General features: G+C 72.5%; 51 protein-coding genes and 1 riboswitch (1 of these 52 only partly in view). Of the genes, 27 read left to right on the top strand and 24 right to left on the bottom strand.

The features are described from left to right. Positions 1-880: maltotransferase domain-containing protein (locus AB0E62_RS32245; protein ID WP_362201831.1), on the bottom strand; the 880-nt coding region annotated here is incomplete at its 3' end. Between the two features lie 332 nt (positions 881-1,212). On the opposite strand from AB0E62_RS32245, the gene AB0E62_RS32250 reads away from it, so the two are divergent. Beyond that, positions 1,213-3,831, top strand: coding sequence for a glycosyltransferase family 1 protein (locus AB0E62_RS32250; RefSeq protein ID WP_362201834.1), 2,619 nt, complete (start codon positions 1,213-1,215; stop codon positions 3,829-3,831). A 39-nt stretch (positions 3,832-3,870) separates the two neighbouring features. Here AB0E62_RS32250 and AB0E62_RS32255 read toward each other — a convergent pair whose 3' ends face one another. The 4 genes from AB0E62_RS32255 to AB0E62_RS32270 form a co-directional block, all read right to left on the bottom strand. After that, the gene (locus AB0E62_RS32255; protein WP_362201836.1) at positions 3,871-4,305 is read right to left on the bottom strand and encodes a contact-dependent growth inhibition system immunity protein; all 435 of its coding nucleotides are present in this window, start codon (positions 4,303-4,305) and stop codon (positions 3,871-3,873) included. A gap of 4 nt (positions 4,306-4,309) precedes the next feature. Next, positions 4,310-4,831 (bottom strand): DUF1990 domain-containing protein, encoded by a 522-nt coding sequence (locus AB0E62_RS32260; protein ID WP_362201839.1) that lies wholly within the window; start codon positions 4,829-4,831, stop codon positions 4,310-4,312. A gap of 74 nt (positions 4,832-4,905) precedes the next feature. After that, positions 4,906-6,558, bottom strand: a complete 1,653-nt coding sequence (locus AB0E62_RS32265) for a M4 family metallopeptidase (RefSeq protein ID WP_362201842.1) — start codon at positions 6,556-6,558, stop codon at positions 4,906-4,908. A 249-nt stretch (positions 6,559-6,807) separates the two neighbouring features. Beyond that, positions 6,808-8,865 (bottom strand): M4 family metallopeptidase, encoded by a 2,058-nt coding sequence (locus AB0E62_RS32270; protein WP_362201845.1) that lies wholly within the window; start codon positions 8,863-8,865, stop codon positions 6,808-6,810. 383 nt (positions 8,866-9,248) lie between these two features. Between AB0E62_RS32270 and AB0E62_RS32275 the strand changes: the two genes are divergently transcribed. Together AB0E62_RS32275 and AB0E62_RS32280 are read left to right on the top strand one after the other, a co-directional pair. After that, positions 9,249-11,117 carry an ABC transporter ATP-binding protein gene (locus tag AB0E62_RS32275; protein WP_362201848.1) on the top strand — a complete coding sequence of 623 codons (1,869 nt, stop codon included), beginning with the start codon at positions 9,249-9,251 and terminating at the stop codon, positions 11,115-11,117. Continuing rightward, on the top strand, positions 11,114-12,979 hold the full coding sequence (locus tag AB0E62_RS32280) for an ABC transporter ATP-binding protein (RefSeq protein WP_362201851.1): 1,866 nt from the start codon (positions 11,114-11,116) through the stop codon (positions 12,977-12,979). The genes AB0E62_RS32275 and AB0E62_RS32280 overlap by 4 nt, the downstream gene beginning before the upstream one ends. Before the next feature lie 29 nt (positions 12,980-13,008). On the opposite strand, the gene AB0E62_RS32285 is transcribed toward AB0E62_RS32280, so the two are convergent. The 4 genes from AB0E62_RS32285 to glgX all read right to left on the bottom strand — a co-directional run bounded on the left by AB0E62_RS32285 (position 13,009) and on the right by glgX (position 17,736). After that, positions 13,009-14,421, bottom strand: a complete 1,413-nt coding sequence (locus AB0E62_RS32285; RefSeq protein WP_362201854.1) for a sulfatase-like hydrolase/transferase — start codon at positions 14,419-14,421, stop codon at positions 13,009-13,011. A 115-nt stretch (positions 14,422-14,536) separates the two neighbouring features. Further along, positions 14,537-14,758, bottom strand: a complete 222-nt coding sequence (locus tag AB0E62_RS32290) for a putative leader peptide (protein WP_362201857.1) — start codon at positions 14,756-14,758, stop codon at positions 14,537-14,539. Positions 14,759-14,854: 96 nt separating this feature from the next. Then, a complete protein-coding gene (locus tag AB0E62_RS32295) occupies positions 14,855-15,355 on the bottom strand; it encodes an RICIN domain-containing protein (RefSeq protein WP_362201860.1) in 501 nt (166 codons plus the stop codon). A 140-nt stretch (positions 15,356-15,495) separates the two neighbouring features. Beyond that, complete coding sequence (gene glgX / locus AB0E62_RS32300) at positions 15,496-17,736, bottom strand: glycogen debranching protein GlgX (protein WP_362201863.1); 2,241 nt, start codon at positions 17,734-17,736, stop codon at positions 15,496-15,498. Positions 17,737-17,899: 163 nt separating this feature from the next. Here glgX and AB0E62_RS32305 point away from each other — a divergent pair, with 163 nt between their 5' ends. From AB0E62_RS32305 to AB0E62_RS32320, 4 genes are all read left to right on the top strand, one after another. Continuing rightward, positions 17,900-19,123, top strand: coding sequence for an Ig-like domain-containing protein (locus AB0E62_RS32305; protein WP_362201866.1), 1,224 nt, complete (start codon positions 17,900-17,902; stop codon positions 19,121-19,123). A 176-nt stretch (positions 19,124-19,299) separates the two neighbouring features. Further along, complete coding sequence (locus AB0E62_RS32310; protein WP_362201869.1) at positions 19,300-20,523, top strand: Ig-like domain-containing protein; 1,224 nt, start codon at positions 19,300-19,302, stop codon at positions 20,521-20,523. A 96-nt stretch (positions 20,524-20,619) separates the two neighbouring features. Next, the gene (locus tag AB0E62_RS32315) at positions 20,620-21,387 is read left to right on the top strand and encodes an enoyl-CoA hydratase/isomerase family protein (RefSeq protein ID WP_362201872.1); all 768 of its coding nucleotides are present in this window, start codon (positions 20,620-20,622) and stop codon (positions 21,385-21,387) included. A 352-nt stretch (positions 21,388-21,739) separates the two neighbouring features. Beyond that, positions 21,740-22,234: an ATP-binding protein gene (locus tag AB0E62_RS32320; RefSeq protein WP_362201875.1), complete on the top strand. Its 495-nt coding sequence runs from the start codon at positions 21,740-21,742 to the stop codon at positions 22,232-22,234. Between the two features lie 23 nt (positions 22,235-22,257). On the opposite strand, the gene AB0E62_RS32325 is transcribed toward AB0E62_RS32320, so the two are convergent. After that, a complete protein-coding gene (locus AB0E62_RS32325; RefSeq protein WP_362201878.1) occupies positions 22,258-22,899 on the bottom strand; it encodes a GNAT family N-acetyltransferase in 642 nt (213 codons plus the stop codon). A 52-nt stretch (positions 22,900-22,951) separates the two neighbouring features. Between AB0E62_RS32325 and AB0E62_RS32330 the strand changes: the two genes are divergently transcribed. Further along, complete coding sequence (locus AB0E62_RS32330; RefSeq protein ID WP_362201881.1) at positions 22,952-23,863, top strand: MerR family transcriptional regulator; 912 nt, start codon at positions 22,952-22,954, stop codon at positions 23,861-23,863. A 59-nt stretch (positions 23,864-23,922) separates the two neighbouring features. After that, on the top strand, positions 23,923-24,135 hold the full coding sequence (locus tag AB0E62_RS32335) for an EF-hand domain-containing protein (protein ID WP_362202044.1): 213 nt from the start codon (positions 23,923-23,925) through the stop codon (positions 24,133-24,135). A gap of 57 nt (positions 24,136-24,192) precedes the next feature. Here the strand turns inward: AB0E62_RS32335 and AB0E62_RS32340 are convergent, their stop codons facing one another. Both AB0E62_RS32340 and AB0E62_RS32345 read right to left on the bottom strand, forming a co-directional pair. Further along, the gene (locus AB0E62_RS32340) at positions 24,193-24,981 is read right to left on the bottom strand and encodes an ATP-binding cassette domain-containing protein (protein ID WP_362201884.1); all 789 of its coding nucleotides are present in this window, start codon (positions 24,979-24,981) and stop codon (positions 24,193-24,195) included. Continuing rightward, positions 24,978-26,663, bottom strand: coding sequence for a 2-isopropylmalate synthase (locus tag AB0E62_RS32345; protein ID WP_362201887.1), 1,686 nt, complete (start codon positions 26,661-26,663; stop codon positions 24,978-24,980). The genes AB0E62_RS32340 and AB0E62_RS32345 overlap by 4 nt, the downstream gene beginning before the upstream one ends. Positions 26,664-26,869: 206 nt before the next feature. Between AB0E62_RS32345 and AB0E62_RS32350 the strand changes: the two genes are divergently transcribed. Then, a complete protein-coding gene (locus AB0E62_RS32350; RefSeq protein WP_362202047.1) occupies positions 26,870-27,574 on the top strand; it encodes an FCD domain-containing protein in 705 nt (234 codons plus the stop codon). A gap of 91 nt (positions 27,575-27,665) precedes the next feature. Here the strand turns inward: AB0E62_RS32350 and AB0E62_RS32355 are convergent, their stop codons facing one another. Further along, a complete protein-coding gene (locus tag AB0E62_RS32355) occupies positions 27,666-28,589 on the bottom strand; it encodes an AraC family transcriptional regulator (protein WP_362201890.1) in 924 nt (307 codons plus the stop codon). A gap of 104 nt (positions 28,590-28,693) precedes the next feature. On the opposite strand from AB0E62_RS32355, the gene AB0E62_RS32360 reads away from it, so the two are divergent. After that, positions 28,694-29,686, top strand: a complete 993-nt coding sequence (locus tag AB0E62_RS32360; protein WP_362201893.1) for a zinc-dependent alcohol dehydrogenase family protein — start codon at positions 28,694-28,696, stop codon at positions 29,684-29,686. 115 nt (positions 29,687-29,801) lie between these two features. Further along, positions 29,802-30,464 (top strand): NAD(P)-binding domain-containing protein, encoded by a 663-nt coding sequence (locus AB0E62_RS32365; protein ID WP_362201896.1) that lies wholly within the window; start codon positions 29,802-29,804, stop codon positions 30,462-30,464. A gap of 17 nt (positions 30,465-30,481) precedes the next feature. Here AB0E62_RS32365 and AB0E62_RS32370 read toward each other — a convergent pair whose 3' ends face one another. The 8 genes from AB0E62_RS32370 to gcvT form a co-directional block, all read right to left on the bottom strand. Next, on the bottom strand, positions 30,482-31,036 hold the full coding sequence (locus AB0E62_RS32370) for a glycoside hydrolase family 25 protein (RefSeq protein ID WP_362201899.1): 555 nt from the start codon (positions 31,034-31,036) through the stop codon (positions 30,482-30,484). Positions 31,037-31,073: 37 nt separating this feature from the next. After that, positions 31,074-32,105, bottom strand: a complete 1,032-nt coding sequence (locus tag AB0E62_RS32375) for a Ca2+-dependent phosphoinositide-specific phospholipase C (protein WP_362201902.1) — start codon at positions 32,103-32,105, stop codon at positions 31,074-31,076. A gap of 53 nt (positions 32,106-32,158) precedes the next feature. Further along, on the bottom strand, positions 32,159-33,307 hold the full coding sequence (locus AB0E62_RS32380) for a hypothetical protein (protein ID WP_362201906.1): 1,149 nt from the start codon (positions 33,305-33,307) through the stop codon (positions 32,159-32,161). Beyond that, entirely contained in the window at positions 33,294-33,701 is a 408-nt protein-coding gene (locus AB0E62_RS32385) for a hypothetical protein (protein WP_189756669.1), read from the bottom strand. The genes AB0E62_RS32380 and AB0E62_RS32385 overlap by 14 nt, the downstream gene beginning before the upstream one ends. A gap of 70 nt (positions 33,702-33,771) precedes the next feature. Beyond that, on the bottom strand, positions 33,772-35,139 hold the full coding sequence (locus AB0E62_RS32390) for an L-serine ammonia-lyase (RefSeq protein ID WP_362201909.1): 1,368 nt from the start codon (positions 35,137-35,139) through the stop codon (positions 33,772-33,774). A 103-nt stretch (positions 35,140-35,242) separates the two neighbouring features. Continuing rightward, positions 35,243-36,508, bottom strand: a complete 1,266-nt coding sequence (gene glyA / locus AB0E62_RS32395; RefSeq protein ID WP_362201912.1) for a serine hydroxymethyltransferase — start codon at positions 36,506-36,508, stop codon at positions 35,243-35,245. A 14-nt stretch (positions 36,509-36,522) separates the two neighbouring features. Continuing rightward, positions 36,523-36,900, bottom strand: coding sequence for a glycine cleavage system protein GcvH (gene gcvH, locus AB0E62_RS32400; protein WP_362201915.1), 378 nt, complete (start codon positions 36,898-36,900; stop codon positions 36,523-36,525). A gap of 137 nt (positions 36,901-37,037) precedes the next feature. Next, positions 37,038-38,156, bottom strand: coding sequence for a glycine cleavage system aminomethyltransferase GcvT (gcvT, locus tag AB0E62_RS32405; protein WP_362201918.1), 1,119 nt, complete (start codon positions 38,154-38,156; stop codon positions 37,038-37,040). Positions 38,157-38,312: 156 nt separating this feature from the next. Then, a riboswitch (glycine riboswitch) is annotated at positions 38,313-38,417 on the bottom strand. Positions 38,418-38,594: 177 nt separating this feature from the next. Here gcvT and AB0E62_RS32410 point away from each other — a divergent pair. The 11 genes from AB0E62_RS32410 to AB0E62_RS32460 all read left to right on the top strand — a co-directional run bounded on the left by AB0E62_RS32410 (position 38,595) and on the right by AB0E62_RS32460 (position 51,085). Then, entirely contained in the window at positions 38,595-39,263 is a 669-nt protein-coding gene (locus tag AB0E62_RS32410) for an AAA family ATPase (protein ID WP_362201921.1), read from the top strand. Positions 39,264-39,329: 66 nt separating this feature from the next. Then, a complete protein-coding gene (locus AB0E62_RS32415; protein ID WP_362201924.1) occupies positions 39,330-40,109 on the top strand; it encodes an enhanced serine sensitivity protein SseB in 780 nt (259 codons plus the stop codon). Positions 40,110-40,270: 161 nt separating this feature from the next. Next, on the top strand, positions 40,271-41,062 hold the full coding sequence (locus tag AB0E62_RS32420; protein WP_362202050.1) for an enhanced serine sensitivity protein SseB C-terminal domain-containing protein: 792 nt from the start codon (positions 40,271-40,273) through the stop codon (positions 41,060-41,062). 350 nt (positions 41,063-41,412) lie between these two features. Next, complete coding sequence (locus AB0E62_RS32425; RefSeq protein ID WP_362201927.1) at positions 41,413-42,411, top strand: ABC transporter permease; 999 nt, start codon at positions 41,413-41,415, stop codon at positions 42,409-42,411. A gap of 35 nt (positions 42,412-42,446) precedes the next feature. Next, positions 42,447-44,219: an ABC transporter substrate-binding protein gene (locus tag AB0E62_RS32430; protein ID WP_362201930.1), complete on the top strand. Its 1,773-nt coding sequence runs from the start codon at positions 42,447-42,449 to the stop codon at positions 44,217-44,219. Positions 44,220-44,291: 72 nt separating this feature from the next. Next, complete coding sequence (locus AB0E62_RS32435) at positions 44,292-45,299, top strand: ABC transporter permease (RefSeq protein ID WP_362201933.1); 1,008 nt, start codon at positions 44,292-44,294, stop codon at positions 45,297-45,299. After that, positions 45,296-46,387, top strand: a complete 1,092-nt coding sequence (locus AB0E62_RS32440; RefSeq protein WP_362201936.1) for an ABC transporter ATP-binding protein — start codon at positions 45,296-45,298, stop codon at positions 46,385-46,387. Before AB0E62_RS32435 ends, AB0E62_RS32440 begins: the two co-directional genes overlap by 4 nt. After that, positions 46,384-47,940 (top strand): dipeptide ABC transporter ATP-binding protein, encoded by a 1,557-nt coding sequence (locus AB0E62_RS32445; protein ID WP_362201939.1) that lies wholly within the window; start codon positions 46,384-46,386, stop codon positions 47,938-47,940. The genes AB0E62_RS32440 and AB0E62_RS32445 overlap by 4 nt, the downstream gene beginning before the upstream one ends. A 98-nt stretch (positions 47,941-48,038) precedes the next feature. Beyond that, positions 48,039-49,430, top strand: a complete 1,392-nt coding sequence (locus tag AB0E62_RS32450; protein ID WP_362201942.1) for a M1 family metallopeptidase — start codon at positions 48,039-48,041, stop codon at positions 49,428-49,430. Between the two features lie 46 nt (positions 49,431-49,476). Continuing rightward, positions 49,477-50,136: a trimeric intracellular cation channel family protein gene (locus AB0E62_RS32455; RefSeq protein ID WP_362201945.1), complete on the top strand. Its 660-nt coding sequence runs from the start codon at positions 49,477-49,479 to the stop codon at positions 50,134-50,136. An 88-nt stretch (positions 50,137-50,224) separates the two neighbouring features. Next, entirely contained in the window at positions 50,225-51,085 is an 861-nt protein-coding gene (locus AB0E62_RS32460; RefSeq protein ID WP_362201948.1) for a thioesterase family protein, read from the top strand. Here AB0E62_RS32460 and AB0E62_RS32465 read toward each other — a convergent pair. After that, positions 51,072-51,653, bottom strand: coding sequence for a TIGR03086 family metal-binding protein (locus AB0E62_RS32465; protein ID WP_362201954.1), 582 nt, complete (start codon positions 51,651-51,653; stop codon positions 51,072-51,074). The genes AB0E62_RS32460 and AB0E62_RS32465 overlap by 14 nt on opposite strands. Positions 51,654-51,795: 142 nt before the next feature. On the opposite strand from AB0E62_RS32465, the gene AB0E62_RS32470 reads away from it, so the two are divergent. Then, entirely contained in the window at positions 51,796-52,776 is a 981-nt protein-coding gene (locus AB0E62_RS32470) for a WYL domain-containing protein (RefSeq protein ID WP_362201957.1), read from the top strand. Between the two features lie 764 nt (positions 52,777-53,540). Here the strand turns inward: AB0E62_RS32470 and AB0E62_RS32475 are convergent. After that, positions 53,541-54,167: a TetR family transcriptional regulator gene (locus AB0E62_RS32475; RefSeq protein ID WP_362201960.1), complete on the bottom strand. Its 627-nt coding sequence runs from the start codon at positions 54,165-54,167 to the stop codon at positions 53,541-53,543. Positions 54,168-54,312: 145 nt separating this feature from the next. On the opposite strand from AB0E62_RS32475, the gene AB0E62_RS32480 reads away from it, so the two are divergent. From AB0E62_RS32480 to AB0E62_RS32490, 3 genes are all read left to right on the top strand, one after another. Continuing rightward, positions 54,313-54,477 carry a hypothetical protein gene (locus tag AB0E62_RS32480; RefSeq protein WP_030614499.1) on the top strand — a complete coding sequence of 55 codons (165 nt, stop codon included), beginning with the start codon at positions 54,313-54,315 and terminating at the stop codon, positions 54,475-54,477. Between the two features lie 52 nt (positions 54,478-54,529). Further along, on the top strand, positions 54,530-54,811 hold the full coding sequence (locus AB0E62_RS32485; protein WP_362201963.1) for a DUF4190 domain-containing protein: 282 nt from the start codon (positions 54,530-54,532) through the stop codon (positions 54,809-54,811). 99 nt (positions 54,812-54,910) lie between these two features. Then, on the top strand, positions 54,911-56,080 hold the full coding sequence (locus tag AB0E62_RS32490; RefSeq protein WP_362201966.1) for a cysteine desulfurase family protein: 1,170 nt from the start codon (positions 54,911-54,913) through the stop codon (positions 56,078-56,080). Here AB0E62_RS32490 and AB0E62_RS32495 read toward each other — a convergent pair. Beyond that, a protein-coding gene (locus AB0E62_RS32495; protein WP_362201969.1) for an N-acetylmuramoyl-L-alanine amidase crosses the window boundary here: on the bottom strand, positions 56,073-56,445 show its 3' portion. Its footprint extends 317 nt past the window's final position; 373 of the gene's 690 nt are visible here — the last part of the coding sequence; the start codon falls outside the window, past its right edge — the gene reads right to left on this strand; it ends in the stop codon at positions 56,073-56,075. The genes AB0E62_RS32490 and AB0E62_RS32495 overlap by 8 nt on opposite strands.

Consider the following 56,445-nt stretch of genomic DNA (forward strand, 5'->3'; position numbering starts at 1 on the left):
AGAACTCGTACCACGAGCCGTACAGGGCGCGTTCGCGCTCCACCAGCAACGGCATCGCGTCCGAGGCGGTGACCAGCTCCCGCAGCGGATACCGGCCCAGCACCTCGGCCACCTCCGGGGCCAGGGCCGACGCGAGGCGCCAGGCGGCCGGGCGGTCGCGGTCCCGCAGGGCCGCCACCGCGTGCAGGACGGGCCCGCGCTCCGCCTCCGGCACCCCCGCGGCGGCCCGCTCGTACAGCAGCGCGCCCTCCGCCAGGACCAGTTCGGAGTCGATGCCCGCCGGAATCTTGATCCCGGCGTGCCCGCGCCAGGTGGTGAGCGGATCCGACCAGGCCTCCACCGTGTAGGTCCAGCGGCCCGGCGCGTCCGGCGTGACGGTGGCGCCCCAGCGGTCGGTGCCCGGGGCGAGTTCCCGCATCGGCGTCCAGGGCCCGGGCCGGCCCGCCGGGTCCCGCAGCACCACGTTCGCCCCGACGGCGTCGTGCCCCTCCCGGAACACGGTGGCCGACACCTCGAAGGACTCCCCGGTCACGGCCTTGGCGGGCCTGCGGCCGTGCTGCACCACGGGACGTACGTCCAGGATGGGAATGCGGCCGAGGGCGGTGGGCGCGCCGGCGGCGGGCGGTTCGCCGCGGGCAGCCCGTTCCCCGGCGGTGGTCCGTTCCCCGGAGGCGGTCGGTTCCCCGGGGCCGGCCGGTTCCCCGGCGGTGGGCGCGGTGGCCGGAACGGGCCGGTCCTCGGAGCCCGGTGCGGGCCCGTGAGGGGACGCGTGGGGGGACGCGTGGGCGGACGCCCCGCCCTTCCCTCCCGTCGGCTTCCTTCCTGCTGCCTTGGCCTTGCTGCTGGTCGTGGGTCGTGACGAGTGGTGCCTGGCGGGCATGACCGCTCCTGTCCGCTGCAACGTGGGTATGGGCGGATGGACGTGGGGAGGTGGGTCCTGCGGATGTGCTGTGGTGCGCCTGTGAGGTGGATACCGGAGAGCCTTCCCCCTGGGTTCGGGTGGGCAATCCGGCACTGTGTTAACTACTCGTGCGTACGTCCGCACACAAGACCGGTTCCCTCCCTTCCGGGTGCCCGGTGACCGGCACCTGACGCACCGACACCCCAGGCGGGTACGTCCCCACCGACCGCGCGGTAACCACTACCGTCGGAGGCGACGACGAGACGCACGGCTTCGTGCGGCTCACCCCGTGACGCGTCCCGAGGTGGAATGTGAAGGCGATCCGTCGGTTCACCGTCCGTCCCGTTCTCCCCGAGCCGCTCCGGCCGCTGAGCGACCTGGCGCGCAATCTGCGCTGGTCCTGGCATACGGAGACGCGCGACCTGTTCCAGTCCGTCGACCCCGAGGCCTGCGCCGCGGCCGGCGGCGACCCGGTACGGCTGCTCGGCCGGGTACGCCCCGCGCGGCTGGCCGAACTGGCCGGTGACCGGCGGTTCCTGCGCCGGCTGACCGCCGCCGCCGACGACCTCGACGACTATCTGACCGGCCAACGCTGGTACCAGACCCAGGCGGACGGTCTGCCCGCCGCCATCGCCTACTTCTCCCCGGAGTTCGGCATCACGGCCGCCCTCCCGCAGTACTCCGGCGGCCTCGGCATCCTGGCCGGCGACCACCTGAAGGCGGCCAGCGACCTCGGCGTGCCCCTGATCGGCGTCGGACTCCTGTACCGGCACGGCTACTTCCGCCAGACCCTCTCCCGGGACGGCTGGCAGCAGGAGCACTATCCGGTGCTCGACCCCAACGAACTGCCGCTCACCCAGCTGAAGGAGCCCGACGGCACGCCCGCGCACGTCTCCCTCGCCCTGCCCGGCGGCACGGAACTGCGCGCCCGGATCTGGCTGGCACAGGTGGGCCGGGTGCCGCTGCTGCTGCTCGACTCGGACGTGGAGGAGAACGACCTCGGCGAACGCGGGGTCACCGACCGGCTCTACGGCGGCGGCAGCGAACACCGGCTGCTCCAGGAGATGCTGCTCGGCATAGGAGGGGTGCGGGCGGTGCGGACGTACTGCCGGCTCACCGGGCACCCGGCACCCGAGGTGTTCCACACCAACGAGGGGCACGCCGGGTTCCTCGGCCTGGAACGGATCGCCGAACTGTGCGCGCGGGGGCTGGACTTCGACGCGGCCCTGGAGGCGGTGCGGGCCGGCACGGTGTTCACCACCCACACCCCGGTCCCGGCCGGCATCGACCGCTTCGACCGGGACCTGGTCGGCCGGCACTTCGGTCCCGACGCCGAACTGCCCGGCATCGACGTGCGGCGGGTGCTGGAGCTGGGCCGGGAGACGTACCCGGGAGGCGAGCCGAACCTGTTCAACATGGCGGTGATGGGGCTGCGGCTGGCCCAGCGCGCCAACGGGGTCTCGCTGCTGCACGGCCAGGTCAGCCGGGAGATGTTCGCGGGCCTGTGGCCGGGCTTCGACGCCGAGGAGGTGCCGATCACCTCGGTGACGAACGGGGTGCACGCCCCGACCTGGGTGGCGCCGGAGGTGCTGCGGCTGGCCACCCGGCAGGTCGGCGCCCAGCGGGCCGAGGACGCGCTGAGCGTCGGCGGCTCCGAGCGCTGGGACTCGGTCGCGGACATCCCGGACCAGGAGGTCTGGGAGCTGCGCCGCACCCTGCGCGAACGGCTGGTGCTGGAGGTGCGGGAGCGGCTGCGGGCGTCGTGGCGGCAACGCGGGGCCGGGGACGCCGAACTGGGCTGGATCGAGGGTGTCCTGGACCCGGACGTCCTGACGATCGGCTTCGCGCGCCGCGTCCCGTCGTACAAGCGCCTGACGCTGATGCTCCGCGACCGCGACCGCCTCACGGAGCTGCTCCTGCACCCCGAGCGGCCGGTGCAGATCGTGGTCGCGGGCAAGGCGCACCCGGCGGACGACGGTGGCAAACGGCTGGTGCAGGAACTGGTCCGCTTCGCCGACGACCCACGGGTGCGCCACCGCATCGTCTTCCTCCCCGACTACGGCATGGCGATGGCGCAGAAGCTCTACCCCGGCTGCGACGTGTGGCTGAACAACCCGCTGCGTCCCCTGGAGGCGTGCGGTACGTCGGGCATGAAGGCGGCCCTGAACGGCTGCCTGAACCTGTCGGTGCTGGACGGCTGGTGGGACGAGTGGTTCCAGCCGGACTTCGGCTGGGCGATCCCGACGGCCGACGGGCCCGGCACGGACCCGGACCATCGAGACGACATCGAGGCGGCGGCCCTGTACGACCTGCTGGAACAGCGGATCGCACCGCGCTTCTACGAACGCGGACGGGCCGGTCTGCCCGACCGCTGGATCCAGATGGTCCGCCGGACCCTCTCCCTGCTCGGTCCGAAGGTGCTGGCCGGCCGCATGGTCCGCGAGTACGTGGACCGCCTGTACGCCCCCGCCGCCCGGGCCCACCGCGCGCTGACCCCGGACACCGCCCGGGACCTGGCCGCCTGGAAGTCCCGGGTACGGGCGGCCTGGCCCGGGGTGAGCGTGGACCACGTGGAGACGACGGCGACGACACCCACGGCGGAACTCGGGGCGACGGTGGGGCTGCGGGTCCGGGTGGCCCTCGGCGAGCTGACCCCCGACGACGTGGAGGTGCAGGCGGTGTCGGGCCGGGTGGACGAGCAGGACCGCATCACCGACGCCACGGTGGTCCCGCTGAAGCCGGCCGGCGTCCCCGACCTGGAGGGCCGCCTGCTCTACGAGGGCCCCCTGTCCCTGGACCGCACCGGCCCCTACGGCTACACGGTCCGCATCCTCCCCACCCACCCCCTCCTCGCCTCCCCCGCGGAAACGGGCCTGATGACGGTCCCGTCGGAGGAGGTGGTGGAGGGGGCGGGGATGGTGCTGCGGTGAGAGGGCGGGGCGCCCGCCGGATCACTCGTCCTGAGCGGCTCACGGCATCAGCAGATCCGCCAGAGCCGCCCGGAAGCCTTCCACCTCCCGCCGGATGTACGGCGAGAGACCGGTGAGCATGCGCGCGGTCTCGTCAAGGTGACGTGCGAGGCGTGGATCTTCCCGCCATACCGATTCCCCGCGCGACAACACCGCCGACAACAGATCGTCGTCGTACCAGCCGGTCGCTGCCTCCTGTGGCGCTGTACCCCGCAGATGGTCCAGGGCCACGGGAAGCAGCCGGCGAAGCCCGACGTTCCGGCCGATCAGCCGGCGCAGTTCCGCCACGGAAAGATCCTTGACGGCTCGCCGTCGCAGTTCGTGCACGCTGCGAACCAGGCCCGCGCCGCCCTGCGGAGGCTCGGGCCACCGCTCCCCCTCCAGGTCCTCGATGGACTTGTTCCTGTCAACGGAACCGGAAAGCGTGATGTCCACCCGGTCAGGGCTGTGGCTGGTTCTCGCACAGGCGTTTCAGTACCGTTCCGCAGCGGCGGGCGTAGGCGTGTTGGAGGCCCCTGGTCGCCGGGCCGCCCGCTCTGGCGTACCACGAGGCCGCCTTGCTGAAGGCGGACACCGTGAGCCAGACCGTGCCGTCGCCGGTGCGGTCGACCACGAAGGCCTCCTCGCCGCACTCGGGGTGGCCCGTGAGGGTGCCGTAGGCCCAGCCGGCGCGGCGGGGCTCCTCGGTGGTCCAGATGATGCGGCAGGGTGCCTTGACGACACCGGCCAGGGTGACCGTGACGTCGACGCCGGGGGCCGCGCGGTCGGCGGCGGCGTCGATGCCGACGCCCAGCGCGCGGTGCATCTCCCAGGTCAGGACCGCCTCGGCGGCCCGCCGGAACACCGCGTGGCCCTCGCCGAGGCGGGTGCGCACGAGCATGGGGCGGAAGCCGGGCGGGCAGAACGTCAGGTCGTCGCGGGTCGCACCGACCGGCTCATAGGTGAAGGACGCCGAGGACATGGGTCACAAGGGTAGGGCGGCCCCCGGGAACGCGATGTCCCCGGGGGCCGCCCCGTGTGCCCGTCGGGCAGGTGCTAGTTGACGTTGACGGCGGTCCAGGCCGCCGCGACCGCCTTGTACTCGGCGCTGGTGGAGCCGTACAGCGCGGACGCCGCGTTCAGGGTCGCCGTGCGGGCGGCCTTGTAGTTGGTCGTCGACGTCATGTACGAGGTCAGCGCCTTGTACCAGATCTGCAGCGCCTTGGCACGGCCGATGCCGGTGACGGCGGAGCCGTTGTACGTCGGCGAGTTGTAGGTGACGCCGTTGATCGTCTTCGAACCGCTGCCCTCCGAGAGGAGGTAGAAGAAGTGGTTCGCGACGCCGGACGAGTAGTGGACGTCCTTGTTGCCGACGGTGGAGGACCAGTAGTCGGCGGAGCCGCCGTCCTTGCTGGGCTTGTCCATGTAGCGCAGCGGGGTGCCGTCGCCGTTGATGTCGATCTTCTCGCCGATGAGGTAGTCACCGGGGTCGGACGCGTTGTTGGCGAAGAACTCCACGCCCGTGCCGAAGATGTCGCTGGTGGCCTCGTTCAGGCCGCCGGACTCACCGGAGTAGTTGAGGCCCGCGGTGTTGGAGGTGACGCCGTGGCTCATCTCGTGGCCGGCCACGTCCAGCGAGGTCAGCGGGTCGGCGTTGCCGGAGCCGTCGCCGTAGGTCATGCAGAAGCAGCTGTCGTCCCAGAACGCGTTGACGTAGGCGTTGCCGTAGTGGACGCGGGAGTAGGCGCCGACACCGTTGTTCTTGATGCCGTTGCGGCCGAACGTGCTCTTGTAGAAGTCCCAGGTCACGCCCGCGCCGTAGGCGGCGTCGGCGGCCGCCGTCTGGTCGGAGGAGGAGGTCGAGGCGGTACCGGTGCCGAAGACGTTGGTCGAGTTGGCCACCAGGGTGCCCGTGCCGGACGTCTTGCGGGCCAGGTTGTAGGTCTTGTGGTTGCCCCGCGCGCTGTCGGTGAGCTGATACGTCGAGCCCGACTGCACGGAGTTGAGGGTGACCGTGCCCGAGTACAGCGTCTTGCCGGTCGCGTTCTCGATGCCCTGGTACTCGTAGAGCTTCTTGCCGGTGGCCGCGTCGGTGATGACGTGCAGCTGGTTCGGGGTGCCGTCGTCCTGGAGGCCGCCGACCACCGTCTCGTAGGCGAGGACGGGCTTGCCGGAGCCGGCCCAGATGACCTTGCGGGCACCGTCCGCGGCGGTCTTGGCGGAGCCGAGCGCCTTGGCGGCGGACACCGCCTGCTGCTCGGCCTTGGCGGCGGTGACCCGCGGCGTGAGCGAGGCCGGCTTCAGGGCCGCGGAGGTGGCCTTGGTGACGCCCTTGGTCTCGCCGGACGCGGCGGTGTGGACGATCAGGTCGCCGCCCAGCACCGGCAGGCCCGCGTAGGTGCGCTCGTAGCGGGTGTGCAGGGTGCCGTCGGCGTCCTTGACGACGTCCTTGGCGACCAGCTTCTCCTGGGCGCCGAGGCCTATGTGCGCCGCGGTCTCGGCCGCGCCGGACTGGGCCTGCTGGATCAGGGAGGTGCGGGCCGCGGCGGACAGCGCGGTCGGGGCGGCGGCCAGAGGCTTGGCAGTGGCTCCGGTCGGAGTCTGCGCGCTCGCGCTGGTGGTCAGACCGGTGGTGAGGAGGGCTCCGGCGGCAACGGCGGTGGCGATGGCCAGAGTGGTGCGCTTGTGACGCGCGTAGAGGGGGCTCACGCAAGCTCCTTCTCGTGGGGGAGTCCGGTCAGCGTGGGGTTACTGGCCGGAGTGTGTGGCGTGCTGAGGATGCTGTGCTGCGGCGGGTGGAGAGAGAGTGACATCAAGGGCGCGTACATGTCAGGACCCTGAAGTGATGTTGGCTGAAAATCGACCAACCGGTGAACGTTTCGGGGGTGTTAAGCGGCGCCGCCCGAGGGAGTCGGACCCCCGGGCAACGCCGTCAACTGGGGCCTGATGTCCCTCGGTTTACGGGAAGGTCAGCTTCCAGCCGTTGATCGTTCCCGTGTCGTAGGTGGCTTGATCCTGTACCCGCAGCTTCCAGGTTCCATTGGCCGGTTCGGCCGCCGCGTTCACCGTGTAGGTCTCGTTGACACCCTCGCCCGAGTCCGAGGAGCTGTAGCTCTTGAGCCGGTAGGCGGTGCCCGACGGGCCGACGAGGTCGATCACCAGGTCACCGCGCCAGGTGTGCGCGATGTCCACGCTCACCTGGAGGTTGCCCGGCGCGTTCCCGGTCCGGCCGGAGACGGTGATGTCCGAGGTGACGGCTGGCCCGTTGTCCGGGATGGCCACCGGCGTGCTGCTCTCGTACGAGGTGCCGCCGCCCCCGCCACCGCCGCCGGAGCGGGCCCCGACCCCGACGCCCGCCCAGGCGTCCTGCACCGCCTTGTACTCGGCGCTGGTGGTGCCGTACAGCTCGCCGGCCGCCGCGAGGGTGCCGGTGCGGGCGCCCGCGTAGTTGGTGGTGGAGGTCCACTTGGTGGACAGCGCCCGGTACCAGATCTGCAGCGCCTTGTCCCGGCCGATGCCGGTGACCGGCAGGCCGTCGGCGGTGGGCGAGTTGTAGCTGACACCGTTGACGACCTTCGCGCCGCTGCCCTCGCTCAGCAGGTAGAAGAAGTGGTTCGCCGGGCCGGACGAGTAGTGCACGTCCACGCCGCCGATGCCCGAGTACCAGTTGTCCTTGGACGCGCCGTCCTTGCTGGGCTTGTCCATGTAGCGCAGCGGGCTGCCGTTGCCGTTGATGTCGATCTTCTCGCCGACCAGGTAGTCCCCGACGTCGGTGGAGTTGTTCGCGTAGAACTCCACGCCCGCGGCCATGATGTCGCTGGTGGCCTCGTTCAGGCCGCCGGACTCGCCGCTGTAGGTGAGGTTCGCGGTGGCGGAGGTGACGCCGTGGCTCATCTCGTGGCCGGCGACGTCGATCGAGGTGAGCGGCTTGGTGTTGCCGGAGCCGTCGCCGTAGGTCATGCAGAAGCAGCTGTCTGTCCAGAACGCGTTGACGTACGCGTTGCCGTAGTGGACGCGGGAGTAGGCGCCGACGCCGTTGTTCTTGATGCCGGTGCGGCCGAAGGTGTTCTTGTAGAAGTCCCAGGTGAGCGCGGCGCCGTAGTGGGCGTCCGCGCCCGCGGTGGCCGCGTTGGAGCTGGTGCCGTTGCCCCAGGTGTCCGAGGACTGCGAGAACAGCGTGCCGGTGCCCGAGGTGCCGCGGTTGAGGTTGTACGTCTTGTGGCCGCCGCGCGCCCCGTCGGTGAGTGTGTACGCCGAACCCGACTGGGTGGTGGTCAGCGTGACCTGCCCGCTGTACTGCGTGTTGCCCACGCCGTTCCTGACGCCCTGGTACTCGTAGAGCTTCGCGCCCGTGGCCGCGTCGGTGATGACGTGCAGCTCGTTCGGGGTGCCGTCCTCCTGGAGCCCCCCGACCACCGTCTCGTACGCCAGCACCGGCTTTCCGGTCGCCGCCCAGATCACCTTGCGGACGCTGTCCGCGGCCGGCCTCGTCCCGCCGAGCGCCTTCGCCCGCTGTACGGCCTGCCGCTCGGCGGCCGTCCTCGGCACGGCCGGGGTGAGACCGGCGACCCTCAGCGTGGCGTTGGTGGCCCGCACGACCTCCATGGTCTTGCCGGCGGTGTCCGTGGCCACGACCAGGTCGCCGCCGAGCACCGGCAGGCCCGCGTACGTCCGCTCGTACCGGGTGTGCAGGGTGCCGTCGGCGTCCTTGACGACGTCCTTGACGACCAGTTCCTCCCGCTCGCCCAGGCCGAGTTGGCGGGCGGCGGCGGCCCGGCCGGCGTCGGCGTGCCGGATCAGCTCGGCGCGCTGCGAGGGGGTCAGCTTGACCGCCGCGTGCGCCGGGTTCACCTGGCCGGCCCGCGGTGCCGCCGGGGCGGCGGTGGCGGCGCCGGCCTGGACGGCGGCGGCGATGAGGGCGGCTGCGCCGGCGAGGGCGACGGTGGCGGTGCGGCGGTGCGTGGAGCGGTGGTGCGTGGTGTGGGAGGTGCGTCCGCGAGAGGCATTGCTTCTCAACACTGACTCCTTCTGCGGGACCGCGGGTCGCGCGGCCAGGGGAGACCGGACGGTGGGTTTCGGGCGTCCGGGCAGAACAGGGCGTTACGCGGAACCAGGTGCGGGTGCTCGGCCGGCCCACGCGAGCGTGCGGAGGACTGTGGGGTCGCTGTGAGTCGGCCTGGGAAGAGTGGCAGGAGATCTCACTGCCTGTCAGGAGCGCGTCACAAACTTGGCCGGAAATGGTCCGTTGACCGGATGTTCATGTTCGGTATGCGAACCGTTGGGACGGGCCGGGCTGGGAATGTTTCCCTGCCCGCCTCCGGTCGCGGGGCCCGGGTTCCGGTGCGGTCCGGCCAAAACTCGGTGGGCGCGACCGGTGGGGGTCCGTACGCTCGCGATTGATGCCCACGACACGCGCAACCGCCGACCGTTCCGCCGTACGCACCCTGCTGCGGCTGTGGCCGTACGTCCGCCCCGTGCGCGCCCGGCTGTTCACCGCCGCGCTCGTCGCGGTGGTCGCCTCCTGTACCGGGCTGGTGATCCCGCTCGTCCTGAAGTGGCTGGTGGACGGGCCGGTCGCCGACCGCGACCCGGCGGGCGTGTGGCTCGGCGCGCTGTACGTGCTGCTGCTCGGCATCGCCGAAGCGGTCCTGTTCGGCATCCGGCGCTGGCTCGTGGCCCGGCCGCTGTCGCACGTGGAGGCGGAGATGCGGGCGGCCCTCTACCGCCGGCTGCAACGCCTGCCGGTCGCCTTCCACGACCGCTGGGCGTCCGGCCAGCTGCTCTCGCGCGGCACCACCGACCTGATGCTGCTGCGCATGTTCCTCGCCTTCCCGCTCACCTTCCTGCTGGTCAACGGCGTGACGATCCTGGTCGGCGTGGTCATCATGCTGCTCCAGGACTGGCTGCTGGGCCTGGTCGTCCTCGGCCCCGCCCTCCCCGTGATGTGGACCTGCGCGGTCTTCGAACGGCGGTACGCCGAGGTGGCCCGGCGCGCCCAGGACCAGGTCGGGGACCTGACGACGGTGGTCGAGGAGAGCGTGCTCGGCATCCGCGTCGTCAAGGGCTTCGGCCGCCACCGCAGCCAGGAGCACGCCTTCCGGGAACTCGCCGGCCGGCTCCGGGGCACGGAACTGCGCAAGGCGCGGCTGCTGGCCACCATCTGGGCGGTCATCGTGACGCTGCCCGAAGTGGCCATCGGGGCGGCCCTGGTCCTGGGCGCCGTCCGCGTCGCCGACGGGGCGCTGTCCGCGGGCACGCTGGTCGCCTTCCTCAGCACGGCGCTCGCGCTGCGCTGGCCCGTCGACTCCATCGGCTTCCTGCTGGCCATGAGCCAGGAGGCGGCGACGGCCACGGAACGCTACTTCGAGGTGATGGACGAGGCGCCGGAGGGCGAGCCGGGCCGGAGCAGGGCCGCGGTCGGCACGGTGGCCGGGTCCGGGGCGGGGGAGGGACTCGGGTCCGGTGCGCGGGCGGGCGCCGGAACCGGTACGGAGTCCGGAACCGGTACGGAGTCCGGCCCCGGCTCCGGGATCCGCTTCGAAGGGGTCCGGTTCCGGTATCCCGACGCGCCCCCCGGCTCCCCGCCCCTCCTGGACGGCATCGACCTGCACATACGGCACGGTGAGTCCATGGCGCTCGTCGGTGCCACCGGCAGCGGGAAGACCACGCTCACCGCCCTCGTACCGCGCCTGTACGACGTCACCTCCGGCCGGATCACGCTGAACGGTGTGGACATCACCGCCATGTCCCGCGAGGAACTGCGGTCCCGGGTCGCCGTGGCGTTCGAGGAACCCACCCTGTTCTCGGCGAGCGTCGGCGAGAACGTGCTGATGGGCGCCCCGGACGGGGCCGGGAAGGCCGAGCTGGACCGGGCCCTCGCCATCGCCCGGGCCGACTTCGCGCACGTCTTGCCGCAGGGCACGGACACCCGCGTGGGCGAACAGGGCCTCAGTCTCTCCGGCGGCCAGCGCCAGCGCCTCGCACTGGCCCGCGCGGTGGTCGGCCGGCCCGAGTTCCTCGTGCTGGACGACCCGCTGTCCGCCCTGGACGTGCACACCGAGGCCGCCGTGGAGGCCGCGCTGCGCCAGGTCCTCGCCGACACCACCGCGCTGATCGTCGCCCACCGGCCGTCCACGGTGCTGCTCGCCGACCGGGTCGCCCTGCTCTCGGGCGGCCGGATCGCGGCCGTCGGCACCCATCGCCAACTGCTGCGCGACAACGCCGAGTACGCCCACCTGATGTCCGGGCAAGAGGAGGTCTCCCGTTGACCACCACGTCCGCCTCCACCCCCGCCGTCACCGCCGACGATCCCGCGGCCCCCCGGGACCCGGCCGGCCCGGGCGACCCCTTCGACCGGGACGTCCTGCCCGCCCCGGCCGGCGCCACCACCGCCCTGCTGCGCTCGCTGCTCGCGCCGATGAAGGCCCGGGTCGCGCTGACCTCGCTCCTGCTGCTGCTCCAGCAGGCGGCGGTACAGGCGGGCCCGCTGCTGGTGGCGTACGCCATCGACACCGCCGTACCGGCGTTCCGGGACGACCGGAACGGCCCCATGATCGCGGTCGCCGCCGGCTACCTGCTGTGCGCGCTCGCCTCGGGCGCTGTGCAGTTCGCGTTCGTCGACGTCTCCGCGCGGGTCAGCCAGGACGTGCTGCTGGACCTGCGGGGCCGGATCTTCCGGCACGCGCAGGCGCTGAGCATCGACTTCCACGAGCGCTACACCTCGGGTCGGCTGATCTCCCGGGCCACCACGGACGTGGAGTCGCTGCGCGAACTCCTGGACGAGGGGCTCCAGGAGCTGGTGACCATCGTCCTGTCCTTCGTCTCCGTCTCCGCCCTGCTGCTCTGGCTCGACCTCGGCATCGGCGCGGTCGCGGTGGCGTCCTTCGTGCCCCTGTACCTGCTCGCCCGGCTCTACCGGCGGCGCGCGGGGCGGGTGTTCGGCGCGCGGTCCACGGCCATCGCGGCGGTGATCGTGAAGTTCACGGAGACGATGAACGGCATCCGCCCGGTGCGTGCCTTCCGCCGGGAGGCCGCGAACGACGCCGGTTTCGCGCTGCTGAACGCCCGGCACGAGCGCAGGAACGGGGACGCGCTGCTGGAGATGGCCCGCTATGTGGTCGGCTCCCGGCTGGTGGCCAGCACGGCGATCGCGGCGATGGTGCTGTGGGGCGCCCACCGGGTGGCGTCCGGCTCGCTGGAGCTGGGTGTGCTGGCGGCGGCGGTGCTGTATCTGCGCCGGCTGTACGACCCGATCGACCGGCTCGCCATGTTCCTCAACTCCTACCAGTCGGCCGCGGCCTCCCTGGAGAAGATCGCCGGGCTGCTGGCCCAGGAGCCGACCGTGCCCGAGCCGGCCGCCCCGCGCCGGCTGCCGCCGCTGGAGACCGGCCTCCCGGGCCGCGAGGTGGTGTTCGACGGGGTCCGGTTCGGTTACCGCACCGGGGGCGAGGTGCTGCCCCGCCTCGATCTCACCCTGCCCGCCGGCCAGACGGTCGCGGTGGTCGGCGCCACCGGCGCGGGCAAGTCCACCCTGGCCAAGCTGCTCGCCCGGTTCTACGACCCCTCCGCCGGGCGCGTGCTGCTGGACGGCGTGGACCTGCGCGAACTGCCCCTGGCCGAACTGCGGCGCGGCGTGGTCATGGTGACGCAGGAGGCGTTCCTGTTCTCCGGGACGGTCGCCGACAACATCGCCCTCGGCCGGCCCGGCGCCACCCGGGAGGAGATCGAACGGGCGGCGCGGGAGATCGGCGCGCACGAGTTCATCGGCGCGCTGCCCGACGGCTACGACACCGACGTGCGCAAGCGCGGCGGCCGCATCTCCGCCGGACAGCGCCAACTGGTCGCCTTCGCGCGGGCGTTGCTCGCCGACCCGGCGGTGCTGATCCTGGACGAGGCGACCAGCTCGCTGGACGTGCCGGGGGAGCGGGCGGTGCAGCGGGCGATGGCGACCGTGCTGCGGGGCCGCACCGCCGTACTGATCGCCCACCGGCTGTCCACCGTCGAGATCGCGGACCGGGTGCTGGTCATGGAAGGCGGCCGCGTCGTCGAGGACGGCACCCCGGACGAACTGATCGCGGGCACGGGCCGGTTCGCGGGCCTCCACCGGGCATGGCGGGACAGCCTGGCCTGACCCGCGAGCTCACCGGCCGCCGCCGCGCGTCACCCCCGGCCCGGGTACGGCAGCAGGCCGCTCGCCGTCCGCTCCCACGCCGCCTTCAGCTCGGCCAGCAGGTCCGGACGGTCCGGGGCCAGGTCGGCCTGCTCACGGAGGTCGGTGGCGAGGTGGTAGAGGTGGTCGGTGCCGGAGGCGTCCTGGTAGTACTTCCAGTCGCCCCGGCGCAGCGCCCGGTTGTTCCGGACCCGCCAGAACAGGTCGCGTTCGGGCAGGCGTTCGCCGCGCAGCAGGTAGCCCGCGAGGCTGGTGCCGTCCAGGGGGTGGGCGGGGTCGGGGCGGGCGCCGCCGAGCTCCAGCAGGGTCGCGGTCCAGTCGGGGGAGAAGTTCGGCTCGTGGCTGACCTGGTGGCCGTCGATCCGGGCCGGCCAGCGCAGGATGGTGGGCACCCGGATGCCGCCCTCCTGGAGGCCCGACTTCCCGCCGCTCAGCGGCCACTGGTACGACCAGCGCTCACCGCCGTTGTCGCTGGCGAACAGCACCAGCGTGTTCTCCTCCTGCCCGGAGCGGCGCAGCGCGGCCAGCACCTCGCCGACCGCCGCGTCCAGGCTCTGCACCATCTCGGTGTACTTGGCGACCGAGCCGCCGTCGCGGTGGGTTAGGGCCGCGGTGGCCTCGGCCGCCGTCGACGCGGCCCGGACCCGCTCGGCGATCACGGCGCCGGTCTCCGCGTCCCCCTCCGCCAGCCACGGCCAGTGCGGGGTGGTGAAGTTGAGGTTGAGCAGCCAGGGCCGGCGGTGTCTGCGGCCGACGTACTCGACGGCCCGCTCGGTCAGCACGGTGGTGTAGTAGCGCAGGTCGCGGTACTCGGCGTCGCCCTCGTACAGGTCGTAGTCGCCGAGCTGGCCCAGCTTGGAGAAGTACTCCAGGACCCCGCCGAAGTTGCCGAAGAACTCGTCCCAGCCGGACTTGGTGGGGCTGTAGTCGGGCAGCCAGCCGCAGTGCCACTTGCCGATGAGGGCCGTGTCGTAGCCGGCCTTCTTCAGCAGTGAGGCGAGCGTCGGGTGGTTCGGGTCCAACCCCTGGGAGCGGTCGGCCACCGGCTCGGCGAGGCCGCCTCGGGTACGGCCCGGGTAGCGGCCGGTGTAGAGGCTGAAGCGGGTCGGCGAGCAGGTCGCCGAGCCGGAGTAGGCGTCGGTGAAGCGCACTCCCTGGCGGGCGAGCCGGTCCAGGTTCGGGGTCTTGATGTGCGGTGCGCCGTACGAGGAGAGGTCGGCCCAGCCCAGGTCGTCGCCGAGGATGACCAGGACGTTGGGGCGGGGCCCGGAAGCGGCGGCGGTGCGGGACCGGAAGGGGTGTTCGGCGGGGGCGGCCTGGGCGGGGGTCGCGGCACCGGCGACGGTGGACACCGCGCCGCCGCCGAGCAGACCGCCGAAGACACGGCGGGATATGTCGGACATGCGAGATCCTCGGAAGGGCCGTGCCCCGGCACAGGGCACGGCGAGGTGAAGGCGGGAAGAAAAGGAAGAAGAGGAAGAAGAGAAAGGGGAGGAAGAGAGGGAGCGGGGGTGCGGGTCAGCGACACAGAGCGCTGGACTGCCGGCACAGGTCCACATGCCGCCGCGCCACCAGCGCGATGCGCGCGTGTGCGGGTTCCGTGGCAGGCCTCATGATCACAGGACGGTGCCAGGAAGCCGCCGGACCCGTCAAGACGCTGTCCGTCAGGCGGGACCGGAGCGGTCCCGCGGCCGGCGCGGCAGCGGGTGCGCGGGAACAGCGGAGGGCCCCGGGGATCATCGGATCCCCGGGGCCCTCGTGTGACGCGCGCTCAGCCGCTCACCGGTTGCGTGGCGGCTTCCGCGGCCCTCACGGGCGCTCGTCCGCCACAGCCGGTCACACCCAGTTCCACTTCTGGTCCTTGTTGCCGTTGCAGCTCCACTGGATCGCGTTGGTCCCCTTGCCGAAACTGCCGGACCCGGCCAGGCACTTCTTGGAATTCCTGTTCACGATCTCCTTGGGACCGCTGCCCGACTTCACGTACCACTTCTGGTCGGGGTTCCCGTTGCAGTCCCACACCGAGATCTTCGCGCCCCGCGCCGTCGAGCCACCGTAGGTGCCCAGGCACTGGCCGTTGCCGTTGATCAGCTGGTAGAAGTTCCCGAGGACGTCCTCGCCGACCTCGTTGAAGGTCCAGCGCTGATCGCGGTTGCCGTTGCAGGACCACATGTACCCGACGGTGCGGTCGGCCCCGTTCAGGCTTCCCAGACAGAAGCCGTAACCGTTCTTCAGGCTCTTTCCGCCCGCGGCCGAGGCCGTCGGCGCGAGCCCGACCACCGTCACCAGTGCGGCCGACACGGCCCCCGTCATCATCGATGCGCGCGCGAACCTGTTCATCGTCAAAACCCCTCCGTGCGTTCATGGGTGCGGCGAGCCGGGCCGGGATGCCCCGCGCGCCCCACCAGGAGAGGGAGCCGTCCGCCGGGGCGTTGCGCCCGGCACCTGAGATCCGCGTCACGGAGCGCCCTGACGCGGGCTCAGGCCACGCGCAGCAGCAGCACCGTCCGCCCCGGCACCGTGATCCGGGTGCCCGCCCGGTGCACCGCGCCCGGCGCCTCGTCCTGCTCCTCGGCACAGGTGTCCACGACCACCTCGTACCGTTCCGCCCACGGCGGCCCCGGCAGCACGACATCGGCCGGCCGCTCGCCCGCGTGCAGCACCGCGAGGAAGCTGTCGTCCACCACCGGCGCGCCCCGCTCGTCCCGGCCCGGGATGTCCCGCCCGGACAGGTACATGCCGAGCGTGGCGGCGGGTGCGTACCAGTCGCCCTCGGTCATCTCCGCGCCCCGCGCGGTGAACCAGGCCAGGTCCCGCAGCCCGTCCGGGGTCTGGGCGCGACCGGAGAAGAAGGCCCGCCGGCGCAGCACCGGGTGCCGGTGGCGCAGCGCGATCAGCCGGGCGGTCAGGTCGTACAGGGCCCGCCAGCCGGGCTCCTCCAGCAGCGACCAGTCCACCCAGCCGATCTCGTTGTCCTGGCAGTAGGCGTTGTTGTTGCCGCGCTGGGTGCGGCCGAACTCGTCGCCCGCGACCAGCATGGGCACACCGGTGGACAGCAGCAGGGTGGTGAGCAGGTTGCGCAGCTGCCGGCGGCGCAGCGCCCGGATGCCCTCGTCGCCGGTCTCGCCCTCCGCCCCGCAGTTCCAGGACCGGTTGTCGTCGGTGCCGTCCCGGTTGCCCTCGCCGTTGGCCTCGTTGTGCTTGCGCTCGTACGACACCAGGTCGCGCAGGGTGAAGCCGTCGTGCGCGGTGACGAAGTTGACCGAGGCGTAGGGGCGCCGGCCGCCCCACGCGTACAGGTCGCTGGAGCCGGACAGCCGGTAGCCCATCTCCCGCACGTCGGGCAGGGCGCCCCGCCAGAAGTCCCGCACCGCGTCGCGGTACCGGTCGTTCCACTCGGTCCACAGCGGCGGGAAGGCGCCCACCTGGTACCCGCCGGAGCCGATGTCCCACGGCTCGGCGATCAGCTTCACCCGGCGCAGCACCGGGTCCTGGGCGATCACCGCCAGGAACGGCGAGAGCATGTCGACGTCGTGCATCGAGCGGGCCAGCGCCGCCGCGAGGTCGAAGCGGAAGCCGTCCACGCCCATCTCGGTCACCCAGTAGCGCAGCGAGTCGGTGATCAGCCGCAGCACCTGGGGCCGTACCACGTGCAGGGTGTTGCCGCAGCCGGTGTAGTCGGCGTAGCGGCGGGCGTCGTCCTGGAGCCGGTAGTAGCCGCCGTTGTCGATGCCCTTCAAGGAGAGTGTCGGGCCCAGCTCGCCCGCCTCCGCGGTGTGGTTGTAGACCACGTCGAGGATGACCTCGATGCCGGCCGCGTGCAGCGCGCGCACCATCCGCTTGAACTCGCCGACCTGCTGCCCGGCCGTGCCGGAGGCCGCGTACCCGGCGTGCGGGGCGAAGTAGCCGATGGAGTTGTAGCCCCAGTAGTTCGTCAGGCCCCGGCGCAGCAGGTGGTCCTCGTGCGCGAACTGGTGCACGGGCAGCAGCTCCACGGCCGTGACGCCCAGTTTCACCAGGTGCTCGATCGCGGCCGGGTGCGCGAGCCCCGCGTAGGTGCCGCGCAGCTCCTCGGGGATGCCCGGGTGCCGCGCGGTGAAGCCGCGCACGTGCAGTTCGTAGATCACCGAGTCGGCCCACGGCGTCTTGGGGCGGCGGTCGTCGGACCAGTCGTCGTCATCGTGGACGACGACCCCCTTCGGGACGTACGGCGCCGAGTCCCGCTCGTCGCGCACCGTGTCGGCCACCGACTGGTCCGGCCAGTCCCGTACGTGCCCGTACACCTCCGGCGGCAGCGCGAACTCGCCGTCCACCGCCCGCGCGTACGGATCGAGCAGCAGCTTGGCCGGGTTCCAGCGGGCGCCGGTCCACGGGTCCCAGCGGCCGTCGACCCGGTAGCCGTACCGCTGCCCGGGCAGCACCCCCGGCACGAAGCCGTGCCATATCTCGTGCGTCAGCTCGGTCAGCGGAATCCGGGTCTCCCGGCCGGCCTCGTCGAACAGGCACACCCGGACCGCCTCCGCGCCGGCCGCCCACAGCGCGAAGTTGGTGCCGGTGACCCCGTCCGGGCCGGTCCGGAACCGGGCGCCCAGTGGGGTCGGCGCACCCGGCCACACGGTGGGGGCGGGCGGTACAGGCCGCCGGGCGCCGCTCACCGCCGCCGGTTGCCCCGTCCCGGCCGGCTCCCCGGCCGGCGCCCGCTGCTCGGCTGCGCTCGTCACTGTCGGCCCCTCTTCCCGGCGGCTCGTCCGTGGCTCCGACGCGGGCGCCGGGGGGTCCGCACGCGCACCCGGCTCCCCAGCGTGGTCGTCCTTCCCTCTGTTCTGCCCAGCCGGTGGCTCGCACTCACGTTTCCCCGGGGCGTGCCCGGTCGTTGAGACCCGTGTGAGGCACGCAACTGGACGCGCACGGCGCGCGGGGGCCGCGCTGGCCGCCGTACTGACATGGGCGGGGCTGCTCGCGGGCTGCTCCGCGGACGGCCCGGGACCGCTGGGCACGGGCGGGACGCGGGGGGACGCCCCGGCCCCCGAGGACGTCATCCGGGTGACCCCCGACGACGGGAGCAGGGCCGTACGGCCGGACGGGCGACTGCGGATCCGGCTGCCCGGCGGACGCCTGGAGAAGGTGGCCGTCGTCAAGGAGCAGGACGCCCGCGTCGCGCCGGTCCCCGGGCGGATCAGCGCCGACGGGCTGAGCTGGCGCCCCGACGAGGAAAGGCTCGCGCTCGCCGCCCGCTACACCGTCGACGTGGTCGCGCGGGACGGCCGGGGCCGCCGCTCGGCCCGGCACACCACCTTCACCACCGCCGTCCCCGACGAGCGGTTCATCGCCTACGTCACCCCGGAGAACCGCTCCACCGTGGGCACCGGCATGATCGTCTCGCTCTCCTTCAGCCGGGAGATCACCGACCGGGCCGCCGTCGAACGCGCCGTCCGGGTCACCGCCCGGCCGCCGGTCGAGATCCGCCCGCACTGGTTCGGCAAGGACCGCCTGGACTTCCGCCCGGAGCGGTACTGGAAGCCCGGCACCGAGGTCACCGTCGACCTGCGCCTGCGGGACGTGGAGGGCGCGCGGGGCCGGTACGGCCTCCAGGACAAGACGGTCTCCTTCACCGTCGGCCGCGGCCAGGTCTCCGTGGTCGACGCGGCCCGGCACATGATGGAGGTGCGGCGCGACGGAGCCCTGCTGGCCACCGTCCCCATCACCGCGGGCGCCCCCAAACACCCCACCTACAACGGCAAGATGGTGGTGATGGACATGCTGGAGGTCACCCGCATGAACAGCCGCACGGTCGGCCTCGGCGGCGAGTACGACATCCCCGACGTCCCGCATGCCATGAAGCTCACCGACTCCGGCACCTTCCTGCACGGCAACTACTGGGCCCTGGACGCCCCCGGGGAGGCCAATGTCAGCCACGGCTGCGTCGGTCTCAGGGACGTCAAGGGCGGCGGCTCGGACACCCCGGCGGGCTGGTTCTTCGACCGCAGCCTCGTCGGCGACGTCATCGAGGTCGTCCACAGCAAGGACCGGACGGTCGCCCCGGACAACGGCCTGGGCGGCTGGAACATGAGCTGGAAGGAGTGGACGGCGGGCGGCGCGGTGAAGTGACGGCCGCGTGAGAGGGGGGCCTCGCGGCCGGAGTGCAGGTCGCGGAGGGATTTGCGACGGAACGGTGACGTTCACCCCGCGCCCGGCGCGCATCCAGGCAGCTAATATGCGCGCACAAAAGTGGTGGGGAGCGGGCCGGGTCATGCCTGGTCCGGCGAGGGGAGAACAACTTGAACATGCGGCCTGTACCGGGGGCGTCGACGCGGGGGCGGCGGGGCCGTGGGGGACTGGCACTCATAGCCGGGGCCCTGGTGCTGTCGCTCGCCGCGTGCGGCGGGTCAGAAGGCTCCGGGGCCGGTTCCGGCGAGGGGAAGGGCAAGGGGGACGGGAAGGACGCGCAGTCCACGGCCGCGGTCAGCATCGCGCCCAAGGCCGGTGCCACCGGCGTGGACACCAGCGGCGCCCTCAAGGTCAGCGTCGCCCAGGGCAAGCTGACCGAGGTCACCGTCAAGGACGAGAAGGGCACCGAGGTCAAGGGCGCCCTCGGCGCGGGCGGCGCGTCCTGGGCGCCCTCGGCCCATCTGGCCGCCGGCACGAAGTACACGGTGCACGCGGTCGCCGAGGACTCCGCGGGCCGCCGGGCCGCCGAGGACTCCAGTTTCACCACGCTGACGCCGAAGAACACCTTCGTGGGCTACTTCACCCCCGAGGACGGCTCGACCGTCGGCGTCGGCATGCCCTTCTCCATACGCTTCACCCGGGGCATCACCCACCCCGAGGACGTCGAGAAGGCCATCCGGATCAGGACCGAGCCCGCCGTGGACGTCGAGGGCCACTGGTTCGGCAACGACCGCCTGGACTTCCGCCCCGAGAAGTACTGGAAGCCCGGCACCAAGGTCACCGTCGACCTCGACCTGGACGGCGTCCAGGGCCGCGACGGCGTCTACGGCAAGCAGCGCAAGACCGTGAAGTTCACCATCGGCCGCAACCAGGTCTCCATCGTGGACGCGGCCAAGCACACGATGAAGGTCACCCAGGACGGCAAGGTCGTCAAGACCCTCCCCGTCACCACCGGCAAGCCCGGCTACGACACCTGGAACGGCCAGATGGTCATGAGCGAGAAGCTCACCGTCACCCGCATGAACGGCGAGACCGTCGGCTACGGCGGCGAGTACGACATCAAGGACGTCCCGCACGCCATCCGCCTGACCACCTCCGGCACCTTCCTGCACGGCAACTACTGGGGCGGCGGCGCCTTCGGCAACTACAACGCCAGCCACGGCTGCGTGGGCCTGCGCGACGTGCGCGGCGGCTACGACAGCTCCGTCCCGGCGGCCTGGTTCTTCAACCACTCGATCATCGGCGACGTGGTGGTCGTCAAGAACTCCCACGACCGCACGGTGGCCCCGGACAACGGCCTCAACGGCTGGAACATGTCCTGGGCGGAATGGAAGAAGTGAGCCTCCGCCCACGCGCGTCCCGCTGACGTGACGGGCCCGGTGCTGTGACCCACGGCACCGGGCCCGTCCGCGTTAGTCCCCGTTAACCTGAGCCCCATGACCGTCACTCTCGAAGTCGCCGAAGGCGTCGGCACCCTGCGGCTGGACCGGCCGCCGATGAACGCGCTGGACATCGCCACCCAGGACCGGCTGAAGGAACTGGCCGAGGAGGCCGGCCGCCGGGACGACGTACGCGCCGTGATCATCTACGGCGGCGAGCGGGTGTTCGCGGCGGGCGCGGACATCAAGGAGATGCAGAACATGGACCACGCCGGGATGGTCCGGCGCGCCCGTGCCCTGCAGGACGCCTTCACCGCCGTCGCCCGCATCCCCAAGCCCGTCGTCGCCGCCGTCACCGGCTACGCGCTCGGCGGCGGCTGCGAACTGGCCCTGTGCGCCGACTACCGCATCGCCGCCGACAACGCCAAGCTCGGCCAGCCCGAGATCCTGCTCGGGCTGATCCCGGGCGCCGGCGGCACCCAGCGGCTGCCCCGGCTGATCGGCCCCTCCCGGGCCAAGGATCTCGTCTTCACGGGCCGTCAGGTGAAGGCCGACGAGGCCCTGGCGATCGGCCTGGTGGACCGGGTCGTCCCGGCCGCCGAGGTGTACGAGCAGGCGCACGCCTGGGCCGCACGGCTCGCCAAGGGCCCGGCGATCGCCCTGCGCGCGGCCAAGGAGGCGGTCGACACCGGCCTGGAGACCGACATCGACACCGGGCTCGCCGTGGAACGGAACTGGTTCGCGGGCCTGTTCGCCACCGAGGACCGCGAGCGGGGCATGCGCAGCTTCGTCGAGGAGGGGCCCGGCAAGGCGAAGTTCGTCTGACGGGTCGGTGAACGGCCGGTGGGGCGGGCGTGTCGCTCCACCGGCCCCGGCGTCTTCGCCGGCTCGCGCCGCCGTGCCGGCGGGCCGGGCGGCCGCCCATTGACGCGTTGTCCGGTTCCCGAGTCCCCCGTTGGGGCGGTTTGTGGGAGCCTGGGGGCAGCCCTGGAACCGTGCCGCCGAGGGAGTCCGACGCTTGCCGGGAAGTGAGCCGTCGCCGCAGGTCAGCGGGGCCCTGCCGGAGATTCTCATGCCCTCGGCATATGCCCCCGGACAGGGCCGGATCGAGGATGCCCGGGCGGGGTATTCCTCCGGAACGCCCCCCAAGACGGCTCCGGACGGCCATCATGGGGGCATGGCGGGGCTGGAGGGCAACGAACAGCCGCGGGGACACAGCCGTGCAGCCGCGGCACGCTGGTCGCCCGCGGTCGCGGACGGACAAGTGCTCGACCTGTTCGGCGACCCGACGGAGGCGGAGGTCCCGCTGCCGTCCCGCCCGGAGTCCGCGGCCAGCGCCCGCCGGATCGCCCAGGCCGTCGTCCTCGACCGCTGGCGGCTCAGCGCCCGGCTGACCGAGGACGCCGTGCTGCTGGTGTCGGAACTCGTCGGCAACGCCGTACGCCACACCGGCGCCCGCGTCTTCGGGCTGCGCATGCGGCGCCGCCCCGGCTGGATCCGGGTGGAGGTCCGCGACCCCTCGCGCGGCCTGCCCTGTCTGATGCCGGTCCAGGAGACGGACGTCAGCGGACGCGGACTGTTCCTCGTGGACAAGCTGTCCGACCGGTGGGGCGTGGACCTGCTGCCGCGCGGCAAGACCACGTGGTTCGAGATGCGCGTCGCCGACCGGTAGCCGGCACCGGGCCGCGCCCCCGGTCATACCGGTGGTGTCCGCCGCAGCAGCAGTTCCGCGCCCACCGGCCGGTACCCGGCTGCCTGGAAGGCCCGCAGGCTGCGGGCGTTCCCCGGGGAGACCTGCGCCCACAGCGGCTCCCCGGCGAGCTGCCGGGCGGCGGTCACCAGCAGCCGCCCGAGCCCCCGCCGCCGGGCACCCTCGTCCACCTCGACCGACACCTCCAGCCGCCCGGCCACTCCGCGCCCCAGCACCAGCACCCCACCGTCGGCGGCCCAGGCCCGCACCCCGTCCCGGCGCCGGCGGGCATAGGCGATCCGGGGGTGCCCGGGGTCCTCGATCTCCCGCAGCGCGCACGCCGGTCCGCCCGGCAGCGGCGTGCCCACCAGCACCGCGTCGATCGTCTCGGCGGTGCGCCCGGTGCGGTCCAGCAGGGCGGTCAGGAAGCGCGGGTGCAGCGACGCGGCCAGCGGGTCGCAGTCCGCCGCGCGCAGGGTCTCCCGCACCCACGCCGGGTCCTCGTCGGTGAACACGACCGTGTGCGCGGTGAAGGACAGCACCCCCGCGTCCCGTGGCGAGGGCTGCGGCAGCACCGTCGTACCCCCGTCGGCCGGCGGGAAGACGCCCGCCGCCGCCGCGTCGAGGATGTCCCGCAAGGTCTCCAAAGCCGCGTCCCCCCTTGAGTCTCCACCTGCTGGAAGGCCCAGACTCCCAGACATGAACGACGACGGCACCAGGCTGTTCACCATCGGCGAGCTGGCCAGGGCCACCGGGCTGACCGTGCGCACCATCCGCTACTGGTCCGACGAGGGCGTGCTCACCCCGGTGACCCGCTCGTCCGGCGGCTACCGGCTCTACGACGCCGCGAGCACGGCCCGGCTGGAACTGATCCGCACCCTGCGCGAACTCGGGCTCGGCCTGGACGACGTGCGCACCGTGTTGGCCGGTGAGCGGACCGTGGCCCAGGTCGCGGCCGCGCACATGGCGGCCCTGGACGCACGGATCCGGTCGCTGAAGGTGACCCGCGCGGTGCTGTCGGCCGTGGCCCGACGGGGCGCCGAGGCAGAGGAGACGACACTCGTGAACAAGCTCGCGCGGCTGTCCGCCGCCGAACGGCAGCGGATCATGGAGGAGTTCGTGGCGGAGACGCTGCACGGACTGGACACCGTGGACCCCGACGTCCGGGAACGGATCCGGGGCACCGCCGTCCACTTGGCGCAGGATCCCACGCCCGAGGAGGTCGACGCCTGGGTGGAGCTGGCAGAGATGCTCCAGGACCCGGCGTTCCGGGCGCAGATGCGCCGGGCGGTCGAGTTCAACGCGGCCGGCGGGCGGCCCGGCGAGCCGCGCGGGCGGTCCCTGTGGTTCGCCAGGCGGCTCGTGGACCTGGTCGCGCCGGCCCGTGAGCGCGGCACCGACCCCCACGGCCCCGGCGCGGACGAGGTGCTGGACGACCTGTTCGGCGACGCCGACCGGACCGAGGTGCTGGAGCGCATGACGGCCGGCTTCGACGAGCGCGTCGCCCGCTACCGGGAACTGCTCGCCGTGGTGAACCGGCAGCCCGCCCCGCCGCACGCCGAGGACTTCGCCTGGGTGGTCGCCGCACTCCGCGCTCGTGCGGGCCGTTAATCTGACCAGCGGCAGTACGCCAGTACGGCATGAGAAACACGAGCAAAAGGGGCGGATCGGTGGCGGACATCGAGGAAGCACGCAAGCAGTTCCAGCGGTTGGACGCGGACGGTGACGGGTTCATCACCGCCGCGGAGTTCAAGTCCGCCCTGGCGCAGCAGGGTGACTGGAACGTCACCGACACGGTCGCGGAGGCCATCATCAAGTCCCGCGACCTCAACGGCGACAAGGTCCTGTCGTTCGACGAGTTCTGGGCCTACCTGAACAAGTGACCCCAGGCGGCAGGGGGTGCCCGTCCGAGCGGACCAGGCACCCCCTTCGTCACACCGTCACCGCCCGCGCCGGATCCCGACGCTCCAGCGGCCCTCGTGCCGCTGGAGCGTCAGCGGCAGCCCGAAGCACGCGCCGACCCGGTCGCCGGTGAGCACCGAGCCGACCGGACCCGAGGCCAGCACCCGCCCTGCGCGCAGCAGCACGGCGTGCGTGGTACCGGCGGGCAACTCCTCCAGATGATGGGTGACCAGCACCGTCGCCAGCTCCGGGCGCTCCGCCCGCAGCTTGTCCAGGGCCTCGATCAGCAGCTCCCGGCCGGGCAGGTCCAGGCCCGTCGCCGGCTCGTCCAGGAGCAGCAGCCGCGGCTCGGGCATCAGCGCCCGCGCGATCAGCGTCCGGGCGCGCTGCCCCTGCGACAGCGTCGGCCAGCGGGCGTCCCGCAGCGCGTCCAGCCCCAGCGTGGCCAGCAGCGCCCCGGCCCGCTCCCGCTGCTCCGGAGTGGGCCGCCACCTCGGGACCGGCTCCACGGAGTTCGTCGCGCCGGTGAGCACCACGTCCCGTACCCGCAGCGGCGAGGTCAGCGGGTGGCGCGGGTCGACGTGCCCGACCAGCGCCCGCAGCTGCCGCAGATCCACCCGGCCCAGCCGGTGACCGAGCACCTCCACCGTGCCCCGGGTCGGATGCACCACCGCGCCGAGCAGCCCGAGCAGCGTGGACTTGCCCGCTCCGTTGGCGCCGAGCAGCGCCCAGTGCTCACCGGTGCGCACGGTCAGCGACACCTCCTGGAGCAGGGGCCGCCCGTCCCGGACGACATGGACGTCCGTGGCGCGCAGTACCTCGCTCATCGCACCGCCCGGTTCACGGCGGACAGCACCGCCCGCACCGTGGCCGACGGGCCCGTGCCCGCGCCCCAGGCGGTGACCCCGGCGACGCGGCACTTGGCGAAGGCCGCCGTGGTGTCCTGCGCGAAGTCCAGGATCTCCACCGTCACGCCGGCACCGGCCAGCGCGTCGGCGAACGCGGTCGCCACACCGGCGCCCGTGCCCTCGTGGTCGCCGACCCGGTCGCTGGTCTCCAGCGTGCCCACGAAGCGGTGGACGCCGGGCGCCTCCTCGTACGCGGACCAGGCGTGCAGCCGTACCGGGCCCTCCGTCAGATAGGCCGCGCGGAACAGCTCGTGCAGCTCCTTCGGCGTGGCCTCCCGCCCGCTGTCGTCCGTCGCCTCCTGCACGATCCGCGCGAACTCCGGCCGCATGTCCGGCGGCAGGTCGATGCCCGCGTACCGGTTCAGCAGGTACGCCACGCCGCCCTTGCCGGACTGGGAGTTGACACGGATCACCGCCTCGTAGGACCGCCCGAGGTCGGCCGGGTCGACCGGCAGGTACGGCACCTCCCAGGGCGCCTCCCGCTCGCTCAGCCCCGCCTCGGCCGCCCGCCGGGCATGGTGCGCGAGCCCCTTGCTGATCGCGTCCTGGTGGGTGCCGGAGAACGCGGTGTGGACCAGCTCGCCGGCGTACGGGTGCCGGGGGTGCACGGGCAGCCGGTTGCAGTGCTCCACCGTCTCCCGTACGGCGTCGATGTCGCCGAAGTCGACCATCGGGTCGACACCCTGGGCGTAGAGGTTGAGGGCGAGGGTCACCAGGTCGACGTTGCCGGTGCGCTCGCCGTTGCCGAAGAGGCAGCCCTCCACCCGCTGCGCCCCGGCCAGCACGGCGAGTTCGGCGCAGGCCACGCCCGTACCGCGGTCGTTGTGCGGGTGGACGGAGAGGATGACGGACTCCCGCCGGGACAGGTGGCGGTGGAGGTACTCGATCTGGTCGGCGTAGACGTTCGGGGTGGCGATCTCCACCGTGGCCGGCAGGTTGTGGATCACCGGCCGGTCCGGGCTCGCGTCCCACAGCTCCGTGAGGCCGTCGCACAGTTCCAGCACGAAGTCGGGCTCGGTGAGGTTGAAGGTCTCGGGGGAGAACTGGAAGCGGACACCGGGCGTGTCACCGGCCCGCCGGGCCATGTGCCCGGCCGCCTCCCGCACGGTCCGCCACACCTCGGCCCGGCCCCGCCCGAGCACCACGTCCCGCCACACCGGCGAGGTCGCGATGTACAGGTGGACGACGGCCCGGGGCAGCCCTGCGATCGCGTCGAAGGTCCGGTCGATCAGGTCGGTCCGGGCGGGCGTGAACACCACGGGCGTCACATCGTCCGGTACGGCCCCGTCGTCCACGAGGTGCCGTACGAAGTCGAAGTCCGTGCGGCTCGCGGAGGGGTAGCCGATCTCGATCTCCTTGAAGCCGGTCGCCACCAGCAGATCGAAGAAGCGGCGCTTGCGGGGCGTGTCCATCGGTTCGGCGAGCGCCTGGTTGCCGTCGCGCAGGTCGACGGGGACCCACAGCGGGGCGCGCTCGATGCGGGCGGAGGGCCAGCCGCGGTCGCCCGAGGGGACGTGCACGCGGTCCTGGTAGGGGCGGTAGCGGTGGTACGGCATGCGGCTGGGCCGCTGCGGGTTCCAGACGGGTGGGGCGGTGGTCATCGTCGGCTGTGGCCTTCGGCTCGGTCGGACGGTGACCGGCAGCACGGAGCCCCGCGGCGGGGCGCCGGTCGCGTCAGACCCCGCCGCGGCAGCCGAGAAGAAGCAGACCGCGGAACATGCGGGGTACGCTAGCGACTCCTCAGCTCCTCAGACAAGTGAGAATCGGTGGGCAATCCCCTCATCCCCCGGACAAGTTGGTGACGTCGATGCCGCTCGGTGCCCTCCGCCCCAGCCCGCTGGTCGAACAGGCCGCGCAGCGCCTCCGCGAGCAGATCGCCGCCGGACAGTGGCCGGTCGGCGACAAGCTGCCCGGCGAGACCACCCTGGCCCGGGAACTGGGGGTGGGCCGCTCCACGGTCCGCGAGGCCCTGCGCGCCCTCGCCGGCGCGGGGCTGGTGAGGCCCCGGCACGGCGCCGGGGTCTTCGTCACCGCCACCGAGCCCGCCGAGGACTGGCCCGCCCGGCTGCGCCGGGCCGCGGTCACCGACGTCTACGAGGTCCGCATGGGCGTCGAGGTCCAGGCCGCCCGGCTCGCCGCCCGCCGCCGCACCCCGGAGGACGTCGCCGCGCTGCGGGCCGCGCTGGAGGGCCGCCGCGCGGCCGTCACGGCCGACGACGCGGCCTTCGTGGAGGCCGACATCGCCCTGCACGCGGCCGTGGTCACCGCCGCCCACAACCCGGTCCTGTCCGACCTGTTCACCGAGTTCGTCCCCGTCCTGCGCGAGGGCCTGATCGCCGTCCTGGACCTCACCCGCCTGCGCGAGCTCGACCCCGGCACCGGGGACCACACCCACACGGGCCTGGTCGAAGCCGTCATCGCCGCCGACCCGGAGACGGCGGCGGCCGTCTGCCAGGCCGAACTGGAGTCGACGCTCGGCCTGTTGCGGGCGGGCGGCGAGGAGGCGCCGTAACCGGCGCGAGGCGCCCCGCGGCAGCGCCGGACCGCCGCCGGGGCCGCCCACCGTCCCGCGTCCTCGGCGCGCCCAGGGGTCACCCCGGGGCTCATCCCGCCGCGGCCGTCCTGCGGTAGCGGCCCGGGGGCACCCCGAACTCTCGCTTGAACGCCTTGGCGAAGGCGAACTCCGAGGTGTAGCCGGTGCGTTCGGCGATCTCCCGGAGGGACAGGCCGTCATCGCGCAGCAGCCGGTCCGCCGTGGTCATCCGCCACCAGGTCAGGTACGTCAGCGGCGGCTCGCCCACCAGCTCCGTGAACCGGCGGGCGAACGCCGCCCGGGACAGCCCGCCCGCCAGGCCCAGCCGGGCCACCGTCCAGGGGCGGGCCGGGTCGGCGTGGATCGCGCGCAGCGCCGCCGCGACCGCCGGGTCGGCCAGCGCCGCCGCCCAGCCCCGGGCCCGGCCCGCCGCGTACTCGCTCTCCCACCAGGCCCGCAGGATGTACAGCAGCAGGGTGTCCAGCAGTGAGGTGACGATCGCGTCGGTGCCCGGGCGCTGCTCCTCCAGCTCCATCCCGAGCAGTTCCACCGCCGCCCGCAGCGAGCGGTGGCCGCCTACCCGGGCGGGCAGGTGCACCACCTCGGGCAGCTCCGCCAGCAGCCGGTGCGAGCGGTCCCGGTCCAGCCGGTACGTCCCGCACAGGGTGATGGTGTCCGGGCAGCCCTCGCCGGCCGGCTCGGGCGGCCCGTCCCAGGTGCCGTCGGGCAGCATCCGCGCGTCCCGCAGGGGCACGTCGAGGCCGCTCGCCAGCCCGTGCCCCTGCCCGTGCGCGAGGAAGACGACATCGCCCGGCGCGAGCGCCACCGGCTCGGCGTCCCGGGGGAGCAGCCAGGCCGTGCCGCGCAGGACCACGTGGAACCCGGCCTCGTCGGAGTCGCCCCATCTCAGGCCCCAGGGCGCGTACTTGTAGCGGCGCGCGGAGTGCGGCCGGCCGGTGCGCATGGCGGCGACGACATCGCTCAGCACGTCCATGCGGCGACCCTAGCCGGAGGGGTCCGCCCGGGGAAGACGATCGGACAGAAAACCAAGACCGAGGGACATGGAACGTCTCACAGGGGCGCCGTAGCGTCGACGGCATGTCAACTACCGCACGCACAGTGCTGTTTCACGAGACCGGCGGCCCCGACGTCTTCACCGTCGAGGAGACCGTCCTGCCCGCGCCCGGCCCGGACGAGGTCCTGGTGCGGGTCGAGGCGCTGGGCCTCAACCGCGCCGAGGCGATGCTCCGCACCGGTACCTACTTCTACCAGCCGACGCTGCCCGGCTCCCGCAACGGCTACGAGGCGGCCGGCGAGGTGACGGCGGCCGGCTCGGAGGTGACCGCCTTCGCGCCGGGCGACGCCGTGCTGTCGGCGGCCAACTTCCACCTCAGCACCCACGGGGTGTACGGCGATCACGTGCTGCTGCCGCAGTCCGCGCTGGTGCCCCGCCCGGCCGGCGTCGACGCGGTCACCGCCGCCGCCGTCTGGCTCACCTACACCACGGCCTACGGCGCCCTGGTCGAGCGGGGCCGGCTCACGGCCGGCCACCGGGTGCTGATCACCGGGGCGTCCAGCGGGGTCGGCACCGCCGCGATCCAGGTGGCCCGGCGGGCCGGGGCGGTGCCGATCGCCACCACCCGCACCGAGGCCAAGCGGCAGGCGCTGCTCGACCTCGGCGCCGAGCACGTCATCGTCACCGGGCGCGAGGAGGTGGCCGAGGAGACCCGGCGGCTGACCGGCGGCCGGGGCGCCGACATCGTCCTGGACGCGATCGGCGGGCCCCACCTGCGGGAACTCGGCGCGGCGGCGGCCGAGGACGCCCTGCTCATCAGTTACGGCTGGCTGTCCGACCGTCCCGCGGAACTCCCCCTGCAGTGGCCGCTGACCGTCCACGGCTACAGCAACCTCGTCCTCACGGGCACCCCGGAAGGCCGCGACCGCGCCCTCCACTACCTCGCCTCGGGCCTGGCCGACGGCACCCTCCGCCCGGTGATCGGCGAGGTCTTCGACGGCCTGGACCGCATGGCGGACGCCCACCGGCTGATGGAGTCCAACACCCACACGGGCAAGATCGTCGTACGGGTCTGAGGACGCCCGCGGCCGTCGCCCCCCGGTGGTACGGCGGCCGGAATACGCCGGCGGCCGGCGCGGTTGACCCGGACGACAGGCGCATGCACGTGCATGAACATCCGGAAGGTCGGCCATGAAGATCGGCATCATCGGCGCGGGAAACATCGGCGGCAACCTCACCCGACGGCTCACCGCCCTCGGTCACGACGTCTCCGTCGCCAACTCCCGCGGCCCCGAGACACTGAAGGACCTCGCGGCCGAGACCGGCGCCACCCCGGTGCGCGCCGAGGACGCGGCCGAGGGCGCCGAGGTCGTCGTCGTCACCGTTCCCCTGAAGGCCGTCCCGGACCTGCCCGCCGGACTGCTGGACGGGGCCGCCGAGGGCGTCGCGGTGATCGACACCAACAACTACTACCCCAAGCAGCGGGACGGCCGGATCGACGCCATCGAGGACGGGGGACTGACCGAGAGCCGCTGGGTCGAGCAGCACCTCGGCCACCCCGTGATCAAGGCGTTCAACGGCACCTACGCCCAGGACATCCTGGACCGCCCGCTGCCCGCCGGCCACCCCGACCGGATGGCGCTGCCCGTCGCCGGGGACGACGAGGCCGCCAAGGCGAAGGTGCGCGCCCTGATCGACGAACTCGGCTTCGACACGGTCGACACCGGCGGCATCGACGACTCCTGGCGCCAGCAGCCGGACACCCCGGTCTACGGCCTGCGGGCCGGCGCGGACGCGGTACGGGCAGCGCTGGCCCAGGCGTCCCCGCAGCGCCCGGCGGACTTCCGGTACTGAGGAGCCCGGCGCCGTTCCTAGGGCGTGGCCCAGTCGCGCAGGTCGTCCTTGTCCGCGAAATGGGCCACGTTCTTGTCGTGGGGCTCGCTGGTGTACTGGTGGAACCGCCACTTGGCCTTGATCCGGGGCTTGCCCGCGGAGACGTAGTCGGCGATCCACAGGCCGTCCCCGGCGTAGGACGTGGTGTCGATGTTGAGCCAGAAGTGGCGGTTGCAGTAGAGCACCACCCGGTTGTCCGGGCGGGACTCCTTCAGCTTGCGGAGGAAGCGGTCCTTCTCCGCGTTGCTCGCGTGCGTCCCCTCGCCGGTGTTCTCCCAGTCGACGGCGAGGACGTCGCCGGGGCGTTCCGGGGTGTGCCGCAGGAAGTACTCGGCCTGGGCGGTGATGTGGCCCGGCCACAGGAAGTGGTAGAAGCCGACGACCAGGCCCGCGTCACGCCCGCGCTTGGTCTGGGCCGCGAGTCTGGGATTGACGTACGAACGGCCCTCCGTCGCCTTGATGAAGACGAAGGAGAGACCGTCCGTGGCGTAGGAGGGGGACTGGAAGGCGCTGACGTCGATGCCATGGAGCATGCAGGGGTTGTGCCCGGTGCGCCCGTGGCCGGAACCTTCAGCCCCGGGCCGTCACCGAACCGAGAACGGCCGCGGACTTGGCCGACCAGTCCGAAGTGATCAGGCTCGTATGGCCCTTGGCCAACAGGGCCAGTCTTGACGCGACTTCGGCGTCCGTGGGATTGGTGGAGGAGATCGCCGGGGACACGTTGTGGGCGTCCGTGGCGATCAGGATGTAGTGGTTCGCGGAGTAGAACGACGTGTCGTAGCCGGCGGTGACGTAGGTCGCCGCGTCGCCGTCGAAGAACACGAACCAGGGGCGGATCGAGGCGTCGTACCGGCTGGCGCGCGGGTCGCCGCCGGCCGCGCCCAGCACGGCGGGGAAGGCCTGGGCAGCGGAGATGTTCCCGGCTGCGTACAGGTCGCGCAGATGGTCGCCGTACTCCTCGTCCGTCCAGTAGCTGTCGAACGGGTTGGCCTGTTCCACCGTGCCGGGGATCAGGTCGAACAGGAACCTGCCCCGCAGCGAGTCCCGGGCCGGCCAGGCGTCGGCCCGCGCCGCCGCGTCCAGCGTGGCGTACCGGCCGCCGAGCAGATCCGCCGGTTTGTAGACCGCGCTGCCCAGCTTCTGCGCGACGAGCGTGTCGAACTCGTCCGGTCCCATGCCCGCCTTGTCGTTGAAGCCGGCCTTCATCTCCACCTTGACGACGATCGGCGGATGGTCGGGGTGGAGCTGGTTCCAGGCGGCCATGTTGTCCAGACAGCTGCCGAGGTCCTGGTTACGGCTCTTGCCGTACAGCTCGCTCGGCGTCCTGGCGGCCTCGCAGTTGTTGTCGTTGCCCAGCGGATTGCTGTGGCTGACCCGCCAGCGGTGGCTGATGCTGTCGACGTAGACGTCCAGCTCCAGCAGTGCGGCGCCGGAGTCCAACGCCTGGGCGAAGTAGGGGTACTTGTCCTTCTCGTACGCGTTGTGCGTACCGATGGCCGTCGTTTCGGAGAACTTCGGCGACGCCGCGTGGGCGTCCACCGGCGCCACCGCCAGCACCGCGGCGGCTCCCGTGAGCACCGCCAGTCGTCTGAAACCGCGCATTCCCGAACTCCCTTTCACTGACGCCGAGTTGACGGCAGCGTAGGGCTGGTCGGTTACCGCGCGGTAGCCCCTGGCGGAACATCAGCCTCCGTACCGGACGAGCGCCACCACAGGCTCGCCGTCCCGTCGGCCCCCACGGTGGCCACCAGCCGGGCGTCCGGGCTGAAGGCGAGCGCGGTGACCCGCTCGGCCCCGTTGCCCAGCGGACGTCCCAGCGGGCGCGGCCGGGCCCGGTCGGTCACGTCCCACAGCCGCACGGTCCGCGTCGCGTCCACGGTGGCCAGCAGCCGGGCGTCGGGGCTGAAGGCGAGCGCGGTCGCCCGCTCCCCGGGGCCGCCGAAGGCGGGCCCCGCGGCCTCGGGACGGCGCGGGTCCGACACGTCCCACAGCCGCACCGCCCCCTCGGTGCCGGCGACGGCGAGGGTACGGCCGTCGGCGGAGAACTGGGCGGCCGCGACCCCCTGGTGCAGCCGGCTCAGGGGGGTCAGCCGCAGCGGCCGCCCCGCGTCCGGGCGCAGCTCCGCCAGCCGGGCGGACCCGGCCGAGCCCGCGCCGGCGAACACGACCCGGTCCCCGGCCGCCGCCACCGCCTTCACCTCCATCGGGGCACCCTCCACGGACCACCGGGCCGCCCCCGAGCCGACCGCGAGCGCGCGTACGTCCGCCCCCCCGGCCGCCACCAGCGTGCGGCCGTCGGGACTCGTCGTGACGGCCGTCACCCGGCGCACGCCCGCCGGGACGGGGACCCGCTCGGGACGCCCGGGATCCGCCACGTCCCAGGTGCTGGCCGAGGACCGGGTGACCGTCACCAGCAGCCGGCCGTCCGGGGTGAACGCCAGCGCCTCGGCCCGCCCGCGCGGACCGAGCCGGCCGGCGGCGGTCAGGCTCCAGTGCTCCGGGCCGGGCGTCCGGGCCCGCTCCGGCACGACCCCCTGCCAGGGACCCGGCAGCACCGCGGCGGCCGTCAGACACGTCAGGGCGACCAGCCAGGTGGTGAGCAGCCCCGGCAGCCACCGCCCCCGGAACGCCGGCCGGTACCGCGGCCGCGTCCGCGCCGGGGCCGCGGGCAGCGGCACCGGGCGGGTCCCCAGGGCGGCGGCCAGCCGCGTGCCGGGGCCCGCGTGCCGCACCGGCGGAAGATCGGCAGGGCGGACGGCCAGCGCCAGCACCAGACGGCCGAGCGCGCTGTCAGCTCGCAGCACTGGACCCCCTCGGCTGCGACAGCGCCTCCTCGGCATCCGCGCCGGCCTGCCGGGCGGTGGGCAGCGGGGGCTCGGGCTGCTGGCCCGCGCCCGCGCCGGTGATCGGGATCGCCTGGAAGAACTTCGCGACGACCAGCGGGGTGGTCACCCCCACGGCGAACGCGGCGGTCGCGTTCGGCAGCTGACCGGAGTTCCCCAGCGCCGCGGTGAGCCCGAACCCCGCGAACAGCCGCAGCCCGATGGCCACGAGCATCACCGGCCGGTCGGCACGGGTGCGCCAGGGCCAGCGCCAGCGGCTGCGCGGACCCGTCGGACGCATCAGCGCCGAGAGGTTGAGTGCTTCGGCCACACTGCTGCCGAGCAGCCCCCACAGCGCGGGGTACAGGTCGATCACGCCCTCGATCGTAGCGCTGAGTGAGGCAAATAAAGCTATTTGTGACGGTGTGGCCGGAAATCGTACCGGTTCAGCACTCGATGATGTTCACCGCCAGCCCGCCCCGGGCCGTCTCCTTGTACTTCACGCTCATGTCCGCGCCGGTGTCCTTCATGGTCTTGATGACCTTGTCCAGGGACACCTTGTGGGAGCCGTCGCCGCGCATCGCCATCTTCGCGGCCGTGACCGCCTTCACCGCGGCCATGCCGTTGCGCTCGATGCACGGGATCTGGACCAGGCCGCCGACCGGGTCGCAGGTCAGGCCCAGGTTGTGCTCCATGCCGATCTCGGCCGCGTTCTCCACCTGCTCGGGGGAGCCGCCGAGCACCTCGGCGAGCGCGCCCGCGGCCATCGAGCACGCGGAGCCCACCTCGCCCTGGCAGCCGACCTCGGCGCCGGAGATGGAGGCGTTCTCCTTGAACAGCATGCCGATCGCGCCGGCGGCGAGCAGGAACCGGACCACGCCGTCCTCGTCGGCGCCCGGCACGAAGTCGATGTAGTAGTGCAGCACCGCCGGGATGATGCCGGCCGCGCCGTTCGTGGGGGCCGTCACCACCCGGCCGCCGGCCGCGTTCTCCTCGTTCACCGCCATGGCGTAGAGCGTGATCCACTCCATCGCGTGCGCCAGCGGGTCGCCCTCGGCGCGCAGCTGGCGGGCCGAGACGGCCGCGCGGCGGCGCACCTTCAGTCCGCCGGGCAGGATGCCCTCCCGGGACATGCCGCGCTGGACGCACTCGCGCATCACCCGCCAGATCTCCAGCAGGCCCGCGCGGATCTCCTCCTCGGTGCGCCAGGCCCGCTCGTTCTCCAGCATCAGCGAGGAGATCGACAGGCCCGTCTCCTTCGTCAGGCGCAGCAGCTCGTCGCCGGTGCGGAACGGGTACTTCAGGACCGTGTCGTCCAGCACGATCCGGTCTGCGCCCACCGCGTCCTCGTCCACCACGAAGCCGCCGCCGACCGAGTAGTAGGTCTTCGTCAGCAGCTCGGCGCCCGAGTCGTCGTACGCCCACAGGGTCATCCCGTTCGCGTGGTACGGCAGCGCCTTGCGGCGGTGCAGCACCAGGTCGTCGTCGCAGGAGAACGGGATCTCGTGCGTGCCGAGGAGGGAGATCCGCCCGGCCTGCCGGATCCGCTCCACCCGCTCGTCGGCCGCCTCCACGTCCACCGTGCGCGGCGAGGCGCCCTCCAGGCCCAGCAGCACCGCCTTCGGGGTGCCGTGGCCGTGACCGGTCGCGCCGAGGGAGCCGTACAGCTCGCAGCGCAGGGACGCGACCCGGTCGAGCAGACCCTCGTTGCGCAGCCTGCGGGCGAACATGCGCGCCGCGCGCATCGGGCCGACCGTGTGGGAGCTGGACGGGCCGATGCCGATCGAGAACAGGTCGAAGACCGAGATGGCCACGGGGGACTCCTCAAGACAGGGTGGTGCAAAAAGGGCGGTACAGGGGCGCGGGCACCGCGCACACCGGTACTCCCAGTGTGCGCGGTGCCCCGCGAAAGGTGACTTACTTGCTCAGACCCGGGTACAGCGGGTGCTTGTCGGCGAGCGCCTTCACCCGTGCCTTGAGCGCCTCGGCGTCGTAGGACGGCTTCAGCGTCTCGGCGATCACGTCGGCGACCTCGGCGAAGTCCTCGGCCGTGAAGCCGCGGGTGGCCAGCGCCGGGGTGCCGATGCGCAGACCCGAGGTGACCATCGGGGGGCGCGGGTCGTTCGGGACGGCGTTGCGGTTGACCGTGATGCCGACCTCGTGCAGCCGGTCCTCGGCCTGCTGTCCGTCCAGCTCGCTCTCGCGCAGGTCCACCAGGATCAGGTGCACGTCCGTGCCGCCGGACAGCACGTTCACCCCGGCCTCGCGCGCGTCGGCCGCGGTCAGCCGCTCGGCGAGGATGCGGGCGCCCTCCACCGTACGGCGCTGGCGCTCCTTGAAGTCCTCGCCCGCCGCGACCTTGAAGGACACGGCCTTGGCCGCGATCACGTGCTCCAGCGGACCGCCCTGGAAGCCCGGGAAGACGGAGGAGTTCAGCTTCTTCGCGAAGTCCTTCTTCGCGAGGATGATGCCGCCGCGCGGGCCGCCGAGCGTCTTGTGGGTGGTGGAGGTCACCACGTCGGCGTACTCCACCGGGTTCGGGTGCAGACCCGCGGCGACCAGGCCGGCGAAGTGCGCCATGTCGACCCACAGGTACGCGCCGCTCTCGTCGGCGATCCGGCGGAACTCGGCGAAGTCCAGCTGCCGGGGGTACGCCGACCAGCCCGCGATGATCACCTTGGGGCGGTGCTCCTTGGCGAGCCGCTCCACCTCGGCCATGTCGACCAGGCCGGTCTCGGCGTCCACGTGGTAGGCGACCACGTCGAACTGCTTGCCGGAGAAGTTCAGCCGCATGCCGTGGGTCAGGTGGCCGCCGTGCGCCAGGTCCAGGCCGAGGATGGTGTCCCCGGGCTGGGCCAGCGCGAACAGGGCCGCCTGGTTCGCGGAGGCGCCGGAGTGGGGCTGCACATTGGCGTACTCGGCGCCGAACAGCTCCTTGACCCGGTCGATGGCGATCTGCTCGGCCACGTCGACGTGCTCGCAGCCGCCGTAGTAGCGGCGGCCCGGGTAGCCCTCGGCGTACTTGTTGGTGAGGACCGAGCCCTGCGCCTCCATGACCGCGAGCGGCGCGAAGTTCTCGGAGGCGATCATCTCCAGCGTCGACTGCTGGCGGCTCAGCTCGGCGTCGACCGCGGCGGCGATCTCCGGGTCCAGCTCGTGCAGGGGCGTGTTCAGGACAGTCATGGGACTACGACTCCTCAGCCGGCGGTGAAGGCGGTGTACTCGTCCGCGGAGAGCAGCTCGGCCGGCTCCTCGGTGACGCGTACCTTGAACAGCCAGCCGCCCTCGAAGGGGGCCGAGTTCACCAGCGACGGGTCGTTGACGACGTCCTCGTTGACCTCGGTGACCTCACCGGTGACCGGCGAGTACAGGTCGGAGACCGACTTCGTCGACTCCAGCTCGCCGCAGGACTCGCCCGCGGACACCGTGGAGCCGACCTCGGGGAGCTCGACGAAGACGACATCGCCGAGCGCGTTGGCCGCGTGCTCCGTGATGCCGACCGTCGAGACGCCGTCCTCGGCGTCCGACAGCCACTCGTGCTCCTTGCTGTAGCGCAGCTGCTGGGGGTTGCTCATGGCCTGAATTCTCCTGTACGCGCGGGAGTGATGGTGACGGGGGGACGTGGGAAACCGCTGGTGAGCGGGCGAATGTGCGCAGGGTCACGGACCGCCGCGGGACCGGGGACCGGGACCCGCGGGCGTGCGCCCGGCGGCTACTTCTGGCGCTTGTAGAACGGCAGCGCCACGACCTGGTGCGGCTCGTGGGCGCCCCGGATGTCCACGCCGACGCCCTCGGTGCCCGGCGCCGCGTGCGCCGCGTCGACGTAGGCCATGGCGATCGGCTTGCCCAGGGTGGGGGAGGGGGCGCCGGAGGTGACCTCGCCGATCACCTCGCCGCCGGCCACCACGGCGTACCCGGCGCGCGGCACCCGGCGGCCCTCGGCGACCAGCCCGACCAGCACCCGGGGCGGGTTCTGCTCCGCCCGGGCGGCGGCCTCGGCCAGCGCCGCGCGGCCCACGAAGTCGCCCTCCTTCTCGAACTTGACCACGCGGCCCAGCCCGGCGTCGAAGGGGGTCAGGGAGGTGGACAGCTCGTGCCCGTACAGCGGCATGCCCGCCTCCAGGCGCAGCGTGTCCCGGCAGGACAGCCCGCACGGGACCAGACCGACGCCCTCGCCCGCCTCGGACAGCGCCTGCCAGAGGGCGACGGCGTGCTCCGGCTTCACGAACAGCTCGAAGCCGTCCTCGCCGGTGTAGCCGGTGCGGGCGATCAGCGCCGGGACGCCGGCCACCGTGCCGGGCAGGCCGGCGTAGTACTTCAGGCCGTCCAGGTCGGCGTCGGTCAGGGACTTCAGGATGCCGGGGGACTCGGGGCCCTGCACCGCGATCAGCGCGTAGGCGTCCCGGTCGTCACGGACCTCGGCGGCGAAGCCGGCCGCGCGCTCGGTGAGCGCGTCCAGCACCACCTGGGCGTTGGAGGCGTTGGCCACGACCATGTACTCGGTCTCGGCCAGCCGGTAGACGATCAGGTCGTCCAGGATGCCGCCGTCGGCCCGGCAGATCATGGTGTAGCGGGCGCGGCCGACGCCGACGGAGGCGATGTTGCCGACCAGGGCGAAGTTCAGGAAGGCGGCGGCCTCGGCGCCGGTCACGGTGATCTCGCCCATGTGGGACAGGTCGAACAGACCGGCCCGGGTGCGCACGGCGGTGTGCTCGTCGCGCTCGGAGCCGTAGCGCAGGGGCATGTCCCAGCCGGCGAAGTCGGTCATCGTCGCGCCCAGCGAGCGGTGCACGGCGTCGAGCGCGGTATGACGGAGTTCGGTACTGCTCATCGGTCGGTCGTCTCCCAGGGCAAAGGACGGGCGAGGAACGTTCCTCCCCATCTGTCATCGGGACCTGAGAGGTTCGCCACGACCGCCACGGGGACGATCGCCGGCTTGCACCTTGGGTGGGACCGCCGACGGCGGCGGCCCGCTTTTCAGATGTGCCTCGCCCGCGCGGTAACGGGGCCTGAGAGATTCAAGGGAGGGACTTGCTCCTTCGGCGCCCCAGGCGGCCCCGAGGGGGCCCGGGGACTCTCCCGCGCGGATTCAAACGGCCGGTATGCAGTTGGCGGGCTCATCATTGCACGCCGCACCCCGGCCATCCAGAGCACGCCGGTTGTGACCGACCTGTGGCCGTACGCACACGAACCGCCGACCGTTCTCCATTACCTTCTCTTTACACAGAACGGGCAGGGGATCGACCGAGCCCCCGGGAGGACGATCACGGTGAACAGGACCTCGGCCTACGCCGCCCACGCCGGTCCCGCGGTGCCGGGACAGCCCTCCGCGGCGGCCCGCGAGCGGGGCGCGGACCGCCCCGCGCCGGTCGTCCGCGACCTGCGCGACCGGGCCGGGCGCAGCCCGCACGCCCTCCTCTTCGGCCCCCGCGACCTGGTGGTGATCACCGGCCTGCCCGGCAGCGGCAAGTCCACCCTGATGCGCCGCGCGGTCACCGGCCGCCGCGTCGACTCCCAGGACACCCGCGACCACTGGCAGGCCCGCGTCCCCGGCTTCCTGCCCTACGCGCTCTACCGCCCCCTGGTCCGCCTCGCCCACTACGCCGGACTGCGCCGGGCCCTGCGCACCGGCGAGGGACTCGTCGTGCACGACTGCGGCACCCAGCCGTGGGTGCGCGCCTGGCTGGCCCGCGAGGCCCGGCGCCGGGGCGGCACCCTGCACCTGCTGCTCCTGGACGTCAGCCCCGAGACGGCCCGGCAGGGCCAGCGCGAGCGCGGCCGGGGCGTCTCCCGCTACGCCTTCGGCCGTCACCGCCGCACCACCGCCCGGCTGCTGCGCGCGGTGGAGAAGGGGAGACTGCCGGCCGGCTGCGGTGCGGCGGTGCTGCTGGACCGGGACGCGGCGGACGTCCTCGTCCGCGTCGGCTTCACTCGGTGAGGCACTGTCGGCGCCACCCGCTAGCCTTCATGGTCACACCAGTGGTTCCCAGCAGGCGGTAGGCACATGGACTTCCCGGCGGACTTCCCGGCACAGGCGCACCCGCACCCGCACGGCGGTTGGCCCGGCAACGAGCTGGAGGAGGTGTTGTCGGCCTCCCTCGGCATCCCCGCGGCGGGCGGCCGGATCGTCGAGGTCCTCGGCCGCAGCTTCCTGTGGATCCCGCTGCCGAACGGCGGGGGCCCGGACAGCGGCCCGCTGGACCTGCCGACGCTGGACATCGGCGGCCAGGCGTACGTCCCGGTGTTCAGCTCCGAGGAACAGCTGCGCCAGGTGGCCGGCTCCCACATGGCGTACACCATCGCCCCGGCGGTGGAGTTCGCGCGCGGTCTGCCCCCGCAGGTGGGGATCGCCGTCAACCCCGAGGGCGTGGTCGGCATACCGCTGCCGCCCGAGGCGGTGGCCGAGCTGTGCCGGGTGGGCCGCACCCCGCTCGACGGCCCGGGCACCGGCGGCCGGGTCCGCCTCTTCGAGCCCGACTGGCAGGACGACCCGGTCGACTTCCTCGCCGCCGCCCGTGCCGAGTTCGCCGAGACCGGCGTGGTCCTCACCGCCCGCCGCTGCCTGGCCGCCGTCGAGACGGCCGACCCGGCGCTGTTCGTGGGCGTCGAACTCTCCCAGTGGGAAGGAGACCTGCGCGCCCTGCCCCTCCAGGCCCTCGGCAGGGCCCTGACCGCGGTCCCCGTCAAGTGGCCCGTCAACCTGGTCCTCCTGGACGTCACGGACGACCCGGTGGCGACCTGGCTGAAGACGAACGTCCGCCCCTTCTACCAGTACGGCCACTGACCCGAGCCCCGCAGGGGCGCGGGGAACCCTCCACGCACCCGCACACGCGAGCGAACCGAAGGCCCCGAGCCGGTAGGCGCATAAGCTGTGCTCAAACGCCGGGTCACAGAAAAGAAGGGGCACACCAGGTGAGCGCGAGCCACAGCGGCAGCGTCGAGCACATGCTGCGCCAGGTCACGCCCGGACGCTACGACGCCTACGAGGCCCTGCTCCGCGCCCTCGCCACCCCCTCCGCCGGCCAGGTCTTCATGTTCCTGTGGCACGGCCAGGCCGGCGCCCCGGACGCCCAGTACGGGACCATGGAGGTGGACGGCTTCCCCTACGCCCCCTGCGTCACCTCCGCCCAGGAGCTGTCGGCCAGTGGCTGGAACCGTTCCTACGAGGTGGCCGACGGCCTGGACGTGGCCCGCATCCTCTACCCCGACCACTACGGCCTCTGGCTCAACCCGCACGCCCCGGGCGGCGGCGTCGGCATCCCCTGGCCGGACCTGCGCCGCATCGCGACCGGTCTGGACCGCCAGCCCGCCGGCCCGCTGCGCCTGTCGGAACCCGGCATCGAGATCCCGCAGTTCTACGCCCTGCTGGCGCAGAACGCGCACCGCACCCCCGCGCTGCGCTCGCTGCGCCGCGCCTGGGTGCAGCCGGCGCTCGGGGCGCCGTACCTCGCCATCGGGCTGGACGTGTACGACACCTCGCCCGCCGCGGTGGACTCGGTGCGGGCCATGATGCAGCAGTCCATCGGCGCGGTCCCGGAGGGGCTGCCGGTCTCGACGGTCGCCATGACCGACGGCTACGACCCGGTGGTGATGTGGATGCGGGCCCACGCGCGCCCCTTCTACGACCGCGAGGCGCACGCCCCGGTGCCGCCGCAGCAGCCCCCGCTCCAGGTGCCGCCCCCGCCGCAGACCCCGGCCGGCGGGTACGGCTATCCGCCGGCGCACGGCGGCTACTGACCAACTCGGCGGCCGAGCGGGTTTATTGACGGAGCCGCATAATCCATAGGATCGGGTCGCTTCTGCGCGCGTAGACATCGACCCGAACGTCCGGAACCGCATGGAATCGCCGTTCTGTCCCAACTGACCCACGTCCGGGGGACGTTACCCGCTGTTCGGATAACGGAATCCCCCGCACTGCATCACGGTTGCGCATACTTTCGCCGTCAGCTCTGGCGGGTGATCACAACCACGCTGAAGACTCGCGACTCAGACACGAGGCCGCGGCCTTGTGATCGATGGCAAGTCGACAAAGCCGCAATCCGCGGCAGGCGCAGGCCGGTCACCACCGGCGAGAGGGGTCGCTCACCGTGACCGCACCGATCGAGACCACCGGGGCGGCAGCCGAGGCACAGCCGGAGGCTGTGCTGGAGGGTGCCGGTAAGGGGCAGATCGAGGGTCGTTCCCTGGGCCAGATCGCCTGGACCCGGTTCAAGAAGGACAAGGCCGCCGTCGCCGGCGGCGTCATCGTGATCCTGCTGATCCTCCTCGCCGTCCTCTCGCGCCCCATCCAGGCCGTGTTCGGCCTCGACCCCAACGCCTTCCACCAGGACCTGATCACCCCGGACACCTCGCTGCCCACGGGCAGTTGGGGCGGCATGAGCGCGGACCACCCGCTCGGTGTGGACCCGAAGTTCGGCCGGGACATCGCCACCCGCATCCTGGAGGGCTCCTGGGTGTCGCTGGTGGTCGCCTTCGGCGCCACCATCCTGTCCAACGTCATCGGCGCGATCATGGGTGTCATCGCGGGCTACTACGGCGGGCGGGTGGACTCGATCATCAGCCGGCTGATGGACACCTTCCTCGCCTTCCCCCTCCTGCTGTTCGCGATCGCCATCTCCGCCACCCTCCAGGGCGGCGCCTTCGGCCTCAACGGCCTGCCGCTCCACCTGAGCGTGCTCATCTTCGTCATCGGCTTCTTCAACTGGCCGTATCTGGGCCGGATCGTGCGCGGCCAGACCCTGGCCCTGCGCGAGCGCGAGTTCGTCGACGCGGCCCGGGGCATGGGCGCCAAGGCCCCGTACATCCTGTTCCGGGAACTGATGCCGAACCTGGTCGGCCCGATCATCGTCTACTCGACGCTGCTGATCCCGACCAACATCATCTTCGAGGCGTCGCTGAGCTTCCTCGGCGTCGGCATCCAGCCCCCGCAGGCGTCCTGGGGCGGCATGCTCCGCGAGGCTGTCACCTACTACCAGGTGGACCCCCAGTACATGATCATCCCCGGACTCGCCATCTTCGTCACCGTCCTGGCGTTCAACCTGCTCGGTGACGGTCTCCGCGACGCTCTCGACCCGCGCAGCCGCTGAAGCCTGCTGCGGAGAGTCCGACAATTTTCCAATCAATGGAGGGGAAAGCGCCCATCATGCGAAGGTCAGCGCTGGCCGCTATCGCGGCCATCGGCTCCGCCAGCCTGTTTCTTTCGGGTTGCAGCAAGGCCGATGACAACACCAACGAGAACGGCACCAAGTCGGCCGGGGCCAACGCCGCGACCAAGGGCGTCGTGAACGCGTCGGACAAGAAGGGCGGCACGGTCACCTACGAGATGTCCGACGTCCCGGACTCCTTCGACCCGGGCAACACGTACTACGCGTACATGTACAACCTCAGCCGGCTGTACGCCCGTCCGCTGATGACCTTCAAGCCCGGCCCGGGCGACGAGGGCAACACCCTCGTCCCGGACCTCGCGGCGAGCAAGGGCCAGCCCAGCGACGGCGGCAAGACCTGGACGTACAAGCTGCGTGCGGGCCTGAAGTACGAGGACGGCACGCCGATCACCTCGAAGGACGTCAAGTACGCCGTCGAGCGCTCCAACTTCGCGCGTGACGTGCTCTCCCTCGGCCCGAACTATTTCCAGCAGTTCATGGCCGGCGGCGACAAGTACAAGGGCCCGTACAAGGACAAGAACCCCAAGGGCCTTTCCTCCATCGCGACGCCGGACGACACCACGATCGTCTTCCACCTCAAGCAGGCCTTCCAGGAGTTCGACTACCTGGTCGCCACCCCGCAGACGGCTCCGGTGCCCAAGGCGAAGGACACCGGCGTCGACTACGTCAAGCACATCGTGTCCTCCGGCTCCTACAAGTTCCAGAGCTACGAGGACGGCAAGCAGGCCGTGCTCGTGCGCAACGAGAACTGGGACCCGAAGACCGACCCGCTGCGCAAGCAGCTGCCGGACAGGATCGTCGTCAAGCTGAAGGTCAACCCGGAGACCATCGACCAGGACGTCACGGCCGGCAACGCCATCGACCTGGTCGGCACCGGTGTCCAGGCCTCCACCCAGGCCGAGGTGCTCACCGACGAGGCCAAGAAGGCCAACACGGACAACACCTACGGCGGCCGCCTCGTCTACCTGGCGATCAACAGCAAGCTGAAGCCGTTCGACAAGCCCGAGTGCCGCAAGGCCGTGCAGTACGCCATCGACAAGGTCTCCGTGCAGACCGCCGAGGGCGGCCCGGTCCGCGGTGAGATCGCCTCCACCGTCCTGCCCCCGGACATCCCGGGCTACGCCAAGGCCGACGCCTACGCCACCAAGGACAGCAAGGGCGACGTCGCCAAGGCCAAGGACCAGCTGAAGGCCTGCGGCAAGACCTCGATCTCCACCAACATCACGGCCCGCTCGGACCGTCCGCAGGAGATCGACGCGGCCACCGCGATCATCAACTCGCTGAAGAAGGTCGGCATCAACGCCAGCCTCAAGCAGTACCCGTCCGGCAAGTACTTCACGGACTACGCCGGCGTGCCGAAGTTCACCCAGAAGCAGAACATCGGCCTGATGATGATGCAGTGGGGTGCCGACTGGCCCTCCGGCTACGGCTTCCTGCAGCAGATCCTGAACGGCAAGGCGATCAGCCAGTCCGGCAGCACCAACCTGTCGCAGTACGACAACAAGGAAGTCAACCAGCTGCTGGGCAAGGCGATCGCCACCCAGGACACCGGCGAGCGCAACAGCCTCTACACCCAGATCGACAAGAAGACCATGGACGACGCCGTCCTCGTCCCGCTGACCTACTTCAAGGTCCTGCTGGGCCGTCCGCAGAACTACACCAACCTGGTTTCCACGGCGGCCTTCAGCGGTCAGTACGACTACCTCAACATCGGCGTCGCGTCGAAGTAGCAGCCCCGGAAGGCAGGTGAAGGCATTGGTGCCCGTGGGCCTCCCCGCCCGCGGGCACCAGCGCCGGCCCCCGTGATCTCGTACATCCTCCGCCGGACGTTCGCGGCAGTGATCCTGCTGCTGGTCGTCTCCGCGGTCACCTTCGCCATCTTCTTCCTGCTGCCGCGACTCGCCGGCCAGACGGCGGACCAGCTGGCACAGCAGTACATCGGCAAGAGCCCGTCGAAGGCGGACATCGCCGCGGTCAAGCACAACCTCGGTCTGGACCAGCCCGTCTACGTCCAGTACTGGCACTTCATCAAGGGGATCGTGGCCGGCGCCACGTACGACCTCGGCCCGACCACGGTGCACTGCGACGCGCCGTGCTTCGGCTACTCCTTCAAGAACCACCAGGCGGTCTGGCCGGAGCTGACCTCCCGCATCCCGATCACGGCCTCGCTGGCCGCGGGCGCCGCCGTGCTGTGGCTCATCTCCGGTGTGGTGGTCGGCGTGATCTCCGCGCTGAAGCCGCGGTCGTTCTTCGACCGCCTCTTCATGGGCGTCGCGCTCGCCGGTGTCTCGCTGCCCATGTTCTTCACGGGCAAGCTGGCGCAGCTGCTCTTCACCGTGCAGATCCCCATCTTCGGTCGCACCTACGTCCCGCTCACGGAGAACCCGGCGCAGTGGGCCAACACCCTCTTCCTGGCCTGGTGTTCGCTCGCCCTGCTGTACTCCGCCATCTACGCCCGGCTGACCCGCTCGGGGATGCTGGAGACGATGAACGAGGACTTCATCCGCACCGCCCGGGCCAAGGGCCTGGTCGAGCGCCGGGTGGTGGTCAAGCACGGGCTGCGCTCCGCGCTCACCCCGATCATCACCGTCTTCGGCATGGACCTCGGTCTGCTGCTCGGCGGCGCCGTGATCACCGAGTCCGTGTTCTCGCTGCACGGCATCGGCGAGTACGCGGTGCAGGGCATCACCGACAACGACCTGCCCAAGATCCTCGGCGTGACCCTGCTCGCCGCCTTCTTCGTCGTGATCGCAAATCTTGTGGTGGACGTGCTCTACGCCGCCGCCGACCCGCGGGTGAGGCTCTCGTGACCGAACTCTCCAAGACCGGCACCGCGGCGGGCGAGTCCGCCCCCGCCAAGGCCTCCGAAGCCTTCCTCGAGGTCCGCGACCTCAAGGTCCACTTCCCGACCGACGACGGCCTGGTCAAGTCCGTCGACGGGGTCAGCTTCTCGCTGGAGAAGGGCAAGACCCTCGCCATCGTGGGCGAGTCCGGCTCCGGCAAGTCGGTGACCTCGCTGGCCATCATGGGCCTGCACCGGCTCGGCGCGCGCGGCAAGAACGTGCGGATGTCCGGCGAGATCTGGCTGGACGGCAAGGAACTGGTCTCCGCCTCCCCGGACGAGGTGCGCAAGCTGCGCGGCCGGGAGATGGCGATGATCTTCCAGGACCCGCTGTCCGCGATGCACCCCTACTACAAGGTCGGCGACCAGATCGTCGAGGCGTACCGGGTGCACCACGACGTCAGCAAGAAGGTCGCCCGCACCCGGGCCATCGAGATGCTCGACCGGGTCGGCATCCCCGAGCCCGCCAAGCGCGTCGACGGCTACCCGCACGAGTTCTCCGGCGGTATGCGCCAGCGCGCCATGATCGCCATGGCCCTGGTCAACAACCCCGAGCTGCTCATCGCGGACGAGCCGACCACCGCCCTCGACGTGACCGTCCAGGCGCAGATCCTCGACCTGATCCGCGACCTCCAGAAGGAGTTCGGCTCCGCGGTCATCATGATCACGCACGATCTCGGCGTGGTCGCGGAGATCGCCGACGAGGTCCTGGTGATGTACGGCGGCCGGTGCGTGGAGCGCGGCCCGGCCGACGAGGTCTTCGAGCAGCCGCAGCACCCCTACACCTGGGGCCTGCTCGGCTCGATGCCCCGCATCGACCGCGAGACCTCCGAACGGCTCATCCCGGTCAAGGGCCAGCCGCCGAGCCTCATCAACGTCCCCTCGGGCTGTGCCTTCCACCCGCGCTGCCCGTACGCGGACATCCCCAAGGGGAACGTCACCCGCACGGTGCGCCCCGAGCTGGAGCAGGTGAGCACCGGGCACTGGTCGGCCTGTCACCTCCCGACCGAGGACCGCCAGCGGATCTGGACCGAAGAGATTGCGCCGAAGCTGTGAGTGAGACCAAGAAGACGGACGAGGCCGCGATCCCCCAGCAGGCGCCGGCCTCCGAGGGCTCGGCGGACCGCGAGGTGCTGCTCAGGGTCGAGGGCCTGACCAAGCACTTCCCGATCAAGAAGGGCATCCTGCAGCGTCAGGTCGGCGCCGTGAAGGCCGTCGACGGCATCGACTTCGAGGTGCGCAAGGGCGAGACCCTGGGCGTGGTCGGCGAGTCGGGCTGCGGCAAGTCGACCATGGGCCGGGTCATCACCCGTCTCCAGGACCCGACCGGCGGGAAGATCACCTTCGAGGGCCGGGACATCACGCGGCTGAGCAGCGGACAGATGCGCCCGCTGCGCCGCGACATCCAGATGATCTTCCAGGACCCGTACGGCTCCCTGAACCCCCGCCACACCATCGGCTCGATCGTCTCGGCGCCCTTCCGGCTCCAGGGCGTGGAGCCCGAGGGCGGGGTGAAGAAGGAGGTCCAGCGGCTGCTGTCGCTGGTCGGCCTCAGCCCCGAGCACTACAACCGCTACCCGCACGAGTTCTCCGGCGGCCAGCGCCAGCGCATCGGCATCGCCCGCGCGCTCGCCCTGAAGCCGAAGCTGGTGGTCGCGGACGAGCCGGTCTCCGCGCTGGACGTGTCGATCCAGGCGCAGGTCGTCAACCTCATGGACGACCTCCAGCAGGAGCTGGGCCTGACGTACGTGATCATCGCCCACGACCTCTCCGTGGTCCGGCACGTCTCGGACCGGATCGCGGTGATGTACCTCGGCAAGATCGTGGAGCTGGCCGACCGCACCTCGCTGTACGAGGCGCCGATGCACCCGTACACCAAGGCGCTGATGTCGGCGGTGCCGGTGCCGGACACCAAGCGCCGGGGGCAGAAGAACGAGCGCATCCTGCTCCGCGGTGACGTGCCCTCCCCGATCGCCCCGCCCTCCGGCTGCCGGTTCCACACCCGCTGCTGGAAGGCGACGGAGATCTGCCGGACGACCGAGCCGCAGCTCGTCGAGCTGAAGCCGGGCCAGCGGGTCGCCTGCCACCACCCGGAGAACTTCGCCGACCAGGCCCCGCAGGACACCGTCCTGCTGTCGGCGGCGAAGAAGGCGTCGGAGCTGGTCCCGGACACGGTCGTCTCCGACGGCACGGCCGAGGAGAAGCCGGCGGCCGTGAAGGAACCGGCGGCGGAGAAGGCGCCGGCGGGCGAGGCGGAGCCGGCGGCGGAGGAGAAGCCGGCCGTCGAGAAGGAGCCGGCCGCGAAGGGCACGGCTTCCGAGGAGGCCCCCGAAGAGGCCCCCGCTTCCGGGTCGGCCGAGGCGACCGCGTCCGCCAAGGCCGCCGCGTCCGCCGAAGCCGTCGCCGAGGCCGCCGACACCGCTCCGGCTCCCGAGGCCGCCGCGGCCGCCGCGGCGGCGGAGACGTCCGGGGAGAAGACCGGCCCCGGCGCGAAGTCCACGCCGAAGGCGACCGGCAAGGCGACCGGCAAGGCGACCGGGAAGGCGGCCAAGAAGACGCCGGGCAAGCCCTCCACCGGGACCGGCTCCCAGGAGCCGTCCGGCACCTGACGCATGACGACTGAGCAAAGTCATGTACATGCTTGAACGGGAGAGTGCAGAGTCGTCCGTGTCCGACCACTGATCGGCACGCTCGAGAGGGACGACCCATGGCACTCTCCCGTTCGGCACGTATCGGAGTCCTCGTCACCGCGGCGGCCTCCTTCCTGGCCATCGCCGCCTCCGCGCCCCCCACCCCGGGCGCCCCCGGCATCGGCGACCCCTACTTCCCGCGCCTCGGCAACGGCGGCTACGACGCCCGCCACTACGACCTGGACGTGGCCTACGCCCCCGCCACCGGCCGCCTGGACGGCCGTACCACCCTCACCGCACGCGCCACCCAGACCCTCTCCTCCTTCGACCTCGACCTCCAGAAACTGGAGATCACCAGAGTGGAGGTGAACGGAAGGAGGGCCCGGTTCACCCGGGACGGCGACGAGGTCACCGTCACCCCGCGCCGGGCGCTGCCCGAGGGCCGTGACTTCACCGTCTCCGTCACCTACGGCGGTGTGCCCGAGGCCCTCGGCGGGCCCATCGTCTTCGGCTCCGACTACGGCTGGATGAAGACCGCCGACGGCGTCTTCGTCGCCTGCGAGCCCAACGCCGCCTCCACCTGGTTCCCGTCCAGCGACCACCCCGCCGACAAGGCCACCTACGACATCCGGATCAAGGCGCCCAAGGGCCTGACCGCCGTCTCCAACGGCCGGCTGGTGTCGACGCGCGACCGGGGCGACTCGACGTACACCCACTGGCGGGAGTCCAAGCCGATGGCGACCTACCTCGCCACCGCCACCATCGGGAAGTTCGACGTGCGCACCGGGCGGACCCCCGGCGGCATCCCGGTCTACGTGGCGATCGACCCCGTGCTGAAGAACGGCAACAACGTCGACGTCTACGGCGTCACCTCCGCCGTCACCGACTACTGGTCGCAGGTCTTCGGGCCGTACCCCTTCGAGGAGACCGGTGCCATCGTCGACGACATGCCGGAGGCCGGGTTCTCGCTGGAGGTGCAGTCCAAGCCCGCCTACTCGGCCGTGCGCAGCGAGACGACCATCGCGCACGAGCTGGCCCACCAGTGGTTCGGCGACTCGGTGAGCGTGGCGCACTGGAACGACATCTGGCTCAACGAGGGCTTCGCCACCTACGCCCAGTGGCTGTGGGCCGAGCACCAGGGCACCCGCTCCGCCCACGACTCCTTCCGCGCCGGATACGACTCCCGGCCCGCGGACTCCGCGTTCTGGCAGGTCAGGCCGGGCGCCCCGGAGCGGGACACCATGTTCGCCTCCGCCGTCTACCAGCGCGGGGCGATGACGCTCCAGATGCTGCGCGAGCGGATCGGCGACCCGGCCTTCTTCCGGCTGCTGCCCGCCTGGACCGAACTCCACCGGTACGGCAACGCCTCCACCGCCGACTTCGTCCGCCTCGCCGAGCGGATCAGCGGGCGGCAACTGGACGACCTCTTCCGCACCTGGCTGTTCACACCAGGGAAACCTGCGCTCTGACCTGGCTTTGTAAGGTCTGGGCGCGCTGGCGGGTGAAAATGTCACGGTGCAGCTCCAGCAACTCTTCAGTCCCTCCGTCCAGCACACGCTCGATGTGATCGGGATATTCGTGTTCGCGATCTCCGGCGCCCTGCTGGCCGTCCGGAAGAACTTCGACGTGTTCGGCATCGCCGTGCTCGCCGAGGTCACCGCGCTGGGCGGCGGGCTGTTCCGTGACCTGGTCATCGGGGCCGTCCCCCCGGCGGCCTTCACGGACCTCGGGTACTTCGTCACCCCGCTGCTCGCCGCGCTCGTCGTCTTCTTCCTGCACCCGCACGTGGAGCGCATCCAGGCGGCGGTGCTCGTCTTCGACGCGGCCGGCCTCGGCCTGTTCTGCGTCAGCGGCACGACGAAGGCGTACAGCCACGGGCTCGGCCTGACCGCCTCGGCGACGCTGGGCCTGGCCACCGCCGTGGGCGGCGGTGTGCTGCGGGACGTGCTGGCCAACGAGGTGCCCTCGCTGCTGCGCTGGGACCGCGACCTGTACGCGGTCCCGGCGATCGTGGGCTCCGCGATGGTCGTGCTGTGCATCCGCTACGACATCCTCACCCCGTTCACCAGCGGGCTCGCGGCCCTCACGGCGTTCGTGCTGCGCCTGCTGGCGATGCGGTTCCACTGGCGGGCACCGCGAGCGTGGAACCGGCGCTCGACGGTGACGGAGGAGTAGACGGAGGAGTAGACGGAGGAGTAGCCGTCCCGGAACCAGGGGGGCAGAAAGCTACCGCTTAGTATTTTCATGTTGTAGCGTTTCGCGCATGGCAGAAGCAGCTACCGTACCCGCCACGCCGGCCGCGATCGGCGACAGCGAGTTCGACCGCGACACCGCGGTCACCCGGCGCGAGCCCGGCGTCTACGACATCGACCTCTCGGCCGGCTGGACCATCATCAGCGCCGTCAACGGCGGCTATCTGCTGGCCGTCCTCGGCCGGGCCCTCGCGGACACCCTCCCGCATCCGGACCCCTTCTCCATCACCGCCCACTACCTGACCGCCTCCCGGCCCGGCCCGGCGGTCGTGCGCACCGAGACCGTCCGCACCGGCCGCACCGTCTCCACCGGCCAGGCCTCGCTGTTCCAGTACGACGACGAGGGCAACGAGGTCGAACGCATCCGCGTCCTCGCCTCCTACGGCGACCTGGCCGCCCTCCCCGACGACGTCCGTACGACGGCCACCCCGCCCGCGATCCCGCCGCTGGAGCGGTGCTTCGGCCCCGAGGACGGCCCGGCGCCGATCGACGGCAGCAACGCCATCGCCGACCGGCTGATGATCAAGCTGGACCCCGCCACCACCGGCTGGGCCCTCGGCACCCCCTCCGGCAAGGGGGAGATGCGCGCCTGGTTCGGCCTCGCCGACGGCCGCGACGCCGACCCGCTCTCGCTGCTCCTCGCCGTGGACGCCCTGCCGCCCACCGCCTTCGAACTGGGCCTCAAGGGCTGGGTGCCGACCGTGGAACTCACCGTCCACGTGCGCCACCGCCCGGCCCCCGGCCCGCTGCGCGTGTCGATCACCACCCGCAACCTGGCCGGCGGTTTCCTGGAGGAGGACGCCGAGGTCTGGGACAGCGCGGACCGGCTGGTCGCGCAGTCCCGCCAGCTGGCCCGGGTCAGGCTCGGCTGAGCGGCGTACGCCCCAGCCAGGCCGCCAGCCGCTCGTAGGGGCCGGCTTCCTCGGGGGCCGGCACCGGCGCGTCGAAGGGCCGGCCCTCCCGGGGCCCGTCGGGCAGCGCCTGCCGGGCCGCGGCCAGCGCGAAATCGGCCAGTTCCGGGTCGAGCGCGAGCGGCCGGCCGACCGCCTCGGACAGGTCCCAGGTGTGCGTCACGATCTCCATGACGTACGCCGACAGGGCGGCCCGCCCGGAGACCTCCCCCCAGGGGACCGTCACCGACGAGGCCATCCGCTCGTCGCTCTCCCAGGCCCTCAGGGTCTGCTCCCGGACCCCGTCGTAGGCCTTCGCCCAGCCGTCGTCGGGCACGTCCGGGGCGGTCAGCGGCTCGCCCTGCGCCTCACCCGCCTCGCCGACGAGGGCGATCCGGCGGGTGCCGCCGACGACATGGCCGAGCAGCGCGCGCACGTCGTACTCGGTACAGGGCGTGGGCGCGGTCAGCTGCTCGGGGCGCACGGTCCGGATCAGCCGGGCGGCCTGGGCGGTGGCACGGGTGTACAGCGGGCGGGGATCGGTGGTCATGACCGGCCTTCCTTCGGGTGCGTGGGCTCCGCCGCGGCGGGCGGTGCGGTGCGGTCCGTTCGGTTCGCGAGTACGTTCCCCGGGAAACCTGACATCCGCCGTCAGGTTTGCCACGGGGCCCGCCCGGCGACACCCTGGCGCGGTGAAGTCCGACCGGCTGCTGTCGATCCTGCTGCTCCTGCAGACCCGGGGCCGGGTCCCGGCGCCCGAACTCGCCGAGCGGCTGGAGGTGTCGGTCCGCACCATCTACCGGGACGTGGAGGCGCTGTCCGCCGCCGGGGTCCCGGTCTACGCCGAACGCGGCCGGCACGGCGGCATCGGGCTCCTCGCCGGTTTCCGCACCGATGTCACGGGGCTGACCGCCGACGAGTCCCGGGCCCTGTTCGTCCTGGCCGCGCAGGGCGCCCATGCCGCGCTGGGCCTGGACGCGGCGCTCGCCTCGGCCCTGCGCAAGGTCATGGCCGCGCTGCCGGCCCCGCACCGCCCCGCCGCCGAGGTCACCAGCCGCCGGGTGCTGGTCGACGCCACCCGCTGGAAGAGCGGCCCGGAGCGGTCCGCCGACCTGGCGGTGCTCCAGGACGCGGTCTTCTCCGACCGGCGCCTCAGGCTGCGCTACCGGCACAGCGGGGAGCGGGAGGTGCGGACGTACACCGTCGATCCGTACGGCCTCGTGGCCAAGGCCGGAGTCTGGTACCTGGTGGCCGACCGGCGCGGCCGGCCCCGGCTGTTCCGCGCCGACCGGGTGCGCTCGGCCCGGCTGCTGGCGGATCCCGTACGGCGCCGGCCCGGGGTGGAACTCGCCGAGGTCTGGGAGGAGTTGCGGCAATGGGTGGAGGAGCGGGGCACCGGCATCGAGGTCACCGTGCGGGTCCGGCGCGAGCTGGCCGACATGTTCCGGCGGCTGGTCGCCGCCCAGCTGACGGCGGAGCCCGAGGACGACGGGGAGAGCCCGTGGGTCACCGCCCGGCTGGCCTACCCGACGCTCCGGGCGGTACGCCAGCTCCTCGGACTCTCCGACCGCGTCGAGATCCTGGACCCGCCCGAGGCCCGCGCGGAACTGGTGGCGGGGGCCCGTGCGGTACTGGCGCTGCACGGGGAGAGGGAAACGGCGGACGAGAGCTGAGGGAACCTGCGCCCGGGCGGGGCTCCGGCCGGCGGGCGCGGCCTGCGGTGGGAGGGGCTTCGGTCGGTGCCTGCTGCTGACGCTGAGAGAGTTGGCGGTCGGGTGCGGGGTTCCGGCGTTTGTGCGTGGGTGTGGGGGTCGCTGGAGGGGGCTGCCGTCGGGTCGGGCGGTGGTGGGGGCGAAGGCCGGGGGCGGGCGGGGCTCCGGTCGGTGCTTGCGGCTGGCGCTGAGGGGGTCTGTGCCCGGGCGGGGCTCCGGCCGGCGGGCGGGGTCTGCGGTGGGAGGGGCTTCGGTCGGTGCCTGCGGTTGACGCTGAGAGGGCTGGCGGTCGGGTGCGGGGTTCCGGCGTTTGTGCGTGGGTGTGGGGGTCGCTGGGGGGGCGTCGGGTCGGGCGGTGGTGGGGGCGAAGGCTGGGGGCGGACGGGGCTCCGGTCGGTGCTTGCGGCTGGCGCTGAGGGGGTCTGCGCCCGGGCGGGGTTCCGGCCGGCGGGCGGGGTCTGCGGCGGGCGGGGCTTCGGTCGGTGCCTGCGGTTGACGCTGAGAGGGCTGGCGGTCGGGTGCGGGGTTCCGGCGTTTGTGCGTGGGTGCGGGGGGCGCTGGAGGGGTCTGTCGTCGGGTCGGGCGGGAGCGCGGGCCGAGGCGGGGTGGCGCAGGCTACGGGCGGTGGGTGGGGGGTGGCGCGGGGCCGGGTCGGTCCGGTCTGTGGGGGCGGAGGGCGCTGAGGGGCTGCCGTCGGCCGGGCGGCGGGCCGGGGCCCGGCCGGGTCAGTCCAGCCAGTGGGTGCGGCCGAGGGTGATGAGGCGCAGCTGGCGGGTGGCGAGCCGGGTCACCCGCTGCCGCTCCTCCTCGGGGGCCTCCAGCGCCTCCAGGAACAGCGAGGCGGTGATGAGCATCTGGTCGACGTAGAGATGCGCGAGCATCAGCAGGTCGTCGTCGCTCCAGCCCTCGGCCTCCCGGTCCTTGGCCAGTTCGGCCCGCACCTCCTCGGCGAACCGGTGCAGCTGGGCCCGGATGGCCTCGCGCACGGGCTGGACGCCGCCGTGCCGTTCGCGGGCGATGAAACGCACGTGTGCGGGGTACTCGGCCACATGACGGGCGATCAACTGAACAGCGCGCGCGATGCGTTCCTCGCTGTCACCCGTCGTGGACACCGTCGTCCGCACCATCGGATGCAGGCTGCCCAGCGCCTCGTCGACCAGGGCCACCCCGAGGTCGGCGGTCGAGCGGAAGTGCCGGTAGAAGGCGGTCGGGGCGACCCCGACGGCCCGGGTGACCTCGCGCAGGCCCAGACTGCTCAGGCTCTGCTCCTCCAGCAGGGCGAGCGCCGCGTCGAGGAACGCCTGCCGGGTCTTCTGCTTCTGGGCCTGCCGGACGCCGAGGGTGTGACTCATGTCATCCAGTTAACAACTGTTCTCCGGAATTGGAAAGCCGCGGGAAGCGCTACACTCAAAGTCAGTGAACAACTGTTACTACAACTGTTCACCCAAACTTCACACCGGCCGAACACGAGGCATCCCGGAGGGGGGATTCGATCCCATGCTGTTCCTCGTCGCCGCGCTCATGCTGCTCGGAGTGGTGCTGGGCACCGTCGCCCACGCGCCGCTGACCGTCAGCGCCGTCCTGGCCGCCGTCATCGCCGTCTGGCTCGGCGTCTTCGCACTCCGCGAACGCCACGGCCGCCGCCGCACGTCGTCCGACTGACCGCCACGGCACGTCGTCCGACCGTGACGCAGACTTACGGGAGCTGAGCACCATGCACCTCACCGCACCGGCCGGCACCGGCCGCACCGCCACTCGTCCGCGCACCCGGGACGCCGACGGCATGGCCGTCGCGTCCTTCGTCCTCGGCCTGCTCGGCCTGCTCGTCCTCAACCTCTTCCTCGGCCCGGTCGCCATCGTCCTCGCCCTGGCCGCCCTGTGGCGCGGCACCGGCCGCCGGGGCCGCGCCTGCCTGGGCCTCGCCCTGGGCGTCGCCGACCTGGTGGTCCTGGTGACCGCGATGGAGATGACCGGGACGGTGTCCTGGAGCCTGTGAGCAAGCGCGGGCGGGCCCGGCGGGCCCGCGGCGCCGCTCGGCCCGGCTTCCCCTCGCCGCCCGACCCGGCCGCCGGGGCGCCGTAGAATCGGGCTCACCATGGCTTACCTCGACCACGCCGCGACCACCCCGATGCTCCCGGAGGCGGCAGAGGAACTGACCGCCCGGCTGAGCATCACGGGCAACGCCTCCTCCCTCCACGCATCCGGCCGGCAGGCCCGCCGTACGGTCGAGGAAGCCCGCGAGACCCTCGCGGAAGCGCTCGGCGCCCGCCCCAGCGAGGTCGTGTTCACCTCGGGCGGCACCGAGGCCGACAACCTCGCCGTCAAGGGTCTGTACTGGTCCCGCGCCGCCGCCGACCCCGCCCGCACCCGCATCCTCGCCAGTCCCGTCGAGCACCACGCCGTCCTCGACGCCGTGCACTGGCTCGGCGAGCACGAGGGCGCCACCGTCGAGTACCTCCCCGTCGACGGCTACGGCCGCGTCCACCCCGAGGCGCTGCGCGAGGCCATCGCCCGCGACCCCGACGACGTAGCCCTGGCCACCGTGATGTGGGCCAACAACGAGATCGGCACGATCATGCCGGTCCGCGAACTCGCCGAAGTGGCCGCCGAGTTCGGCGTCCCGCTGCACGCCGACGCGGTCCAGGCCTTCGGCCAGCTCCCCGTCGACTTCGCCGCCTGCGGCCTCGCCGCCATGACCGTCTCCGGCCACAAGATCGGCGGTCCGTACGGCATCGGCGCCCTGCTCCTCGGCCGCGAGTACACCCCCGTACCCGTCCTGCACGGCGGCGGCCAGGAACGGCACGTCCGCTCCGGCACGCTCGACGTGCCCGCCGTCGCCTCCTTCGCCGTCGCCGGCCGGCTCGCCGCCGAGCGCCGGGAGCGGTTCGCGCGGGAGGTCGGCGGCCTGCGCGACCGGCTGGTCGACGCCGTGCGCGAGGCCGTACCGGACGCGATCCTCGGCGGCGACCCCGCACCCGGCGGCCGGCTCCCCGCCAACGCGCACTTCAGCTTCCCCGGCTGCGAGGGCGACTCCCTGCTGCTCCTGCTGGACGCCCAGGGCATCGAGTGCTCCACCGGCTCCGCCTGCACCGCGGGCGTCGCCCAGCCGAGCCACGTCCTCCTCGCCACCGGCACCGACCCGGACCTGGCCCGCGGCACGCTGCGCTTCTCCCTCGGCCACACCTCCACCGAGGCGGACGTCGAGGCCGTGGCGAAGGCGATCGGCCCGGCCGTGGAGCGCGCCCGCGCGGCGGGGCTCACCTAGGGACTCCCGCCCGCCCGGCGCCGGCGAGGCGCAGATACCGCTCCCAGTCCCACAGCCGCCCCGGGTCCGTGTGGTCCGTGCCCGGCACCTGGGCGTGCCCGATGACGTGCTCGCGGTCCACGGGGATGCCGTAGCGCCCGCATATCGCGGCCGTCAGCCGGGCCGAGGCCGCGTACAGGGCGTCGGTGAAGGACGCCGGGTCGTCCACGAAGCCCTCGTGCTCGATGCCGACGCTGCGTTCGTTGTACTCCCGGTTGCCCGCGTGGAAGGCCACATCCAGCTCGCGGACCAGCTGGGTGATCCGTCCGTCCGCGCGCACGATGTAGTGCGCCGCCGCGCCGTGCCCGGGATCCTGGAAGGCCCGC

Source organism: Streptomyces sp. NPDC038707 (genome assembly GCF_040636485.1).
Taxonomy (GTDB): Bacteria; Actinomycetota; Actinomycetes; order Streptomycetales; family Streptomycetaceae; genus Streptomyces.

What these genes read in the sequence shown, in the direction of transcription:
- AB0E62_RS32260 (WP_362201839.1), bottom strand. Translation starts at nt 4,831, where the DNA reads ATGTCCTCGGCGTCCTTCACCTATGAGCCGGTCGGTGCGACCCGCGAC.
- AB0E62_RS32275 (WP_362201848.1), top strand. Translation starts at nt 9,249, where the DNA reads ATGCCCACGACACGCGCAACCGCCGACCGTTCCGCCGTACGCACCCTG.
- AB0E62_RS32285 (WP_362201854.1), bottom strand. Translation starts at nt 14,421, where the DNA reads ATGTCCGACATATCCCGCCGTGTCTTCGGCGGTCTGCTCGGCGGCGGC.
- AB0E62_RS32290 (WP_362201857.1), bottom strand. Translation starts at nt 14,758, where the DNA reads ATGATCCCCGGGGCCCTCCGCTGTTCCCGCGCACCCGCTGCCGCGCCG.
- AB0E62_RS32295 (WP_362201860.1), bottom strand. Translation starts at nt 15,355, where the DNA reads ATGAACAGGTTCGCGCGCGCATCGATGATGACGGGGGCCGTGTCGGCC.
- AB0E62_RS32310 (WP_362201869.1), top strand. Translation starts at nt 19,300, where the DNA reads ATGCGGCCTGTACCGGGGGCGTCGACGCGGGGGCGGCGGGGCCGTGGG.
- AB0E62_RS32315 (WP_362201872.1), top strand. Translation starts at nt 20,620, where the DNA reads ATGACCGTCACTCTCGAAGTCGCCGAAGGCGTCGGCACCCTGCGGCTG.
- AB0E62_RS32320 (WP_362201875.1), top strand. Translation starts at nt 21,740, where the DNA reads ATGGCGGGGCTGGAGGGCAACGAACAGCCGCGGGGACACAGCCGTGCA.
- AB0E62_RS32330 (WP_362201881.1), top strand. Translation starts at nt 22,952, where the DNA reads ATGAACGACGACGGCACCAGGCTGTTCACCATCGGCGAGCTGGCCAGG.
- AB0E62_RS32340 (WP_362201884.1), bottom strand. Translation starts at nt 24,981, where the DNA reads ATGAGCGAGGTACTGCGCGCCACGGACGTCCATGTCGTCCGGGACGGG.
- AB0E62_RS32345 (WP_362201887.1), bottom strand. Translation starts at nt 26,663, where the DNA reads ATGACCACCGCCCCACCCGTCTGGAACCCGCAGCGGCCCAGCCGCATG.
- AB0E62_RS32350 (WP_362202047.1), top strand. Translation starts at nt 26,870, where the DNA reads ATGCCGCTCGGTGCCCTCCGCCCCAGCCCGCTGGTCGAACAGGCCGCG.
- AB0E62_RS32355 (WP_362201890.1), bottom strand. Translation starts at nt 28,589, where the DNA reads ATGGACGTGCTGAGCGATGTCGTCGCCGCCATGCGCACCGGCCGGCCG.
- AB0E62_RS32360 (WP_362201893.1), top strand. Translation starts at nt 28,694, where the DNA reads ATGTCAACTACCGCACGCACAGTGCTGTTTCACGAGACCGGCGGCCCC.
- AB0E62_RS32365 (WP_362201896.1), top strand. Translation starts at nt 29,802, where the DNA reads ATGAAGATCGGCATCATCGGCGCGGGAAACATCGGCGGCAACCTCACC.
- AB0E62_RS32370 (WP_362201899.1), bottom strand. Translation starts at nt 31,036, where the DNA reads ATGCTCCATGGCATCGACGTCAGCGCCTTCCAGTCCCCCTCCTACGCC.
- AB0E62_RS32375 (WP_362201902.1), bottom strand. Translation starts at nt 32,105, where the DNA reads ATGCGCGGTTTCAGACGACTGGCGGTGCTCACGGGAGCCGCCGCGGTG.
- glyA (WP_362201912.1), bottom strand. Translation starts at nt 36,508, where the DNA reads ATGACTGTCCTGAACACGCCCCTGCACGAGCTGGACCCGGAGATCGCC.
- gcvH (WP_362201915.1), bottom strand. Translation starts at nt 36,900, where the DNA reads ATGAGCAACCCCCAGCAGCTGCGCTACAGCAAGGAGCACGAGTGGCTG.
- gcvT (WP_362201918.1), bottom strand. Translation starts at nt 38,156, where the DNA reads ATGAGCAGTACCGAACTCCGTCATACCGCGCTCGACGCCGTGCACCGC.
- AB0E62_RS32415 (WP_362201924.1), top strand. Translation starts at nt 39,330, where the DNA reads ATGGACTTCCCGGCGGACTTCCCGGCACAGGCGCACCCGCACCCGCAC.
- AB0E62_RS32420 (WP_362202050.1), top strand. Translation starts at nt 40,271, where the DNA reads ATGCTGCGCCAGGTCACGCCCGGACGCTACGACGCCTACGAGGCCCTG.
- AB0E62_RS32430 (WP_362201930.1), top strand. Translation starts at nt 42,447, where the DNA reads ATGGAGGGGAAAGCGCCCATCATGCGAAGGTCAGCGCTGGCCGCTATC.
- AB0E62_RS32450 (WP_362201942.1), top strand. Translation starts at nt 48,039, where the DNA reads ATGGCACTCTCCCGTTCGGCACGTATCGGAGTCCTCGTCACCGCGGCG.
- AB0E62_RS32460 (WP_362201948.1), top strand. Translation starts at nt 50,225, where the DNA reads ATGGCAGAAGCAGCTACCGTACCCGCCACGCCGGCCGCGATCGGCGAC.
- AB0E62_RS32465 (WP_362201954.1), bottom strand. Translation starts at nt 51,653, where the DNA reads ATGACCACCGATCCCCGCCCGCTGTACACCCGTGCCACCGCCCAGGCC.
- AB0E62_RS32475 (WP_362201960.1), bottom strand. Translation starts at nt 54,167, where the DNA reads ATGAGTCACACCCTCGGCGTCCGGCAGGCCCAGAAGCAGAAGACCCGG.
- AB0E62_RS32480 (WP_030614499.1), top strand. Translation starts at nt 54,313, where the DNA reads ATGCTGTTCCTCGTCGCCGCGCTCATGCTGCTCGGAGTGGTGCTGGGC.
- AB0E62_RS32485 (WP_362201963.1), top strand. Translation starts at nt 54,530, where the DNA reads ATGCACCTCACCGCACCGGCCGGCACCGGCCGCACCGCCACTCGTCCG.
- AB0E62_RS32490 (WP_362201966.1), top strand. Translation starts at nt 54,911, where the DNA reads ATGGCTTACCTCGACCACGCCGCGACCACCCCGATGCTCCCGGAGGCG.